Annotated in this window: 45 protein-coding genes (1 of these 45 running past the window's edge); 35 read left to right on the forward strand and 10 right to left on the reverse strand. The window is 55.3% G+C overall.

The features are described 5' to 3' along the window. Positions 1 to 197: 197 nt before the first annotated feature. The 10 genes from PKO02S_RS33860 (at position 198) to ppk1 (ending at position 10,285) form a co-directional block, all read left to right on the forward strand. Entirely contained in the window at positions 198 to 332 is a 135-nt protein-coding gene (locus tag PKO02S_RS33860; RefSeq protein ID WP_373865206.1) for a hypothetical protein, read from the forward strand. A gap of 99 nt (positions 333 to 431) precedes the next feature. Continuing rightward, positions 432 to 935, forward strand: a complete 504-nt coding sequence (locus tag PKO02S_RS11415) for a phosphatidylglycerophosphatase A family protein (protein ID WP_127582779.1) — start codon at positions 432 to 434, stop codon at positions 933 to 935. A 255-nt stretch (positions 936 to 1,190) separates the two neighbouring features. Then, the gene (locus PKO02S_RS11420; RefSeq protein ID WP_127582781.1) at positions 1,191 to 1,379 is read left to right on the forward strand and encodes a glutamate decarboxylase; all 189 of its coding nucleotides are present in this window, start codon (positions 1,191 to 1,193) and stop codon (positions 1,377 to 1,379) included. Between the two features lie 45 nt (positions 1,380 to 1,424). After that, complete coding sequence (accD, locus tag PKO02S_RS11425; protein ID WP_127582783.1) at positions 1,425 to 2,306, forward strand: acetyl-CoA carboxylase, carboxyltransferase subunit beta; 882 nt, start codon at positions 1,425 to 1,427, stop codon at positions 2,304 to 2,306. After that, a complete protein-coding gene (locus PKO02S_RS11430) occupies positions 2,299 to 3,273 on the forward strand; it encodes an acetyl-CoA carboxylase carboxyltransferase subunit alpha (RefSeq protein ID WP_127582785.1) in 975 nt (324 codons plus the stop codon). The genes accD and PKO02S_RS11430 overlap by 8 nt, the downstream gene beginning before the upstream one ends. Before the next feature lie 99 nt (positions 3,274 to 3,372). Then, on the forward strand, positions 3,373 to 5,127 hold the full coding sequence (gene pyk / locus PKO02S_RS11435; protein ID WP_127582787.1) for a pyruvate kinase: 1,755 nt from the start codon (positions 3,373 to 3,375) through the stop codon (positions 5,125 to 5,127). A gap of 234 nt (positions 5,128 to 5,361) precedes the next feature. Continuing rightward, complete coding sequence (locus PKO02S_RS11440; protein ID WP_127582789.1) at positions 5,362 to 6,954, forward strand: type 2 periplasmic-binding domain-containing protein; 1,593 nt, start codon at positions 5,362 to 5,364, stop codon at positions 6,952 to 6,954. A gap of 145 nt (positions 6,955 to 7,099) precedes the next feature. Beyond that, on the forward strand, positions 7,100 to 7,582 hold the full coding sequence (locus PKO02S_RS11445; RefSeq protein ID WP_127582791.1) for an acyl-CoA thioesterase: 483 nt from the start codon (positions 7,100 to 7,102) through the stop codon (positions 7,580 to 7,582). A gap of 126 nt (positions 7,583 to 7,708) precedes the next feature. Beyond that, complete coding sequence (locus PKO02S_RS11450; protein WP_127582793.1) at positions 7,709 to 7,966, forward strand: hypothetical protein; 258 nt, start codon at positions 7,709 to 7,711, stop codon at positions 7,964 to 7,966. A gap of 213 nt (positions 7,967 to 8,179) precedes the next feature. Beyond that, positions 8,180 to 10,285: a polyphosphate kinase 1 gene (gene ppk1 / locus PKO02S_RS11455; RefSeq protein ID WP_127582795.1), complete on the forward strand. Its 2,106-nt coding sequence runs from the start codon at positions 8,180 to 8,182 to the stop codon at positions 10,283 to 10,285. Here the strand turns inward: ppk1 and PKO02S_RS11460 are convergent. Further along, on the reverse strand, positions 10,260 to 11,801 hold the full coding sequence (locus PKO02S_RS11460) for a Ppx/GppA phosphatase family protein (RefSeq protein ID WP_127582797.1): 1,542 nt from the start codon (positions 11,799 to 11,801) through the stop codon (positions 10,260 to 10,262). The genes ppk1 and PKO02S_RS11460 overlap by 26 nt on opposite strands. A gap of 231 nt (positions 11,802 to 12,032) precedes the next feature. Here PKO02S_RS11460 and citZ point away from each other — a divergent pair, with 231 nt between their 5' ends. The 3 genes from citZ (at position 12,033) to mdh (ending at position 15,615) form a co-directional block, all read left to right on the forward strand. Continuing rightward, on the forward strand, positions 12,033 to 13,145 hold the full coding sequence (citZ, locus tag PKO02S_RS11465; RefSeq protein WP_127582799.1) for a citrate synthase: 1,113 nt from the start codon (positions 12,033 to 12,035) through the stop codon (positions 13,143 to 13,145). Positions 13,146 to 13,283: 138 nt separating this feature from the next. Next, positions 13,284 to 14,582 carry an NADP-dependent isocitrate dehydrogenase gene (gene icd / locus PKO02S_RS11470; protein WP_127582801.1) on the forward strand — a complete coding sequence of 433 codons (1,299 nt, stop codon included), beginning with the start codon at positions 13,284 to 13,286 and terminating at the stop codon, positions 14,580 to 14,582. Positions 14,583 to 14,673: 91 nt separating this feature from the next. After that, on the forward strand, positions 14,674 to 15,615 hold the full coding sequence (gene mdh / locus PKO02S_RS11475) for a malate dehydrogenase (protein ID WP_127582803.1): 942 nt from the start codon (positions 14,674 to 14,676) through the stop codon (positions 15,613 to 15,615). 137 nt (positions 15,616 to 15,752) lie between these two features. Here the strand turns inward: mdh and PKO02S_RS11480 are convergent, their stop codons facing one another. The 4 genes from PKO02S_RS11480 to PKO02S_RS11495 form a co-directional block, all read right to left on the reverse strand. Beyond that, complete coding sequence (locus PKO02S_RS11480) at positions 15,753 to 16,478, reverse strand: HIRAN domain-containing protein (RefSeq protein ID WP_127582805.1); 726 nt, start codon at positions 16,476 to 16,478, stop codon at positions 15,753 to 15,755. After that, positions 16,468 to 17,436 carry a HipA domain-containing protein gene (locus PKO02S_RS11485; protein WP_127582807.1) on the reverse strand — a complete coding sequence of 323 codons (969 nt, stop codon included), beginning with the start codon at positions 17,434 to 17,436 and terminating at the stop codon, positions 16,468 to 16,470. The genes PKO02S_RS11480 and PKO02S_RS11485 overlap by 11 nt, the downstream gene beginning before the upstream one ends. Positions 17,437 to 17,612: 176 nt before the next feature. Then, positions 17,613 to 18,197, reverse strand: a complete 585-nt coding sequence (locus PKO02S_RS11490; RefSeq protein ID WP_164821398.1) for a Uma2 family endonuclease — start codon at positions 18,195 to 18,197, stop codon at positions 17,613 to 17,615. Between the two features lie 64 nt (positions 18,198 to 18,261). Next, positions 18,262 to 19,572, reverse strand: coding sequence for an MFS transporter (locus PKO02S_RS11495; RefSeq protein WP_127582812.1), 1,311 nt, complete (start codon positions 19,570 to 19,572; stop codon positions 18,262 to 18,264). Between the two features lie 234 nt (positions 19,573 to 19,806). On the opposite strand from PKO02S_RS11495, the gene PKO02S_RS11500 reads away from it, so the two are divergent. The 10 genes from PKO02S_RS11500 (at position 19,807) to PKO02S_RS11545 (ending at position 35,872) form a co-directional block, all read left to right on the forward strand. Next, entirely contained in the window at positions 19,807 to 21,423 is a 1,617-nt protein-coding gene (locus PKO02S_RS11500; RefSeq protein ID WP_127582814.1) for an extracellular solute-binding protein, read from the forward strand. A 103-nt stretch (positions 21,424 to 21,526) separates the two neighbouring features. Further along, on the forward strand, positions 21,527 to 23,317 hold the full coding sequence (locus tag PKO02S_RS11505) for a cache domain-containing sensor histidine kinase (protein ID WP_127582816.1): 1,791 nt from the start codon (positions 21,527 to 21,529) through the stop codon (positions 23,315 to 23,317). A gap of 48 nt (positions 23,318 to 23,365) precedes the next feature. Beyond that, complete coding sequence (locus tag PKO02S_RS11510; RefSeq protein ID WP_127582818.1) at positions 23,366 to 24,991, forward strand: response regulator transcription factor; 1,626 nt, start codon at positions 23,366 to 23,368, stop codon at positions 24,989 to 24,991. A gap of 99 nt (positions 24,992 to 25,090) precedes the next feature. Beyond that, positions 25,091 to 26,824: a type 2 periplasmic-binding domain-containing protein gene (locus tag PKO02S_RS11515; protein ID WP_127582820.1), complete on the forward strand. Its 1,734-nt coding sequence runs from the start codon at positions 25,091 to 25,093 to the stop codon at positions 26,822 to 26,824. 57 nt (positions 26,825 to 26,881) lie between these two features. Then, a complete protein-coding gene (locus PKO02S_RS11520; RefSeq protein WP_127582822.1) occupies positions 26,882 to 30,046 on the forward strand; it encodes a lamin tail domain-containing protein in 3,165 nt (1,054 codons plus the stop codon). Between the two features lie 1,118 nt (positions 30,047 to 31,164). Next, entirely contained in the window at positions 31,165 to 32,025 is an 861-nt protein-coding gene (locus tag PKO02S_RS11525; RefSeq protein WP_246066936.1) for an ABC transporter permease, read from the forward strand. A 16-nt stretch (positions 32,026 to 32,041) separates the two neighbouring features. After that, on the forward strand, positions 32,042 to 32,923 hold the full coding sequence (locus PKO02S_RS11530; protein ID WP_127582826.1) for a carbohydrate ABC transporter permease: 882 nt from the start codon (positions 32,042 to 32,044) through the stop codon (positions 32,921 to 32,923). Positions 32,924 to 32,978: 55 nt separating this feature from the next. Beyond that, positions 32,979 to 34,592 (forward strand): extracellular solute-binding protein, encoded by a 1,614-nt coding sequence (locus tag PKO02S_RS11535; RefSeq protein ID WP_127582828.1) that lies wholly within the window; start codon positions 32,979 to 32,981, stop codon positions 34,590 to 34,592. Then, a complete protein-coding gene (locus tag PKO02S_RS11540; protein WP_127582830.1) occupies positions 34,589 to 35,383 on the forward strand; it encodes an HAD family hydrolase in 795 nt (264 codons plus the stop codon). The genes PKO02S_RS11535 and PKO02S_RS11540 overlap by 4 nt, the downstream gene beginning before the upstream one ends. Before the next feature lie 90 nt (positions 35,384 to 35,473). Next, a complete protein-coding gene (locus tag PKO02S_RS11545) occupies positions 35,474 to 35,872 on the forward strand; it encodes a hypothetical protein (protein ID WP_127582832.1) in 399 nt (132 codons plus the stop codon). On the opposite strand, the gene yfbR is transcribed toward PKO02S_RS11545, so the two are convergent. Next, complete coding sequence (gene yfbR / locus PKO02S_RS11550; RefSeq protein ID WP_127582834.1) at positions 35,869 to 36,510, reverse strand: 5'-deoxynucleotidase; 642 nt, start codon at positions 36,508 to 36,510, stop codon at positions 35,869 to 35,871. The two genes, PKO02S_RS11545 and yfbR, sit on opposite strands and share 4 nt — an antisense overlap. Positions 36,511 to 36,675: 165 nt before the next feature. Here yfbR and PKO02S_RS11555 point away from each other — a divergent pair, with 165 nt between their 5' ends. Both PKO02S_RS11555 and PKO02S_RS11560 read left to right on the forward strand, forming a co-directional pair. Continuing rightward, positions 36,676 to 37,557, forward strand: coding sequence for an AraC family transcriptional regulator (locus PKO02S_RS11555; protein ID WP_127582836.1), 882 nt, complete (start codon positions 36,676 to 36,678; stop codon positions 37,555 to 37,557). 58 nt (positions 37,558 to 37,615) lie between these two features. Then, positions 37,616 to 39,085 (forward strand): methyl-accepting chemotaxis protein, encoded by a 1,470-nt coding sequence (locus PKO02S_RS11560; protein WP_127582838.1) that lies wholly within the window; start codon positions 37,616 to 37,618, stop codon positions 39,083 to 39,085. A 72-nt stretch (positions 39,086 to 39,157) separates the two neighbouring features. Here PKO02S_RS11560 and PKO02S_RS11565 read toward each other — a convergent pair whose 3' ends face one another. Together PKO02S_RS11565 and PKO02S_RS11570 are read right to left on the reverse strand one after the other, a co-directional pair. Beyond that, a complete protein-coding gene (locus PKO02S_RS11565; protein ID WP_164821399.1) occupies positions 39,158 to 41,266 on the reverse strand; it encodes a carbohydrate binding domain-containing protein in 2,109 nt (702 codons plus the stop codon). Positions 41,267 to 41,392: 126 nt separating this feature from the next. After that, positions 41,393 to 42,253, reverse strand: a complete 861-nt coding sequence (locus PKO02S_RS11570; RefSeq protein WP_127582842.1) for a polysaccharide deacetylase family protein — start codon at positions 42,251 to 42,253, stop codon at positions 41,393 to 41,395. Between the two features lie 132 nt (positions 42,254 to 42,385). Between PKO02S_RS11570 and PKO02S_RS11575 the strand changes: the two genes are divergently transcribed. The 3 genes from PKO02S_RS11575 (at position 42,386) to PKO02S_RS11585 (ending at position 46,918) form a co-directional block, all read left to right on the forward strand. Continuing rightward, positions 42,386 to 43,927 (forward strand): fumarate hydratase, encoded by a 1,542-nt coding sequence (locus tag PKO02S_RS11575; RefSeq protein WP_127582844.1) that lies wholly within the window; start codon positions 42,386 to 42,388, stop codon positions 43,925 to 43,927. A 353-nt stretch (positions 43,928 to 44,280) separates the two neighbouring features. Next, positions 44,281 to 46,074 carry a two-component system histidine kinase PnpS gene (gene pnpS, locus PKO02S_RS11580; RefSeq protein WP_127582846.1) on the forward strand — a complete coding sequence of 598 codons (1,794 nt, stop codon included), beginning with the start codon at positions 44,281 to 44,283 and terminating at the stop codon, positions 46,072 to 46,074. Between the two features lie 127 nt (positions 46,075 to 46,201). Beyond that, positions 46,202 to 46,918, forward strand: coding sequence for a response regulator transcription factor (locus tag PKO02S_RS11585; protein ID WP_127582848.1), 717 nt, complete (start codon positions 46,202 to 46,204; stop codon positions 46,916 to 46,918). 57 nt (positions 46,919 to 46,975) lie between these two features. On the opposite strand, the gene PKO02S_RS11590 is transcribed toward PKO02S_RS11585, so the two are convergent. Further along, entirely contained in the window at positions 46,976 to 48,712 is a 1,737-nt protein-coding gene (locus PKO02S_RS11590; RefSeq protein ID WP_127582850.1) for a methyl-accepting chemotaxis protein, read from the reverse strand. 222 nt (positions 48,713 to 48,934) lie between these two features. Between PKO02S_RS11590 and PKO02S_RS11595 the strand changes: the two genes are divergently transcribed. The 6 genes from PKO02S_RS11595 (at position 48,935) to PKO02S_RS11620 (ending at position 55,769) form a co-directional block, all read left to right on the forward strand. Continuing rightward, entirely contained in the window at positions 48,935 to 49,927 is a 993-nt protein-coding gene (locus PKO02S_RS11595) for a PstS family phosphate ABC transporter substrate-binding protein (RefSeq protein WP_127582852.1), read from the forward strand. Between the two features lie 113 nt (positions 49,928 to 50,040). Continuing rightward, entirely contained in the window at positions 50,041 to 50,958 is a 918-nt protein-coding gene (gene pstC / locus PKO02S_RS11600) for a phosphate ABC transporter permease subunit PstC (protein ID WP_127582854.1), read from the forward strand. Then, entirely contained in the window at positions 50,958 to 51,827 is an 870-nt protein-coding gene (gene pstA / locus PKO02S_RS11605) for a phosphate ABC transporter permease PstA (protein ID WP_127582856.1), read from the forward strand. The genes pstC and pstA overlap by 1 nt, the downstream gene beginning before the upstream one ends. Before the next feature lie 13 nt (positions 51,828 to 51,840). Further along, entirely contained in the window at positions 51,841 to 52,677 is an 837-nt protein-coding gene (gene pstB / locus PKO02S_RS11610) for a phosphate ABC transporter ATP-binding protein PstB (protein ID WP_127582858.1), read from the forward strand. A gap of 37 nt (positions 52,678 to 52,714) precedes the next feature. Continuing rightward, positions 52,715 to 53,377: a phosphate signaling complex protein PhoU gene (gene phoU / locus PKO02S_RS11615; RefSeq protein ID WP_127582860.1), complete on the forward strand. Its 663-nt coding sequence runs from the start codon at positions 52,715 to 52,717 to the stop codon at positions 53,375 to 53,377. A gap of 37 nt (positions 53,378 to 53,414) precedes the next feature. Next, positions 53,415 to 55,769 carry a bifunctional diguanylate cyclase/phosphodiesterase gene (locus PKO02S_RS11620; RefSeq protein ID WP_127582862.1) on the forward strand — a complete coding sequence of 785 codons (2,355 nt, stop codon included), beginning with the start codon at positions 53,415 to 53,417 and terminating at the stop codon, positions 55,767 to 55,769. On the opposite strand, the gene PKO02S_RS11625 is transcribed toward PKO02S_RS11620, so the two are convergent. After that, on the reverse strand, positions 55,711 to 56,505 hold the full coding sequence (locus tag PKO02S_RS11625) for an HAD family hydrolase (protein WP_127582867.1): 795 nt from the start codon (positions 56,503 to 56,505) through the stop codon (positions 55,711 to 55,713). The genes PKO02S_RS11620 and PKO02S_RS11625 overlap by 59 nt on opposite strands. A 136-nt stretch (positions 56,506 to 56,641) precedes the next feature. On the opposite strand from PKO02S_RS11625, the gene polA reads away from it, so the two are divergent. Then, a protein-coding gene (gene polA / locus PKO02S_RS11630) for a DNA polymerase I (protein WP_127582869.1) crosses the window boundary here: on the forward strand, positions 56,642 to 57,671 show its beginning. Its footprint extends 1,622 nt past the window's final position; the window shows 1,030 of its 2,652 coding nt (coding positions 1-1,030); the start codon lies at positions 56,642 to 56,644; the stop codon falls past the right edge of the window.

Here is a 57,671-nt window from a genome sequence, read left to right on the forward strand (position 1 = left end):
CGCCGAGCGCGCCAGCCGGCGCCGGCCGTCGGGCCAGCCGCGCCGCTGGCGGCTCCGGCGGCCCTGCCGCCAGCGCTTCCGCCTCCGGCGGCCCCACCGCCAAGACGCAGCGGCTGTTCGTCAAGATCGCCGCGGACCGCGAGACGGCCGAGCTCTTGACGCGCCTGCAGGGCGTACTGCAGCAGCACTCCGGCTTCATGCCGGTCGTGCTGTTCTACGAACGCGAGCAGCGATTGCTCGCGCTCGGCGACCAATACCGCGTCAAGCCGTCGCCGCCGCTCATCCAAGCGATCGAGGCGGTCATGGGCGGTGGCACCGCCCGCGTCAAATAGGAGCCAAGCTTGTCGGAACATTTCGCACGCCTCCCGCATACATTTGTTAGACACGGTTTGTCACCCTGTGGCTGGCAAGCCTAAGTAGGAGGAGTGCACATGTCGAATCAGCTGGCCCTGCAAATGCTTGCCAAACGCGGCGTCACATTGAATGATATCGCGGAGATTGTATTAACGCTGCAGTTGCCTTACAACAATGCCCTAACGAAGGAAGAGTGCGCGGAAAGCGTATTGGCCGTCTTGAACAAGCGAGAGGTTCAATTCACTTTATATACCGGCATCGCGCTCGACGAGCTGGCGGAGCGCAGGCTGCTGCCCCAGCCGCTGCAAGAAATTATGGAGCACGACGAGCCGCTGTACGGCGTCGATGAGACGCTGGCGCTGGGCATCGTGCATGTATACGGGATGATCGGGCTCACCAGCTTCGGCTACCTCGACAAGCAGAAGATCGGCATCATCCGCGACCTGAACAACCAGGAGCAAGGCATCCACGTGTTCCTGGACGACTTGGTGTGCGGGCTCGCCGCCGCGGCATCCGCCCGGATCGCGCATCAGAACAAGAACGTCACCGACTACGCGCCAGAGACGGCGCAAGGCAATTGAGCCGATGACGCCGCGCGGCGTCCCGACGACTGGAAGTTGCAGGAAACCCTTGCGTACTCGCCTGAGTTTCTCTCTGCTTTCAGCCGTTTTATACATAGAGCTCATCTGGACTGGCCCTCTGACAATCTATCGCCGCCGTGCCCTCGGACCATAGAAGCCCGACAACCCGCTTTGTTGCGGGAAAAACCGAAGGTATGATATCATTGAAACAATGTACCGGCTTGAGTGGCGTAGTCAGGGAGGTTGTTAGAAGCCATGTGGACCGTAATATATATTGCTCCTACAGCCAAGATCGCAGAGCGTATCAAGCAGAAGCTGACGGAAGAAGGTTTCCTCGTTCAGTTGCGTCCGATCAGCCTGTCGAAGCATCAATACGAGATATTGGTCCCTGAAGGCGAGCTGGAAGAAGTTCAGGAAGTGCTGAATGCAATCCTGCACGGATAAGAGGGATTGCCGCGCAGTCTGACAACGGATTGGTGAGGTGTAAAAGTGTTAAAAGACTTTTTTCAGAAGAAAAGGAAATACGCAACCATTCCCTCGGAGAAAACCAAACGCGAAATCCCCGAAGGCATCATGAGCAAGTGCCCCAAGTGCAACAAGATTCAATACAGCAAAGAGCTGGAGAAGAACCTGAAGGTATGTGCGGAGTGCGGCTATCACCACAATTTGAGCATGATGGAACGGATCGAGTACACGCTCGACGACGGACGTATTTTTGAGTATGACAGCGATATGGTGTCGGAAGACCCGCTAGAATTCGAAGGATACGAGGACAAATTGTCCCGTTCGATGGGAACGACCGGCTTGCGCGACGCCGTTATTACAGGTGAAGGTACGATTGGCGGCTTTCCGGTTGTGGTGGCCGTCATTACATTTGACTTTTTCCAAGGCACGCTAGGTTCGGTTGTCGGCGAGAAGATTACGAGAGCGATAGAAGCTGCGATCCAGAAAAACTATCCGCTTCTCATTTTCTCCACATCCGGCGGTGCGCGTATGCAAGAAAGCATTTTCAGCCTCATGCAGATGGCCAAGACAAGTGCGGCTCTGTCGCGGTTTCATGACAACGGCAACCTGTACATCTCCGTCATTACCGACCCGACCTATGGCGGCGTGACGGCTAGCTTCGCTATGCTGGGCGACATTATTCTGGCGGAGCCCGGAGCGAGATTCGGCTTCGCCGGGCGGAAGGTCGTCGAGGAGACGATCCGTCAGAAGCTGCCCGACAATTTCCAGACGGCCGACTTCAACCTGAAGCACGGCCAGCTCGACAAAGTCGTGCACCGCAAAGATTTGAAGGCGACGATCGGTAAAATACTGGACTTGCACCAGCCGCCGGTCGCAGCGAAGAAGGGAGTCGGGACGCATGTCTGACATGCCTTTTGAACGTCCTCTTGTGGAGCTGCGCAGCAAGATCGACGAATTGAAGAAGTTCGGCAATGACAAGCAAATCGATTTCACCGACGAAATCGCCAAGCTGGAGGAGCGCTACTCCAAGCTGGAGGAAGAGCTCTATGCCGGCCTCTCGGCCAGAGAGAAGCTCCAGATCGCCCGCCATCCGCTGCGGCTCAAGACTTTGGATTACATCAATCGTGTGTTTACCGATTTCATTGAATTCCATGGCGACCGGGCGTTTCGCGACGATCTGGCGATTGTCGGCGGCATCGCCAAGCTGAACGGCATCCCCGTTACTGTTGTTGGGCATCAGAAGGGTGTCGATACGAAGGACAACATCGCCCGCAACTTCGGCAGTCCGCATCCGGAAGGGTTCCGTAAGGCGCTGCGGCTCATGCAGCAGGCGAACAAGTTCGGGCGTCCGATCGTGACGTTCCTCGATACGAAGGGCGCCGCTCCCGATACGGAAGCGGAGGAGCGCGGCGCCGGCGAAGCGATCGCCCGCAACCTGCTGGAGATGGCCGGGTTCCGCGTGCCGGTCATCTGTGTTGTCATCGGCGAAGGCGGCTCCGGCGGAGCGCTCGCGCTCGGCGTCGGCAACCGAGTGCTGATGATGGAGAATGCGGTATACTCCGTTATCAGTCCGGAAGGGGCAGCCACGATTTTGTACAAGGATGCGACCCAATCGCTGAAAGCGGCAGAGCGGATGAAGATTACCGCGACCGACCTGCTCGGCTTCAAGGTCATCGACGAGATTATCCGCGAGCCTCGGGGCGGAGCCCACCGGGATCCGGAGCAGCAGGCCGCATGGATGAAGGACGCGCTCTGGCGCAATATGCAGGAGCTGCGCGCGATGAGCGGGGCGGAGCTGCAGGAAGACCGGTACCGCAAGTTCCGGGCGATGGGCCGTTATTCGTTCCTGCAGGAGCTCGTGGAACAGCGTTAACCAAACTTTTATATATACCGATAGGGGTCCCTATAGAGGAGCCGGTACATTTACCGGCCCCTTTATGTTGGGAAAATACAGGAGGAGAACATAGTAGCTATGCGTAAAACCAAAATCGTTTGTACGATCGGGCCATCCAGCGAATCGCTGCCGATGCTGAAGCAGCTGATCGGCGCCGGAATGAACGTAGCGCGTCTGAATTTCTCTCACGGCGACTTCGAGGAGCACGGCAATCGAATCCGCAACATCCGCCAAGCTTGCCTGGAGCTGAACAAGACTGTTGCGATTCTGCTCGACACGAAGGGACCGGAAATCCGGACGGGCAAGCTGCAGGCGGATTCGTACGAGCTGGTGCAGGACGAGCATCTGATCTTGACGACCGAAGAAATTATCGGCGATAACCAGCGCATTTCCGTGACTTACAAGGATTTGCCTAAAGACGTACATGTAGGATCGACGATTCTGATCGACGACGGCTTGATCGGCTTGTCGGTGCTTGAGATTCGCGGCAGCGAGATCGAATGCCGCATCGTGAACGGCGGTACGATCAAAGGCAAGAAGGGCGTCAACGTCCCGGGCGTCAGCATCTCGCTGCCGGGCATTACGGAGAAAGACGCGAACGACATTATTTTCGGCATCGAGCAGGGGATCGACTTCATCGCCGCTTCCTTCGTCCGTAAGGCGAGCGACGTTATGGAAATCCGCCAGCTGCTAGAACGCTACAATGCGCCTCATATCCAGATCATCTCCAAGATCGAGAACCAGGAAGGCGTCGCCAACTTGGACGAAATTCTGGAAGTGAGCGATGGGCTGATGGTCGCGCGCGGCGACTTGGGTGTGGAGATTCCTGCCGAAGAAGTGCCGCTCGTTCAGAAAAACATGATTCGCAAAGGCAATTTCGTCGGCAAGCCGGTTATCACCGCGACGCAGATGCTTGACTCGATGCAACGCAATCCGCGGCCTACGCGCGCGGAAGCGAGCGACGTAGCGAACGCGATCTTCGACGGCACGGACGCGATCATGCTGTCCGGCGAGACGGCGGCCGGCAAGTACCCGATCGAGTCGGTCATAACGATGTCGCGCATCGCGGAGCGCGCCGAGCAAGCGCTCGAGTACCGCGAGATGTTCATCAAGCAAAGCTCCGCGCAGCAGCGCACGATTACGGAAGCGATCAGCCAATCCGTGGCGAATTCCGCACTCGATCTAGAGGCGAAGGCGATCATCACTCCGACGGAGAGCGGCTATACGGCACGGATGGTGTCCAAGTATCGGCCGAAATCGCCGATCGTAGCCGTTACGCCGAACGAGCAAGTGATGCGCCGCCTGTGCCTGATCTGGGGCGTCGTGCCGATCAAGGGCGAAGAAGCCCTCAACACGGACGAAATGTTCCAGCAGGCGGTGGACAGCACGATGAAGTCCGGGCTGATCCGTCTAGGCGATCTTGTCATCATCACCGCCGGGGTGCCGGTCGGCCGTTCCGGCTCGACGAACCTGATGAAGGTGCACCATGTCGGCGAGATGATCGCGAAGGGCCAAGGCATCGGCAGCCAATCGGCGACCGGCATCGTGGTCGTCGCCAGCACCGCGCAGGAAGCGGTCGAGAAGATGAAGCCCGGTGCGATCCTTGTGACGACGGCGACGGACAAGGAGTGCATGTCGGCGTTCGAGCAAGCGTCCGCCGTCATCACCGAAGTCGGCGGCATCACGTCCCATGCAGCCGTGGTCGGCTTAAGCCTCGGCATTCCGGTCATCGTCGGAGTGAACAATGCGCTTAGCCTCATGCACGATGGCATGGAAGTGACCGTATACGCCGAGATCGGCGTCATCTACACCGGACAAGCCAAAGTCCTGTAAGCGCGAAGTAACCGATCGCCCGCCTGGCGCTAGTGCCTGGCGGGTTTTTTGCACTCACTTGCATTTTTCGAACATAATATGTGTATTTCGAACAATGAAATAGATGCAAAAAATGACATAGTGCAACATAAAAAAACATATTAGAACGTCTTAAGATAGGTTACGATTCGTAGTATAAAAGAGCTGGCTGCCCAGACGGACTTTCCTTTGTATAAGAAAAGGGGAAATCAAAACATGGCAAATCGATTAGTCCTCGCCCTATCGGCGGCAGTCCTGCTGGCTTCAACCCCCGTGCTGGCCGCATGCGGCAAAAACTCGGATGAACCGGGCGCCAGCTCCAAGCCGGAAGACAATTCTCCTTATACATTCACGATCATGCACAACGACGGCGGGAACGCGTATATCAAGTCGATTGCAGGTGCTAAGGAGAACCTCTATGTGAAAGAAATGTCCCGTTTGTTCAGCGAATACAGCAAAAAACCGACAACAATCCAATTCGAATACTTGCCGTCTGCCGACTACTCTCAGCAGTTGACCGTGCGGTTCGTCTCCAGGGACGTTCCGGAAGTGGTCTCCACCACTTCAATATCGGACAAAGGCCATCCGACAGCCATACAGAACGGCGTGTTCCTGCAACTGAACGAGCTGATCGACAAATACGGCCCTAATTTGAAAAAGAAAATCCCGCCATACGTTTGGGACTCCCCTCGGGTCAGTCAGAACGGCAAAATCTATGGTATACCTGCACTCGTGAACCCGATCAGCCCGACTGCTCTCTACGTGCGTCAGGATTATCTCGACAAGCTGGGCATAACGAAGCAACCGGAAACCGCCGAAGAGTTCCTCGCTTTTTTCGAGAAAGTGAAGACGACCGACTTGAACGGCAACGGTAAACACGACGAAGTCGGCTACGCGATGCGCGGCGGTTTCGGGTTCAGCAACGCTTTTTTCGCCATGTATAAGCTGTTCCCGGGCTCCTGGCAGATGGTGGACGGCAAATATACGCCGGATATCGTCAATCCAAAAATGAAAGAAGCGGTTGGCTTCTACAAGCAGCTGTTTGACAAGGGGTACATCGATAAAGACTTCATCAACGCGAAGGACGCCGACTGGACGAGCATGATCAAGAACGGCCGTGCGGCTGTTTGGAGCCACGATTTGCGGAATATCGGCTCGAGCTGGGGGCAGGCGAACTTCGAGAACAAGGACGTGAAGCTCGGTCTGCTCCCGGGCTTCAAACAAGCCGACGGCAACAACTATTTACAGCCTAGAGGTCTGGGTATCTCGAAGGTCGACGTGATCATAAGCACAGCCAAAAATCCGGAGCGCATCGTTCAATTTCTGGATTGGCAGTTCTCGGATGACCCGATCAAGACGAAGTTCCACGAATTCGGCATTAAAGACCGGAACTATACGGAAGTGAACGGCAAAGTAAAGTGGGACCCAGCCGGCGAGTTCAATAAAAACGGCGAGAGCGGGTTTTATCAGGCGTCCCTCAACCAAGCGGGCGATACGCGCATGGACATCCCGGTTGTAGAAGCCGCCGGTGCGGTCGATCTGAACGTGTTGAAGAAAGGGTTGGAGTATATCGAGAAAAACCAATGGGACGACATATCCATCAACATGCCGGCTCCGGAAGCAATCCGCACGAATCCGGAGCTCGACTACGGGGCTGGAAGCTTGTTCCTCGATATGCTGCTCAAAGTCATCACAGGCAAAGTACCGCTTGATTCCGGCTTCAACAGCTACGTTGCCGAATGGAAGAAAAAAGGCGGCGAAAAGGCGATCGATGAAGCGACCCAGTGGTACAACAGCCAAAAAAAATAAAAGAGGAAATGCGCCGGTTGGTCTCGACCGGCGCTTCCTTCATGAAAGGACTTGATTGAGTAGCGCTGACCTGCGCGTGCTTTGAGCTTTGCGCCGGTTCCTTGTACAATAGGAGCAAAGTGCAAGGGAAGAGGGGGGCAGACAGATGACCGAGCAACATCCGAGGTGGTTCACCCACCGGCTGCGAGTACGCTATCAGGAGACGGATCAGATGAGCGTCGTGTATCATGCCAACTACTTGAACTGGTTCGAGCTCGGGCGGACCGAGTTGATCCGCGAGCTTGGTTTGCCATATCGGGAGCTGGAGGCGCGGGGGCTGTTGCTGCCGGTGGTGGAGCTGGAATCGAAGTTCAAAGCGCCGGCGCGTTATGACGATCTCATCGTGATCTGGACCCGTGTAGCTGAATTCAGCTCCCTGATGGTGCGGTTTGAGTCGCAAATCCGGCGCGAGTCGGAGACCGACGCTGAGCCGTCCGGTTTCGCCGACAAGCCGGAAGGCGAGCTTCTGGTGAGCGGCGGCACGAAGCATATTTGGGTCAACCGGGACTGGAAGCCCGTCCGCGTGAGCAAGGAAGCCCCGGATTTATACGCTCTATTGGAACAAGCGGGAAGAGGAGTTCCATCGTAGCTCCCCTCTTCCTGCCTCCCACGCGCTGACGGAACAAATCCTCGCCTATGTTGGCGGGGGTTCTTTTCGTAATGTATCTGATATCAGACGCGAAAATGGGAATACAAACTTTAGGAGGCTGAAGGGATGTCAGACATCGTCAATCTTGATCGAGATCTGATAGAAAATTGTTTCTTTAGGTTGAATGCAAAGCTGCAGGGGGCCGGAGAAGAAGGAGAAGTTGTCCTTTTCGGTGGAGCCGCGATGTGTCTTGTCTTTGGCAGCAGAGGGTACACGAGAGATACGGTATTCGAACCTAAATCGAATATGTATCAAATGGCGAAGGAAGTTGCAAAGGAAATGGCGATTCAAGAGGATTGGTTAAACGACGGCATCACATTATGAATGCTACCGATTCGACATTCGCCGGAGGTTCAAATAGGCGCTGACTCCTATAAGCAATCGTATAGCATCGACGACGTAATCGCATACTAGGGAATACCAGCTTGTTAACTTTTCTGCGTAACGTAAACATCTGTTTTACAAAACATTAATATCGCGAAAACAATCCCCCTCCATACTGGTAGTATGTACACTACTGGTCTGGAGGGACTTTTCATGGAACAGGCATTGCTCGAGGCAAAACCGATCAAAGGGAGGCGAACCGCCGGATTCGACTATATTAATCGCGACTTAAGCTGGATCGAGTTCAACCGACGAGTGCTGGAGGAAGCCCAAGACCCTACAACCCCACTGCTGGAGCGGGCCAAGTTTCTGGCTATCGTGTCTACCAATCTCGACGAGTTCATGAGCGTCCGGGTGGCGGGTCTGCAGGATCAACTGAAGGCGGGCTATACGAAGACTGATTTTACCGGCTACTCGCCGGAAGGATTAATTCTCCGGATCATGAAGCGCACGGGCAAGATGGTGCAGGAGCAGTACAAGACGCTGCGGGAGCTGCACCGGGCGCTTGTGAAGGAAGGGCTCATTTTCACGGAATATGAAGATTTGAATACGACGCAGAAAAAACAGATGGACCAGTATTTCCACGAAATCGTATATCCGGTTCTGACCCCGATGGCCGTGGACCAAAGCCGGCCGTTTCCACTTGTGCACAGCCTCCACTTGTATCTCGCGGTAGTGTTGGAACGGGAAGGCGAGCAACCGGAGGAAGAGCCTTATTTTGCGATTGTACAAGTCCCCTCGAACTTATCCCGTACCGTACAAGTGCTGGGGCGTTCGAACAGCGTGAAGAAAGAATTTCTCATGCTCGAGGAATTGATTCGAGTGCATATCCAATCGCTGTTCCCGGGGTACATCCCGACGGCGGTTCATTCCTTCCGGATGACGCGCAACGCGGATCTGACGCTCAATGAAGAAGGGGCCGAAGATTTGCTGGAGGAGATTGAGAAGAAGCTCCGCCATCGCAGATGGGGGTCGCCGGTTCGGGTGGAGGTGGAGAAAGGGATTCACCCCTATGCCTTGGAGCTGCTGCAAGAGGAGTTCGAGGTGGGGGAACGAATCGTCTACGTCGACGGCCCGCTTGACTTGAGCTGCCTCATGAAGTTCGCAAACTCGCTACAAGGGTTCGAGCAGCTCCGCTATCCGAAGGTCGAGTCGCAATACCCGGTCGAGTTCGAGCAGTGCGACAGTGTGTTCGATGTGCTGCGTGAGCGGGATGTGCTCTTGTACCACCCGTACGAGTCGTTCCTCGCGGTCGACGATTTTATTGAAGAAGCGGCGCTGGATCCGGCGGTGCTTGCGATCAAGATGACGCTGTACCGCGTCAGCGGAAACTCGGCGCTCGTCCAATCGCTGGCGCAGGCAGCGGAAGCCGGGAAGCAGGTAACCGTCGTTGTCGAGCTGAAGGCAAGATTTGACGAAGAGCGGAACATCGCTTGGGCGAGGAAGCTGGAGAAGGCCGGTTGCCATGTCGTATACGGGCTGGTCGGGCTGAAGACACATGCGAAGATTACGCTGGTCGTCCGGCAGGAAGGGGACGAGCTTCGCCGTTACGTGCATGTGGGCACCGGCAATTACAACGGCAGCACGGCGAAATTGTATACCGATGTCGGCTACTTCACCACCGTTCCGTCAATCGGGGAAGACGCCTCCGTCTTGTTCAATGAAATTACCGGCTATGCGGCGCCGCATAATTGGAAGGCGTTCGCCGTGGCGCCGGCCGACATGAAATCGAAGCTGTTCAGCCTGATCGAACGGGAATCGGAGAATGCGGCTGCCGGCAAGCCTGCCCGTATCGTCGCCAAAATGAACTCGCTGTCCAATCAGGAGATGATTGATCGGCTGTATACGGCGTCGCAGGCCGGCGTTCAGATCGATCTGATCGTCCGCGGCGTCTGCTGTCTGAAGCCGGGCGTGCCGGGTCTTAGCGAGCGGATTACAGTGCGCAGCATCGTGGATCGGTTTCTGGAGCACAGCCGTCTGTTCTGCTTCGAGAACGGCGGCGAGCAGGAGGTGTGGCTGTCAAGCGCGGACTGGATGACGCGCAACTTGACGCGCCGCATCGAGCTGATGTGCCCGGTGCTCGATCCGAAGCTGAAGGGCATCTTGATCCGCATCTTGCGGCTCAGCCTCGACGACAACGTCAAGGCGCGCCAGCTGCAGTCGAACGGCCAGTACGTCCGCATTCACAACGAGCTGACGCCGTTCCGCAGCCAGTTCGAGGCGCAGGATATCGTCAGCTGGAAAAGGCTTGAGTCTTGACGTTCAGCCGGAGGCCCAGCACTTTATTAAAATCCTTGGCCGCTTGCTTCAGCTCGCGGAGCTCGATGTCCGGCGCTTGCGTGCAGATGCAGTCGAGCTGCAGCTCCTGGTTCACGACCCGAGCGTTCACCTGGCGGATCGGCTGAGTTTCGCTGCGGTCGAGGGCGATGGCCAGTCGAAGTATCGACCCTAACTTATAGACGAGCATCATGTCGTCCGCCTCCAGTAGCTCGGTGTAGCCGGTTGCGGGCGGACGGCTTTTGCTCTTGAGCTTGTAGGTGGCGATCAGCGCGCATAACACGATTTCCCGATGGGTCAAGCCGTCGATCCTCGCGTGCGCCATCAAGTAAAACGTATGCTTGTGATAGCTGTAATAATGAACCGTCACTCCGATGCGGTATAACAGGGCGGCGGTTTGCAAATACCGTTTCGCCCGCGCGCCGAATTCGCTTCCCATGCCCAACTGGTCGAATAGCTGCGAGGCCAGCCGATGCACATGCTCCACATGCGGGACGGGGACCGACGGATGCAGGGCTAGCAGGTTGCGGACGCTGTAGTCGAGCACGTCGGGGAAAATCGGCGATTCCGGGTACTCCATGACGAAGAACAGCCCGTCCCGAAGCCCCGCGCCGCTGACGACGTAATGCGAGGCGCAGATATGCCTGAAAACCGTGTGCAGAATGAGCAAGCCGGGCACAATAATATCCGTTCGATCGCCGGACAAGCCTTCGACCTTCTTGCGTTTGTCCGGCGGGAGTTCGGCCAGCTTGTCCAGCCACTTCTCGACCGAATCTGCCGTCATTTCATAGTTATGGGCGGTGTCCAATGCATATTTGCGCGCCTTTTGGTCGATTTTACACAGTGAGCGAACGGTGCCTCCCAGACCGACCAGGGGCAGTCCGAGATGTAAGCCGCCTCGCAGCCATGGCTCCTCTGTGAGCGCTTGTTCCACCGCTTCAACCAGCTTCTTCGCCTGTTCCGGACCCATGCTGCCGTCTTCCGGGGTGGCGAACCGCTTCGCCATATTGACGGCTCCGAACGGCAAGGATACACTATGCAGCACTCGGCGTCCGGTGAACAGCGATATCTCCGTGCTGCCGCCGCCGATGTCGATGACGAAGCCGTCTGACACATCGATCGTGTTGATCATGCCGATGAAGCCGAGTTGCGCTTCCTCTTCGCCGCTCAGCACTTGGATCGAGAAGCCGGTTTCTTGCTCCAGCCGAGCGACGATGGCGTCCGAATTGACGGCATTGCGCACCGCCGCCGTAGCGACGGCACGGATCTTCCCGACTCCGTGCGCCTGGCACAGCAGCCGGAAATCGTTCAAGATCCGGACGAGCGGATCAAGCCGGTCCAAGGGGATCGTGCCGTCCGCCGCCACTTTCTCGCTCAGCCTCGCCGAGTGTTTGCTCTCGTCAATGACGCGATGCGCGCTTTGTGCGATTTGTTCATAAATAACGAGTCGAACCGAGTTCGAGCCGATATCGATAATGCCGCTTCTTGTAGAATTCATCCTGTAACTTCCTCCGAACTGCAAATTATACCATTATTCTATCAAAAAAAGATTAATTGCGCTGATAATGAAGTTTTATATCCCCTTTTCTTCACTTCTGGGTCAAAATCATTTATCATAGTAACTGATAAGCTTTTCTTAGCACTCGCCGCTAATCTTATCGGTTCTGTTTATAACCCGTTATAACCTGTTGTTAGAACCTTATTTTACCACAAAGGAGCGATAAACCGTATGACTGCAACTAAAGGTCTCGAAGGCATCGTAGCGACAACGTCCTCGATCAGCTCGATCATCGACGGCGTCCTTACGTACCGCGGCATCGATATCGACGATCTCGCCGAGAACGCCTCGTTCGAAGAGGTCGCGTACTTGCTCTGGTACGGCAGCCTGCCGACCAAATCCGAGCTCGATCAGCTGCGCCGCCAGCTGAGCGACAGCGCCGCGATCCCTGACTCGGTCGTCCAGCAAATCAAGCTGTATCCGAAGAACACGAACACGATGGCTGCCCTGCGCACCGCCATTTCCTCGCTCGCGCTGTATGACGCGGAAGCCGGCGACATGAGCCGTGAAGCCAATCTCCGCAAGGCGATCCGCCTGCAAGCGCAATTGCCGACGGTTGTCGCCGCATTCGCCCGAATTCGTGAAGGCAAGGAGCCGATCGCTCCGAAGGCCGACGTCTCGATCTCCTACAATTTCTTATATATGCTGACTGGCAAGGAGCCTGAAGCGATTGCGGTTGAAGCGCTGGACAAGGCTCTCGTGCTGCATGCCGACCATGAGCTGAACGCTTCCACGTTCGCCGCTCGCGTTACGGTCGCTACTTTGTCCGATATTTACTCCGGCGTCACGTCCGCTATCGGCGCACTTAAGGGCCCTCTTCATGGCGGCGCCAACGAGGCCGTAATGGCGATGCTCGAGGAAGTGGGCGGCGTGAACAACGTCGAAGCCTACATCAGCGAGAAGCTTGCGAACAAAGAGAAGATCATGGGCTTCGGCCATCGCGTCTATAAGAACGGAGATCCTCGCGCCAAGCATCTGCAGAAGATGTCCCACGAGCTCGGCAAAATCACGAACAACATGAGCTGGTACGACATGTCGATCAAGATCGAGGATATGGTTACCGGTCAAAAAGGGCTGAAGCCGAACGTCGATTTCTACTCCGCTTCCGTGTACACCTCGCTCGAGATTCCGCGCGACCTGTTCACGCCGATCTTCGCGATCAGCCGCGTGTCCGGTTGGACGGCTCATATTTTGGAGCAATACGAGAACAACCGCTTGATTCGCCCGCGCGCCGAGTATACCGGTCCGGTGAATCAGAAGTACGTTCCGATCGAGAACCGCTAATCCGGCGATTACGGTTCCGCTCCGCATCCTTATCCGTCAGCTTCTTACCGCTAAGCCCAACGGGTGTTTCGGACGGCTTTTCCGATACCCCCGTTCTTTTGCGGTCATTTTCCAATACAATATATGGAGGAATCATTCATGCCACAATTCGAACAATACTCCCTTCCGACTGAAGGCGAACGCATCACGATTGAGAACGGCAAACTGCAAGTCCCTAACAACCCGGTTATCCCATTCATCGAGGGCGACGGTACAGGTCCTGACATCTGGGCGGCTTCCAAGCGCATACTGGATGCAGCCGTAGAGAAAGCTTATAAAGGCGAGAAAAAAATCGCTTGGTACGAAGTGTTTGCCGGCGAGAAAGCATTCAACCAGTATAACAGCTGGCTGCCAGCCGACACGCTGACCGCCGTTCGCGAATATATCGTGGCGATCAAAGGACCTTTGACAACTCCAGTAGGCGGCGGGATCCGCTCCCTGAACGTCGCTCTTCGCCAAGAGCTCGACCTGTACACTTGCTTGCGTCCGGTTCGCTACTTCAATGGCGTCCCCTCCCCGGTTAAGCGCCCTGAGCTGGTCGACATGGTCATCTTCCGTGAAAACACAGAGGACATCTATGCAGGCGTGGAGTGGCAAGAAGGCTCCGAACAAGTGAAGAAAGTGCTCGAATTCCTGCAGAAGGAAATGGGCGTTAACAAAATCCGTTTCCCTGAAACCTCCGGTATCGGCATCAAGCCGGTGTCCAAGGAAGGCTCCGAGCGCTTGATCCGCGCTGCGATCGAGTATGCGATCGAGCATAAGCGCAAGAGCGTAACCCTCGTGCACAAAGGCAACATCATGAAATACACCGAAGGTGCCTTCAAGAACTGGGGCTATGAGCTGGCTGAGCGCGAGTTCGGCGACAAAGTGTTCACTTGGGAGCAATACGACCGCATCAAAGCGGACCAAGGAACAGACGCTGCCAACGCCGCTCAAAAGGCCGCACTGGCTGAAGGCAAAATCCTCGTGAAGGATGCCATCGCCGACATCGCCCTGCAGCAAGTATTGACTCGTCCGACCGACTTCGACGTCATCGCGACGCTGAACCTGAACGGCGACTACTTGTCCGACGCTCTGGCTGCGCAAGTAGGCGGCATCGGGATCGCTCCTGGAGCGAACATCAACTATGTGACGGGCCACGCGATCTTCGAGGCGACTCATGGCACAGCTCCTAAGTACGCAGGTCTGGACGTCGTGAACCCAGGTTCCGTTACACTGTCCGGCGTTATGATGCTCGAGCACCTGGGCTGGCTGGAAGCGGCCGACCTGATCTACAAGGGCATGGAGAAGTCGATCAACAACAAAACCGTTACCTATGACTTTGCTCGTCTGATGGAAGGCGCGACGGAAGTGAAATGCTCCGAGTTCGCGAACGAAGTCATCAAGAATATGGACTAGGATTAGGATGCATGGACCCGGGGAGCTGCCTTACGCTAACCGGGCCCATTTATCTATATAAACCATTTTTTCAATAGGAGGCCATAACTCCATGGCGATCAAACGCAGAAAAATTTCCGTTGTCGGCGCAGGCTTCACCGGGGCTACGACCGCCCTGATGCTTGCGCAAAAAGAATTGGGCGACGTCGTGCTGTTGGACATCGCTCCATTGGAGAACCCAACAAAGGGCAAGGCGCTCGACATGCTTGAGGCCAGCCCGGTTCAAGGCTTCGACAGCAACATTATCGGTACGGCCAACTATGAAGACACCGTAGGCTCCGACATCGTCATCATCACCGCCGGCATCGCCCGCAAGCCGGGTATGAGCCGCGACGACCTCGTCACTACGAACGCCGGCATCGTGAAATCGGTCTGCGAGAACGTCAAGAAGTATTGCCCTGAGTCAATCGTGATTATCCTCAGCAACCCGGTCGACGCCATGACGTATGCGGCTTTCGAGACGCTCGGCTTCCCGAAGAACCGCGTCATCGGCCAATCCGGCGTGCTCGACACGGCTCGGTACTGCACCTTCATCGCGCAGGAGCTGAACGTCTCCGTCGAGGACGTACGCGGCGTCGTACTCGGCGGCCACGGCGACGACATGGTGCCGCTCGTTCGCTACACGAACGTGGGCGGCGTGCCGATCGAGAAGCTGATCCCGGCCGATCGCATTGAGGCAATCGTAGCGCGCACCCGGACGGGAGGCGGCGAGATCGTCGGGCTGCTCGGCAACGGCAGCGCCTACTATGCGCCGGCGGCTTCGCTCGTGCAGATGACGGAAGCGATTCTGAAGGACAAGAAGCGCATCCTGCCGACGATCGCCTTGCTCGAAGGGGAGTACGGCTACGACCGCTTGTTCATGGGCGTATTGACTATTCTCGGCGGCGACGGGATCGAGAAGATCATCGAGCTCGAGCTGACCGAGGCGGAGAAGGCTGCTATGGACAAATCCGCGCAGTCCGTACGCAATGTGATTCAAGTGGTGCAAGGGTAAGCGGAACGCGAAAAAGCGGTTGCAAGCACGGGAGTTGTCGGACTCCCTGGCCTGCAGCCGCATTTTTTGTTGAGAAGGTTGGGAAGGCTCCCGCATTAGCCACCTGATTTTTGGCTCATGGCGTGGTTATCTGCTCGTCATTGGAATTCGATTAAATATTTATACTCCTCAGGAATGTCTACGTCATGATCGTGAAATTTATCAGAGAAGACAAATGCAATTGGTCGTGCCTCCTCCCCAATAATTCCTACAATCATAGCTTCTAGCTTTAAGTCGTTAAGAATAAATTTGTAGCAAACTTCATTGAATGGCCTAGGCATATATCCAACCCTGACATTATTATTTTTTGGATCCGTCAGTTCTAGTGCATACTGATCCCACGGGTTGTTCAAATCAATTCCAATATTTAATACATCCTCAACCTCTAATAGTCTATTAATGGTTTTCGTGTAAGACCATCCAGCAACTTCGAAACTAAACAGAAGCTGTCCGTTTTTGAATACAATGGGATTTAGAAAACTAACAGAATCAGTTGCGAGTCTGCCTTTGGTTAAACTTAAGTAATCCCAATTATGGTCATTAGATTTGTTTTGTCCATGGTCTTCAATAAACTTTTTGAAAATTGCCCTTGATTGATGCGGCAATCGTCTCTCAAAAACAGAGAATAACTTTTCACTTCTGTAAACTTTATTAACATCACTCAATCCAATAAAAGGTTTAAACCCTTCATCATTTGCTTTTTCAACCTCTGTTAGGTTGTAATAAAAACAATAAATTTCTTCGTGTTTTTCCAGCACTCCGACCAAGTAATTGATTTTTGTATTTGGACCTTTCCAGCTTAAAAGCAACTTATTATATTCCACCTAAATACCTCTTTTCCAGATAATCTCGTCTGGACTTAATTAATTGATAAACGAACCTTCTATGCTGAGGAGACATAACCTCCTCGGGGATTTGCTCCATTATTCGTTTCAGAATATTATCGTCAAGGTTTTTTATTAATTTTAACTGCTCAACTACTTCGGATCTAAAAGAAAAGACTTTATCAAATAGCTCGAAAATATTGAGACGTTTCCGAGTCCACTCTGTTTCCCACCTGATTAGCGTCGATGATCTGGATCCATACAGATAAGAACTAAACATTTGTGGATCACGAAGCATTAATTCGACATTTCGAGTAGGGAGTTCTCTTCCTAGAGAAGATGAATTGTCATAAAGTGGAGAAAACCTCTGAACACCTGTGATCTCATTACGTATTATCCCAAAGTTATCTTGATGTCTATCTGTATTTCCGATTAATGTATCAAACACAATCATGCGAAATAAGTCATCTAACATGTTATGTTCACTGAATAGTCTTTCTAAGAGATCATAGTTGTATATTTTGCTTTGTCCCTTAAGTTCTTTTCTATCATACGTTTCGTCTATCTCCATGATCATGTCGGCGCCTTCAATCAGGCTTTCTTTTCCTTCTTCTAAGAAGGAGTAGCATAATGATCCATAAATCACTTTTGTCGAAGGGATCTTTCTTGGTTCAATTCCATAGTAAGATGTCGATTCGTCAGTTAGTGCGAGTGAACCGATTTCAACTTTCTGAGTAGTAATACCAATTATCTCTCCAATTTCGGATGCAATCTTCTCAGCCCATGTTTCTCCACTGACCTCTGTAAGCAGTGTCCAATTCTCATTGGTGTATGATATCGGCAACTTAAAAAGAACTAGCTCATTTGAGTGGGGATGTCTATACCACCTTTTCTCCTTTGAGCCCGAAACTTCTTTGTTTTCATAACTCCAGCCCGAAATATCTACAACTTCAATCATCAGACAATCACCCGTACCTATAATGGTTTATTATATCATCGCTGTTCAAATAATCATAAAAACTTGCCGTTCCTCGTGAAACGGTGGTCTATGCTGAGGGAAGTTCTTTGCGGGTATTAGGAAAGTGTTTGACAGGTCTTATCCCTGACGAAGGGGGTTTCCGAAGATTCTTGTATTTATCGTGGCTCCTGAAAACGGGCGATCGAGGCGAATACCGCATCAAGATCGATCTCGATGCACGGGATCAAGTCCGACACCAGCTTGTCTCCGTGGCCATAAGTGGTGTGCAGCTGAAGCATCTTGCCGTCGTGCACATATTGATCGATCGTATGATGAATCGGATCGACGATCCAGTACTCTTGGACTCCGAAGCGTTCGTAGAGTGCCTTTTTGCGAACCTTGTCGTGGCTCCCGCTGCTCGGCGATAAGATTTCCACCAACAGGTCGGGTACGCCTTCGATTCTACGATTTGAGATGATAGAGCTGTTTTCATTTCGAATAAAGATAAGATCTGGCTGTACCGTGTTTTGTTCATCCATATGGACGTCCATTGGTGCAACGATGATAATGCCGTTATGGATGCAAGTCGTTCGGAGGGCATAATTCAACTCGGTGACCATGACTTGGTGGTCAACAGTAGGAGAAGGTTTAAACTCGTAATGAATACCGTCAATGGTCTCATATCGATCGTTCGCATCATAAAACTCGGATTGCTCTTTGACTCGATCTATTGGTTGCAGCGGGTTCTTGCTTTTGGTCATCGAAATCGCCCCTGTTCCCTTTTTCTTACAATCAGTATAGCATACTTGTCCATGTCCTGAAACGCTACTCCACTTCGCGGAACCGCTCCTTCCTGACGAAGAAGAAATAGAACAGGATCGAAATCGACGTGTAAACAACGGCAGTGATTGTAAATGCATAAGCATAGCCGTAATAAGCGCCATAGCCCGCTACAAGCCCGGTGCTAATCGGTGAGGCGAGGAACCAGCCGAGATTGAACATCGCTTCGCCGGAGCTGGAGGCGAGGCCGCGCATGGAGCGATCGACGTATTTCATCTTGATCGAGCTGTAGAACGGGTTGGCCGCATTCATGAGCGCTTGACGCAGCAAATAGCCGCCGGTGGCTAATAACAGATTCGTCGTGTACGCCGTCAGCAGCATAAACGGAATCGAGCTCAGCTGCGGCACTACGACCGCTCGGGCGTCGCCCAGCTTGCGAGCGATCGAAGGACCGAGCAGGAAGGCAAGCGCCGTCGCGCCTTGGCCAAGCGAGACGATGAAGCCGATCATCGTTGTCGAGACGTCGAACCGATCCTCGAAGTAGACGTTCAAATAAGGGATGATCATTCCTCCGGCGGTGGACGACAGCAAGCTGAGCAAGGCGAACAGCCCGATCACCTGCAGCGACGACCGCTGCACGGGGCTCAGGCGCTGCCACTGCCAAAGCCGCGCTTGACCTTGATCAGCCTTGCCACCGGCGCCACTACCACCGCCATCCGCCCGCACCACCTTCGCCTCGCCCCGGTCCGGCCCGTACATGAGCACGGGAATAAGCCCCATCGCGGCGGTGCCAACCCCGATAAGCAGCGTGAGCTGCAGGCCGCCGGCGGCGGACATGCCGAGCGCATGTTCGAACAGGTCGCTCAGGAAGCCGCCCAGCATGTTGCCGATGACGTTCGCGAACATGACGAGCGCCATGTTGAAGCTGAACAGATGCACGCGCTGCGCCGGCGTCGAGTTGTTGGCCATAAAAGGCAGCACGGTCGCCGAGACGATCGCCCCCGCGATGCCGCCCAGGAACGATGTGATCAGCAAACCTTCGCCGGTCACCCACAACGCTCTCGCGCTGTAAGCGGCGACCACGCCGAACAGCCCGAACGCTACCATCCGTTTCGAGCCGTACTTGTCGTTCATCATCCCGGCGGGGATAAGGATCAGAGCGGCGGCAATCGCGGTTACGCCAACCAAATGCCCAACCATAGTTTGCTCATAGCCGAGCGCCCGAATATACAGATTATAGACGAGCGAGAACATGCCGAGTCCGAAATTCCAGACAAAGTTGAACAAGAAGAACAGCCGGATGTTCCGGCTGTATTCCGAGAGCTGAGTTTTCCATTCATAGAGAAAAGTAGACATGCTACTAGAGTAACCGAAATGCGGGAGCACACTCTAGAGCTAAAATTAGGAAGGCCTCCCAAAAGGATAGTTGACAAGCGCCTGAATCGTCCCCTACATTTAAACTAGGTTAACACAATCGTATCCTTCACGCGTCATCCGTCAGGCCGAACGTCGGTCTAGGCGGGTTGGCGTGTCCGTGATGCACCCGAACGGGTGTTTTTTTCTAATCTTTTTCAGGGAGGGGGCAGCAGCATGAATCCATCACCGCTGAGAGCAAGACGACTCGGCCTCGCGTTGGCCTTCTTGGGTACAGCCCTCCTGGCGACCGCCTGCGAGCGGGGAGCCGCTCCTCCAGATGGGCCGACCCGCACGGGGGAGTCGCTCGCCAATCTTAACCCTACGGGTTTTCCGATTGTAAAAGAACCGATCAAGCTCACTTTTTTCTCCCATAAATCGAATTCCAATACGGGCAATTGGAACGACGCGCTCATATGGCGCGAATACGCGAAGCTGACGAACATCCAAGTCGATTTCCAGCTGACGAGCGTCGATGTGCTGCCCGAGAAGCGGAATCTCATCTTCGCGAGCGGAGAATTGCCGGACGCCTTCCATACCGCCATCTTGCCGACCAACGATCTCGTCACTTACGGAAGTCAGGGCGTGCTGCTCAAGCTGAACGATTTGATCGACAAATATGCCCCCAATCTCAAAGCGTACATGAATGCGTATCCGGAAATTCGCAAAGGGATGACGATGCCGGACGGCAATATATATGCGTTCCCGAGCCTGATCGACCCCGGCTTCACATCGGCGATGATCGGCTCTCAGCTATGGATCAACGAGAAGTTTCTGGAAACGCTCGGCCTGCAGACACCGCAGACGACGGAAGAGTTGTATCGGTATTTCAAGGCGGTGAAAACGAACGATCCGAACCGCAACGGCGTGAACGATGAGATTCCGCTGGCGCTGAGCGACATCAACTGGCTGATCGATCAGCTCAAGGGAGCGTGGGGACTCGGCAACCGTGGCACCAACCATCCCAAGGTGGACGTCGATCCCGTGTCAGGCAAGCTGCGCTACATTCCCGCCGATCCGGGTTACAAGGAGCTGCTGCAGTACTTGAACCGCTACTACGCGGAAGGCTTTTTCTACAAGGATGTATTCACGATGAAGCCGACGGAGATCAATGCCAAGTTTCCGGACGGGCTGTTCGGAGCTACGATCGGCGTCAATCCGAATGTGTCGATTCAAGGTGTAACCGGTTACAAGGGTGTCGGGGCGCTCAAAGGCCCTCAAGGCGATCGTCTGTACTCACGGGTGAAGTCCTATATGCCTCTGGTGGGCGGTATGTCCATTACGAACAAAAATCCGTATCCGGAAGCTACGGTGCGGTGGGTCGACTATTTTTACGGGGATGAAGGGATCAAGCTGTTCCTGCTCGGCGTGAAGGACAAGAGCTATGTGGAGCGCAACGGGAAAATCGAATGGATCGACGAAATCAAGAAGGACACCGGCACCATCGGCAAATATGTCACATGGGCGGGTGGCTGGTACCCTTCCGTACTGAAGCAAAATTACTTCCTGGGCCATGAAGCCGATCTGGAGAACCTGAGAGTGTCCGAGCTGATCAAGCCGTTTTTCCCTAAAGAAATTTGGCCGTCGTTCAGCTATACGAAGGAAGAGGTAGGCGCGTTCACAGCACTTGAATCCGATTTGAATAATTACGTCAGTGAGATGACGATGAAGTTTATTACGGGGAGCGTGCCGTTCCTGAAATGGGATGAATTTGTCGATACGCTTCGAAAAATGGGATTGGACCGCTATCTCAAGCTTTACGCCGCCGCCTACCAACGCTACAAGTCCAGCTAGACGCCGCGCACATTATAAGCTTTTTCCAATCGAAGGATAAAGTTTGTGGAATGCCGGCCCCGTCCCGTTCGTCTACAATGGAGAGAGGGGGAACGGTCTCCGAATGAAGCTGAATCCAGTACCCAGAGCGAATTTGCGGACGAAGCTCGTCCTGCTCTACATGCTGACGATAGCGCTGCCGCTCGTGGCGGTCGGCTATATCGTTATCTCGGTGTACGGCAGCAAGGTGGTCGAGCAGACGACGAGCATTACGCGAGAAAATACGATCCAAACGGCGCGCAACCTCCAGGTTATGCTCGCTCAATATGTGGAAATCGTCAACCGGTTAAGCTATGACCAGCAGTTGAACGATTATTTGACGCCTTCACGGGTGTACCGGAGCGATCTGGAGAGCATCGACGCGTATTCGCTCTACCTGAAGCCGGCTACGTTTTACGATTACAATTACAAGGAACTGGACGCGCAAATTAAAATTTTTTTCCAAAACGAGACGTTGCTGCAAGACGGAATCATGTTTCTCCATGCCGACTTCGAGGTGCAGAATCTCGCGGAGTATCGCTCGGCGCGGGCGGCGGAAGGTAGGCTCGTGTGGGGGACCGCGCTCGGCCGCATCTATATCGCGCGAGCGATGTACAACGTGCAGGGGCAGCTGGTCGCCGTCGTCTCGCTGCAAATCCCGGAAAGCCGTCTCCGCTCGCTGATCGACGAGAGCGAAGGCAGCGGCAAGACGGTGCTGATCGCGGACAGCCGGGGCAGCGTCATTACCTCGAGCGACCGAGGACTAGTTGGGGATTCATTGCTCGGCCGCGCTTATTTCCGACCGGTGCAACAAAAGTCCGCCCCGTTCGATTACGTGGATCCCGAGACCGGCAAGTCTTTCAAGGTCATTGAGGAAAGCTTGAGCGACGGGCAGCAATTTCTCGATTGGCGGCTGCTTACGCTCGTGCCGCTCGACAGGATCATCAACGAAGAGAAAACGATACGGCGCGTATTCCTGCTCGTCAGCTTGGGCGCGCTGCTGCTCTCGTGCGTCATCTTCCTCTCGGTGCTGAACCGGATTACGACGCGGATCAAGCTGCTCGTCCGCAAGATGCAGACCGTCAAGCAAGGAGAGCTTACGATGATGAAGGAGACCGGCGTGTCCGACGAGATCGGGGCGCTCGCACGCAGCTTCAACGACATGATCGAGCATCTGCAGCGTTCGATCTATGAGAACTATGAGGTGAATCTGCAGCTCAAGGATATTACGATCCGCAAGCAGGAGGCGGAGCTGTACGCCTTGCAGAACCAGATCAATCCGCATTTTCTGTTCAATACGCTGGAGTCGATCCGAATGGGGCTGCACAACAAAGGCGACGCCGAGATGTCGGGGCTCGTGCTGAAGCTGTCGAAGCTGTTCCGCAACACGCTGTACTGGCAGGGGGAGCTGATCCGGCTGCACGAGGAGTTGGAGATGATCGAGAGCTACCTGACGATCCAGAAGTACCGGTTCGAGGACCGCATTCAATACAGCCTCGACTTGCCGGAGCTGCTGCGGGACGCCTATGTGCCGAAGCTGACGATTCAGCCGATCGTGGAGAACGCCGTGAAGCACGGGCTCGAAGGCATCTCCGGCAAAGGTCTCATCACGATCGCGGTGCGGGAGGAGCGTCCCGGTGTCATGGAGATCGCCATACAGGACAATGGCTCGGGCATCGCGCCCGAACGGCTCGCGCTGTTGACCGAGGAGTTGGCCAGCCACGATCTTAAGAAATCCAAGAGCATCGGCATGAAAAACGTGCAAGACCGGCTCCAGCTGCATTACGGACCGGAATATGGGATTACCGTATCGAGTGAAGGCGAGGGCGTACGCGTGACCGTCACGCTGCCGATCCGATATGAGCTGGGGCATTGAGTGGAGAGACGGCAGCAGCAATGTTTCTAATGGCGGGAGGGTGACAGCATGTTCAAAGCGCTGATCGTGGACGATGAACCTCAAATCCGCAAAGGGCTCCGGACGATTATCCCTTGGGAATCGTACGGGTTCACCGTCGTCGGGGAAGCGGCGGACGGTTTGGAGGCGCTCCGCGCTGCTCGCGAGCAGCAGCCGGATCTCGTCATCACCGACGTCAAGATGCCGGGGATGGGCGGGATGGAGCTGTCCCGGGAGCTGAAGGCGGAGCGGCCGGAGCTGCAGGTGCTCGTATTGAGCGGCTACAACGAGTTCGCCTTCGCCAAGGAAGCGATGCAATACGGGGTGGCGGATTATTTGCTCAAGCCGGTCGATCCGGCCGAGCTGACACGCTCGCTGGAGCGGGTGTACGACCAGCTATGGAACGGCTTGCAAGAGCGGATGCAGGAGAAGGAGAAGGCCGGGCGGTTGAAGGACTATTTCCTGAACAAGCTGATTCGCGGTGAAATTTACGGTCATCCCGTGCAGGAAGCCTTGAAGTACGAAGTGCAACTGATCGCCGAATCGTTCGCCGTTGTCGTCATCTCGATCGACCGCTATGGAGAATTTCTCCTGTCGCTGCCCGGAGAGGAGATCGGCTGGCGGCGTTATGCGATCGGCAACGTGATCCAGGAGCTGCTGCCCGCGAACGGCTATCTGTTCGACGTCTCGGAGCAGCAGTTCGGCGTGCTGCTGGCGTCAGGGCCGGAAGAGAAGGGCGTCTGCGACTTGCTCCTACGTAGAGCTCGTTCTTTCGCTGAGCTCGCGGCGGAAAGTGTCGCCAGGTATGCCAAGGAGCAGGTGACGATGGGCGTCGGCGAAGTCGTCCGGAAGCCTGAGGATATCCGGCATGCGTACCGGACGGCGCTTCAAGCGTTGGAGATGAAATTTTACTCGGATGCGGAATTTGTGTTCGTTTACGAATTATCGTCGGATGCCATAGATCGAGCGGGCTCAGGTACGCTTCCTTGGGACGACGCGGGTTTGTTCCCGGCGATCCGGGACGGGGCCGAGGATCGGCTGCGCAGCGAGATCGATCGGTTGCTGGTGCCGCTGTACGGGAAGCCGATTGCGAAGGATACGCTGAAGTTTGCCGTCGTCTCCACGATCATCCGGCTCGCGAAGATGACGGAGGAATTCCACGGCGAGTGGCAGTCGTTCTACACCGGCAAGTTCGGCGAGCTCGAGCGGATTCTGGAGAAGGGCAGCCTGAAGCAGCTGAACGCCTTCCTCCTGGCGCTGGGCCTGCAGATCGCCGGTCATATCGATACGCTGCGCACCCGCAAGATGGACGGACGCGTGCGCGAGATGCTGGATCATATCGAGCAGCATTACTCGGACGACCTGAACTTGAAGGAGCTGTCCAAGCTGTTTTTCGTCAATACCGTCTACCTCGGGCAGCTGTTCAAAAAAGAGACCGGCGAATATTTCAACGATTACATTAATAAGGTGCGAGTCGGACACGCCTGCAGACTGTTGAAGGAGACAGGACTCTCCGCAGCGGAAATCGCCGAGCGGGTCGGCTACAAGTACGTCGATCATTTCTACCGGCAATTCAAGCTGCTGCATGGAATGAACCCGGGGGAGTTCCGACGGCAAAGCCAACGTCCCGCCGCCGATCCTCATTCTTTAATTTAACCAATGCATTCTTAAGATTTGTGGAGTGCCGCTTCCGCTCGGGTTTCTTATAATCGAGTCAAGAAGCGGCCTCGCGACTAACCGGGGGGAGCGAGCGGCATGCAGACTTGGAGAAGAACAGTACGAATGGCGGCTGCTTTGCTTCTGCTCGGCTTGATGACGGGCTGTTTCGGAGCTGAGAACGGAGAGGAGGAAAATAACGGAAACGGACGATTGGACGCCGGACCCGGCTTGGATTCGTCGGGCGTGACGCTCACCGTATTCGGGGCCGCCGATGCGTCGGTGCTTCGCCAGCCGTTCCAGGACGACGAGGTGATGCGGGAGCTGGAGCGGCGAACCGGAGTGCGGCTGGATTTCAGCCCCAGCCTGAATGTGACCGATGCTGCCGTCAAGCTGTCCGTTATGCTGGCGAACAAGGAGCTTCCCGATTTGGTCATCTACAATGCGATGGCCGATCGCTCCAAGGTGCTGAGCGCCAAGGTCGCTCGCCCGCTCGATGAACTGATTGAGAAGTACGGTCCGGACATTCGGAAAAATGCGGCAACCGCGCTCGAAATCTCCAAGTCCAGCAACTCGGATGAGACGCACAGCCTGTATTTCCTGCCCGGAGGAGTAGGCGATGTGCAGTTCTCGCCGCTGATGAGCGACAATACCTGGAATTTGCGCTGGGACTTGTACAAGCGGCTGGGGTATCCCAGGCTGGATACGCTCGATGATCTGCTGGATGTGCTGGAGCAAATGCAGAAGACGGAGCCCGTCAATCGAGATCGAAAAAAAACATACGGCTTCGGCTTAAATCTGGCGGACGGTTCGGGGCATCTGCAGTTGGATCGGGCGATCGCCAACCTGCAAGGGTATGTGCAGGCTTCCTCCTACGACGCTTACTTGGAGATGGGGAGCGGGCGGCTCGTTCCTCGCGTCTCGGATGCGAACAGCGTGTTCTGGAAGGCGATGAGGTTCTACAATCAAGCGTATCGGCGCGGACTGCTCGATCCGGAGTCGGCTACGATGAAAGCAGTGACGCTGACCGCGAAGTATAAGAGCGGGCGGTACTTCGCCAGCCCTTCCCATGCTTTGCTGGGAGGCGCGGATTCCGTCTTCCTGTCCAACGGCGACACGGAGAAAGGCTTTGTGCCGTTCCTGATCGAAGCGAATCCGGAGCATATTTTCGCGGGGCAGGCTACGTACAACGGTAACGCGTTCGAGCTGTTCATCCCCAAGACAAGCAAAAATGCCGAAGCGGCGATGAAATTCATCAACTACCTGTACACCTATGAAGGAGCGGAGCTGCTGCTGAACGGCATCGAGGGTAAACATTACGATATGGCCGGCGGTGTCCCGATTATCCGCGATGCGGAGCTGGAGGCCAGGCGCAGCGATCCGAACCATACGATCCGAACCGGAATCGGGAAGTACAGGAATTTGCTGCGGTTTAAGCCGGAGCGGGACCCGCGCGGTTTTCCCGTCCAGTTCGAGGATGTTCCCGAAACAATGAAGCGGCTGGTGACCCCGGTGCAGAAGGACTTCATGGAACGGTATGGGTATAAAACCGTAACCGAGCCGTTTACCCGCATTCCGACTTATGTGTTCGACACGTCCTTGCTCGGAAGCTTGTCCGTGCGCCCGGGCAGCGACGTACAGGCGAAGGAGCAGCAGCTGAACGCCTATTTGACGGCCAATATCGCAAGAGTGTTGTTCCAGAGGACGGATGAGGAGTTTGAGCAGGCAAAGCGCAAGCTTCTGGAGGAGTATGCTTCGAAAGGGGCGGCAAGCGTGTTCGCCTATTACAAGGAACGCTATGAGGAAACGATACGGACGATGGGGCCGCAATAAGGCCAGTCGTTATAGAAAATGTAAAGCGCTTTCATTATCCAATAAGGAGTGTTATGGATGCGTCAATTTGGTCGTTGGAGTTTAATTGTGCTCTTGGCGGTCGGTGTTCTGCTGCCTGGAAGCTTTACCGGTCTTGTGCCTGGCGAAGGGACGGCGCTGGCCAGCTCGACTGTTCCTGCCTTGACTGTTACCGAGATATTGGCGAATTCCAACGGGGACTCCGGTTCGATTACGGATTCCTATGAGTATGTAGAGCTGAAGAACAACTCGAATAGCAGCATTGATCTGAGCCATTACAAGTTTATTTTCTGGTACACGCCCACTGCTTCTGTGACTTGGGACCTGACGACGAGTCAGACGCTGGCGGCGGGTGCAGTTCGCGTCGTCTGGATCAAGAACACGTACGCTCAGGGCAAGACGCTGGCGAACTTCAACAGCCACTACGGCACGAGTTTTACCAGCTCGACACTGTATACGCTCGATCTCGGGGCGAACGGCGGTCTCGGCAACACCGGAATCAAGAAGCTGATTGTCGCGACAGATGCAGGAGCCGAGGTGTGCATCGCCAAGTATAACGATCGGATTTTCAACAGCACCACTTTGGATGAAGATGCGACGGTCGAGAATAGCAGCATCGTTTACGAGTTTCCCGACTACCTGGTAGACGGCAACATCACGATGCGCAAAACCGCAGTGAATCAGAAGCCGACGCCCGGCACCGTACCGGCACCGCCGAACATTTGGATTACGGAGCTGATGGTCAATTCCTCCAGCCCGGTCGATTTGAACGAGGCGTTCGAATTTATCGAGCTGTACAACAATACGGGGTCGGCGATCGATCTTGCCGATTATACGATTCGCTACTACTGGAACTATGCCAACTTGGCGAATTATTACGACTATAACTTAACGGCAAGCAAGAGCATCCCGGCATACGGGTACATGATTATTTGGACGCGCGGGACGCAGAGCAACGGGTATACGCTCTCCCAGTTTGCCGACCATTACAATTTGCCCAGTACGTATTTGACCTCCTCCAAGGTGTATGAGCAAACACTCACGCAAACCCAGGGTATGGGCAACGACGGGCAAAAGACGGTGGAGCTCCGCACGGACGGCGGCACGGTCATTGTCAGCGCGACCTACAACGACGGCACGGCAAGTCCGGGCAGTACGACGATCGATACGGCCACCGATACGAGTGTAACTTACGGATATCCGGTAGACGGGACTAAAAAGATGCGCAAGCTGGCTAGGGGCCAATACCCGACACCGGTGAGCCCTTACAATTTCTACAACGGCCAGCTGCATAACCATACGAAGCATTCCCACGAGGGCTCGACCGCGGCGACGAACACGCCTGCGAATGCCTATCTTGCAGCCAAAGCGGAGGACGGCGACTTCTATGGTCTGAGCGACCACTCGGAGCGGATGGACTGGGGCGATCCGAATGCGGCGAACGGCGAATGGGTCGACAACAAATACCAAGCCGACTACGCGACGGTGCCGCATCAATTTTCGGCGTTCTCGGGCTTCGAGATGACTTACAATACGACTTCGGGCATCTGGGGGCATGCGAACATCTTCAATGTCCCTTGGATTGTCGACCGGCACGATATGATCGGCGGAGAGCAGTACAACATGCACCATCTATGGGACGATCTCGCCGAGTACCCGGAGGCGGTCGTGCAGATGAACCATCCGAGCGCCTATTGGGGAGATTTCGAGGATTTCGATTATTACAATCAGGCGGCGGACGACCAGACGGCGCTGTATGAGCTGCAGGCCGGCTCGCTCATGCTGGAGCACTTCGACAAATACTTCCGTGCGCTGGACAAAGGCTGGCATCTGTCGCCGACGCTCAACAGCGATATTCACAACGAAACGTGGATGCAGAACAACGACCGGACGATCGTTATGGCGGAAGCGAATACCCGGGAAGCGATCATGGATGCGATTCGCGCCCGAAGAACTTACGCTACGTTCGGCGACCGCGACTTCAAGCTGATCTTTGAGATCAACGGCAAGCCGATGGGCTCCCGCCTGACGAATCCGGGTTCGACGCTGAACGTATCCGTAGTGGCGGCGAATCCGACGAACGATACGATATCGAAAATTACGCTGTACGGCCCAGGCGGGCAAGTGCTCGGCTCCCAGACCTACAGCTCGCGGATGGCGCATTACACGGCTTCCATCGCGCCGCGTTACAAGTATTACTTCGTCAAGGTCGAGCAGACCGACGGCGATTGGGCAGTGTCCGCGCCGATCTGGGTGAACGATTCGCCGGGGACGGAGCTGACGATGAGCACGCAATCGACGGCTGTCTCGGGCGTGCCGGTGCAGATCAATGCGGGCGTGAAGAACACGACGGGCAGCACGTTGTCGAATGTGTTGGTTGAGTTCTACAAGGACGACTTCACGACGTCGACCGACAACTATGCGTCGGGGAATAAGCTGGGCGAGGTAACGCTTGCCTCGATCGCTTCCGGTGCGACCTCTACCGCGTCTTCGACTTGGGCGCCGACGGGCGGGGCGGGCACTTACACGGTGCTGGTTCGGGTTACGGCAACGGTCGGCGGAGTGAGCAAGTCGGTGACGGGCGGCATTCATTTGCCGGAAATCTATATCACCGAGATTGTGGCCAATTCCCCGGGAAATGTTGGCGGCGATGACGGCAACGGAGTAGGCGATTATATCGATGAAGACTATGATTTCGTCGAGGTGTACAACAATTCGAAGAACACGGTCAACCTGAAGGATTACAAGCTGAAGGATACGTACGAGACGGCTGTCGACATTACGACGGACTTCTATATCCCTGCGAAGACGGCCAAAGTGATCTGGTTCAAGAAGACGGGAAGCACGAAGACGCTGTCGCAATTCAATGCAGCGTACGGGACAAGCTTGACGAACAGCGATGTGCTGCAATTGTACCAAACGAGCGTAGCGCGGGCTGACAATCCGCTGCGCTACAGCGGCATGGCGCGCATCGAGCTCGTGCGCGATTCGGACGGCGTCAGCATCCTGCAGGCGCGCTACAACAACGGCACGAACGTGCGCGAGGTGCATGGGCCGGCCGGCACGCACGGCACGCATTCCTCCGTGGACGGGAAGGCGCTCAAGTTCAAGTACCCGGTTAACGGCTCGTACTACATGCAAGAGATGGCATCGAATATTACGCCTACGCCGGGAACGGTTACTAGCGATCAGATCGCGCCGTAACGAATAGAGCAGGGAGCCGTACGGTGAAGGCAGTATGAGGAAAGCTCGGATTAGGAGAAGGAGACAGAGACGCATATGGATTTGCAGATGGAGCAATTCGGGCTTCGGCCAGTAATACGATTAACGTAACGCTCACTCGAACCCCGCGTTTGGTGCACAATCTCTCGTAGCCAACCAGTAACCAAGCGCTAAATCCACACGATCGCCGAAAGCTGCAGCATTTGTGAATCACTTTTCGCTTCGTGCGAACCGAATTTCGCAAGCGCGCTGAGAAATATCCCAACTATGAACTCAAGTACATAAATCGAGAAGCCAGCTTCCCAAACTTTGTACATAGGTTCATAGTTCGTCTGGTTGCCCCTTAATGACGGAAAATTGGTTCATAGAATATGAACCTGGATTCATAGGGGTCACTCCGGAAACGGGAGACAATCAGCTGTACAACAATTCTACATCTGAAGCCCAAAACGCCCCCATATCAGCCGCAGTTGTAGAGGATTTGTACATCTGCGCGCAGAATGGGGCTGTTTTCGCAGTCAAAGTATAAAAAGTCAACATCCGAACGGCAAAAATCAGTGTCAGTTGTACAGAATGTATACATCTGAGGCGAGTTTAAGCCAATTTCAGCCCCTAGTTGTACAAACCTTATACATCTGAGCGAAACGCTCAACGGTAGGCGACGTGGGGATGATTACTCGGTGGATGGAATGGAATGCAGTTGGTAGGTAGAGCAGAGCAGTAAGCCGAAGCATGTGAATTTCCATGCCTAGAAGGGGATAAGGGATGGGCTAAAGAGAGGGGCATTACAAACCAACATTCCGTAAGTAACGCCTGCAAGTTTGTTAATTGCGGTATTCGTTTGCTTCGCTAGAGGACCGTCAGGGTGATCATCCCCGATCGGGTTTTTCTTTATTTATTCCAACCCGGACCTTTAATTTGTGGAATGTGGCGCCTGCCGCCCCTCTTTATACTGAAAACGTAGACACCAAGCACTCTCAAAAGAAAGGGGCGATCAACCCATGGAACAGACGGTCCGGCCATCCGGACAGCTGCACGCGGCCGGCAGGAACCGGTTCTCCCCTGCACTTAGGCGCATCCGCAAATACTGGCAGCTCTACATGCTGCTCATTCCCGTCATCGCCTACTACGTCATCTTCCACTACGTGCCGATGTACGGCGTACAGATCGCCTTCAAGGACTTCCTGGCGGTCAAGGGCATTCTGGGCAGCGAATGGATCGGCTTTGCCCACTTCGAACGATTTTTCGACAGCTATTACTTGTGGAGGCTGCTCCGCAATACAATCGGCATCAGCTTGTACGAGCTGGGCGTGTCGTTCCCGCTTCCGATCGTGCTGGCGCTGATGCTGAACGAGGTGAGGCAGGAGAAATTCAAGCGATTCGTGCAAACGATTACGTACGCGCCGCATTTTCTCTCCACCGTCGTATTGGTCGGCATTCTGTTCCTGTTCCTGTCGCCCTACGGCGGCATCGTGAACCAGTTTCTCGGCCTGTTCGGCATCGAGCCGATCGCCTTTATGACCGACCCGGCCTGGTTCAAGACGGTGTACGTATTCTCCGGCGTGTGGCAGCAGATGGGCTGGAGCTCGATCATCTACTTGGCGGCGCTCTCCAGCGTGGACCCGCAATTACACGAAGCGGCCAAGGTTGACGGAGCGAGCCGGTTCAAGCGGATCGTCCACATCAACATCCCTTGCATCATGCCGACCATCGTCATCCTGCTGATCCTGAACGTCGGCACGATCATGGGCGTCGGCTTCGAGAAGGTGTTCCTGATGCAAAACCAAGTCAACATCGAGGCATCCGAGGTCATCTCGACCTATGTGTACAAGACGGGCATCATCGGCTCGCAATTCAGCTACTCGGCGGCGATCGGCCTGTTCAACTCGGTCGTCAACTTCATCCTGCTGATTGCGGTCAACCAGGCGGCGAAGAAACTGAACGAAACCAGCTTATGGTAGGAGGAGGCATTTTCCAGTGAAATCCAATATCGGCGACCGATTGTTCGGCGCATGCATCTACGCCTTTCTCCTGCTTATCGTCATTCTCGTGCTGTATCCGCTGCTCTTTATCTTGTCCGCGTCGGTAAGCGATGCGAACGCCATCCTGCGGGGCGAAGTATGGCTGCTCCCTAAAGGATTGCACCTAGGCGGTTATACGAAGGTGCTGACCAACAACGATGTATTGATCGGGTATGGCAACACGATTCTGTATACGGTGCTCGGCACGGCCATCAATGTCGTCCTGACGATCTGCGCCGCTTATCCGCTATCGCGGAAGCAACTGCTCGGCCGAAACGCCGTCACGCTATTCCTCGTGTTCACGATGTTTTTCAGCGGCGGGTTGATTCCGACTTACTTGCTTGTGAAAAGCCTCGGCATGCTGAATACGATCTGGGCCATGATCATCCCGACGGCCATCTCGGTCTGGAACATCATCATCATGCGCACGTTTTTCCAGTCGAGCATTCCGACAGAGGTGCAAGAGTCCGCGGAGATTGACGGCTGCTCGGAGCTCCGGATCCTGTGGCGCATTGTCCTCCCGCTGTCGATGCCGATCATCGCCGTTATGATTTTGTTCTACTCGGTCGGCCATTGGAATTCCTACTTCAGTGCGCTGATCTACCTGAGCGACCGGGAGAAATTCCCGCTGCAGCTGTTTCTCCGGGAAATGCTCGTGCAAGATTTGATGACCGAATCGATCTCCTATCTGAACAAGGATCTGGTCAGCCAGATGATGAAGGCGGAGACGGCGAAATACGCGGCGGTCATTATAGCCAATCTTCCGATTTTGATGCTGTACCCGTTTTTGCAGAAGTATTTTACGAAGGGTATGCTGGTGGGCGCTATTAAGGGCTGAACAAGCCGTCTTGATAGAAAAACGATTTCTACTCAATAGGAGGTCCGAACCGCAAATGAAAAGAAAAAAAGTGTTGTGGGGCAGCTTGACGGCGATGGTGGCGTTATCTCTACTCGTCGCATGTAGCAGCAAGGAGGAGCCGGGCACATCTGCGTCGACAACGCCCGCGAAATCGGCGGAGCCGGTCTCGAATTTGAATCCGACGGGGTTCCCGATCGTCAAAGAACCGATCAAGCTGACGTTTTTCAGCAGCAAGTCGAACTCGAACTTAGGCAACTGGAATGACACGACGATCTGGAAAGAGTACAAGAAGATGACGAACATCGACGTCGATTTCCAGCTTGTGCCGGTTGACGCTTTGGTCGAGAAACGGAATTTGGCGCTTGTCGGCGGCAGCCTGCCGGATGCATTCCACACTGCGCGGCTTACCTCGGTCGATCTGGCCAACTATGGTTCCCAAGGCATTTTCATCAAGCTGAACGACCTGATCGACAAGTACGCTCCGAACCTGAAGAAGATTATGGAGAAGTACCCGGATGTCAGAAAAGGCTTGACGATGCCGGACGGCAACATTTACTCGTTCCCGACCTTGATCGATCCGAACCATACGTCGAGCATCATCGGCTCGCAGATGTGGGTCAATCAGGCATTCCTGGATGCGCTGGGCATGAAGATGCCGGAGACGACCGACGAGTACTACAACTATTTGAAAGCGGTTAAGACGCAGGATCCGAACAAAAACGGCAAGCAGGACGAGATTCCGTTCTTGGCGAGCGGCATCACAATGCTGTACGACCACATCAAAGGCGCATGGGGGCTTGGAACGCGAGGCAACACTCATCCGCGCGTCGACGTCGACCCAGCTACGAACAAGCTTCGCTTTATCCCGGCCGATCCGAAATACAAGGAAGTGCTGCAATACCTGAACAAGCTGAACAGCGAAGGGCTGTTCTACAAAGATATTTTCACGGTGACAACCAATGATGTGACGGCAGGCTTCACCCCAGGGGCTGTAGGCAGCTCGCTCTACTTGAACCCGAACATTACGTACCCGAACATCACCGGCTTCAAGGGTATGCCGACGCTGAAAGGGCCTAACGGCGACAAGCTGTTCTCCCGCGCCCGCTCCTTCATGGTGCTGACCGGCGGGATGGCGATTACGAAGGCGAACAAATATCCGGCGGAGACGGTTCGTTGGGTCGACTACTTCTATAGCGACGAAGGCAGCAAGCTGTTCCGCATGGGTGTCAAGGACGTGAGCTATACAGAGACAGGCGGCAAGGTTGACTACGTAGAAGCGCTGAAGAAGGACGCGAGCCAGATCGGCAAACATGTGACATGGGCCGGCGGCTGGTACCCGGGAATGGACAACCCGAACTACATCATCTCCTCCGAGAGCGATCCGGAAAATATGCGCGTCTCCGAGCTGATCAAGCCGACGTTCCCGAAAGAAATTTGGCCGGAATTCACGTATGCGAGCAACGAGATGAGCGAGTTCAAGGCGCTGGAGACCGACCTGGGCACGTTCGTGGACGAAATGATGGCGAAGTTCATCAAAGGCACAGCATCGTTCAGCGATTGGGACAACTATGTAGCGCAGCTGAAGAAGATGGGACTTGACCGGTATATGAAAATTTACGAGCAAGCGTACGAGCGGTATAAGAAATGAGTCGTCCGTTTCCCCGTTTGTTCGTAACGGACTTGGACGGCACGGCGCTTGGAGGCGGCTATCGGCCGTACTCCAGGCTGCCGGACGCGTTCGCATCGTTCCTCGACCGGCTCGCCGCGCGCGGCTGCCGCTGGGCTACTTGCACGACATGGGAGCTGCCGGCACAGCTGAATTTGCTCTATGCGAGCGCTGTGCAAACTCCTCCGGCTTATGTAATTGGAGGTTCGGGTTTGTATTTGACCGCCTATCAGGAAGAGCAACTGGAGAAGGTGCAGCCTTATACAGGGCGGATGGAGAGAATGCTCGAGGAGACAGTGCGGGTGGAGCTTCATCCGCTTATGAAGGAAATCGCCGCCCGCTTCGATCCGGTCCTTACGCAGTTCAACGGGTATTGGTATTCGATGACGGTGCGGCCGGAGGACACCGGGCGAATGCTGGAGGTGACCGGGAGTTTGGAGCGTCGTTACCCGGGTCTCCACATCGAGCGGATTCCGGCGGAGAACCGATTTTTCGTCCATGCCGCGTTTATGAGGAAAGGAACGGCGGTTCGGGAGCTGCAGCGGGTGGCCGGCTTAACGCCTGACGAGATCGTTGTCGCAGGCGACGAGCGGATGGACCTGAGCATGATGGAGCCGGAGGTCGCGCAATACGCCGTGTGCCCGGACAATGCTCAGCCGGCTGTGAAGGAGCGTGTGCGGGCGAATGGGGGATGCATAGGAGAAGGCACCTGCTCGGACGGCGTAATTGATGCGTTCACCAAGCTGGCTGCGAAACACGGCTGGTCCTTCTAGTCGTTCAAGCGCGTTGGGAGTTTGTACCCTGTCCGGATTTCCGCTATACTACTAAATGTAACCAACAACGGACAGGGGGATTGCCTAACCATGTATGATACGTTCAAATGGATTCATGTCATTTCCGCCATCGCGCTGCTGTTCTATGTGATTGTCCCGTTCTTGAGCGGAAGCGCTGCCACGCCAACGACCGCAGCCGGGCTCCATCGATTGAATCGGATCGGCCAATATATCCTGATCCTCGCCTTCCTGACCGGCGGCTATATGGTCAGCCGCGCCGGCTTGTCCGGCACCTGGATGGCCGCGGCCATCGTGCTTATCCTGGTCATGTTCGCCATGGCCGGCATGATGGGCGGCCCGCTCAAGCGGCTCAAGAGCGGCAGCTCCGGCACATCCGACCATGTGAGGAAGCTGCGCACATTCAGTCTAGTCTGCGCGATCGCTTTCATTATGCTGATCGTGCTGATGTACAACCCGACGTTATTCTAATTCGAGTCGGTCGGAGACGCGTCCGTGTCCTCCGCCAGCTCGTCCAGCGTCTTCTCGAAGCTAGGCGCCAAATGCTCCAGGAAGTACTTCAATTCGGGCATGTTCATCTGAGCGATGGACTGCTCGATTTGTTTTTTGGCCATCGAAAATTCGCGGTTGCCTGCCGACAGTTCGGTCACGCATTTCAAATAAGCGTCGAGCAGGTCGGCGGCCTTGATATATGTTTTGTGCTCCAGCTGCTCGGGCGTAAGCTGAGACTGACGGTGCCGGGCCGAATCGCCGATCAGCGGCGCGTACACGTTCTTGAGCGGCTCCGGGACCATGTTCAACAGGCGCGTTGCGGCCAAATCCTCGATCTCGCGAAAATTGCGCAGAATGTCCTTGTTGTGATGTTTGACCGGTGTCGGGATATCTCCCGTGAACACCTCCGTCACATCGTGGAACAGCGCACGCGTAACGATATGCTCCGTAGGCACGCTTTTGCCGAACACTTCATTGGCAATTGTACACAGCGCATGCGTGAGCAATGCTACCTGGAACGTATGCTCCGCGACATTTTCCTTCAGCACATTCCGCATCAAACTCCAACGCTCGATATACCGCAATCTGTACAAATACGCGTAAAAGTGGCTATCCATCGGACTCCGAGCTCCTATATTCCGTTTCAGGCTCCTTCATCGAACCCGTGTTCCCATTATACTGAACTTCGCGTAAGAATCCAAGACGATCGCTGCGACAAGCATGTATAATAAAAGCCATAGTGTATTCATACAGGAGTAAGACATGTGCGGGAGGCAGACGGAATGAACTATCCAGTGTATCAGGACGCGGTGGCATACGCCATGCAGCAAAAAGGCAAGCTGCCTTGCTATGTTCTCCGGAACACATTGACGAAACCTTCCGAGCTGCATCATCACGACTTCGTCGAGTTAAGCTTTGTCATCGAGGGAAACGGCACGGAAACGATCAACGGCATCCAGCATCGGATGTCCCCGGGCACTGTATCTTTTCTGCTGCCGCATCACATACACCGCATCGTAAGCGACGATCCCCTTTGCCCGATTCGCCTGTACAGCTGCATGTTCGATATTCGGCTGCTGTTCGAGACACAGAACGACGCCGAGCTTGGCCGCCTGCTGCTGCAGACCGGGCGCCAGCTTCCTTCGCATTACGACCTTCGCGGCGAACAGCTGGTGAAGATGCGACGTTTGATGGAGGAGCTCGCAGCCGAATTCGAGGGCGATGCATTCGGGCGTCCGATCCTGATGCGTCACAAGCTGATCGAGGCGCTGCTGCTGCTGATGCGCTGGCGGCATGCCGAGAAACCTTTCCGGCTGCAAGACGGAGTATTGTCGTCGATCCCGATCTCCAACATCCTTCAATACTTGCATCTCAACTATGCCGAGCCGATTTCGCTCAAGTCTTTAGCCGATACGTTCAACTGGAGCACCTCTTACATAAGCCGTTCGTTCAAAGAATATACGGGGACCAGCTTTCTGGACTATTTGCACCAGCTCCGCATCCAGAGCGCCTCGACGCTGCTCATTACGACGCAGATGCAGATTACGGACATTTCCGTAGAGGTTGGGTTTGAGCATTTCCGCACGTTTTCGCGCATTTTCAAGGAGTTGAAAGGCATAACGCCGCGGGGTTATCGGATGGCGCATGCGCAGAGGCTGGAGTAGTTTGCCAAACTGTGCTATCATAAACGACAGATTTCGATAGAGGAGAGGGAGTAATAGGATGGAGCAGTTGGCGATTCTACATCGAAGAAATCGGCTTATGGTCTATATTCTATGGTTCTCGTTGGTGCTCGGGATTGCTACGAACTTAGCGACCGGAGCGACCCCGACGAATACGTTCGTCCTGGTTACGGTTGGCGGAATCATTGCCATTCTGGTGACCGTGTTCTCTTGGAGACGATGGCTCGCGGAAGGGATGAAATATTTCGTAGCCTTATCGCTCGCCGTCATTACGTTTCTAATGATTTCGACAACCGACAGCTTTGCCACTTACTTGCTGATTTACTATAGCCTTGCGGTCACTACCCTTTACAACAACTTTAGACCGATTCTGCTATCCGGCGTGTTCGCGCTCGTCTTCACCAACTATTTCTTCATAACCGAGAGGGAGACTTTATTCGCGGGCTTCAAGGACGAGAGCTTGATGACGTTCAATCTGTTCGTCGTATTAATCACAGGCGGACTGATGGCCTCCGGGCTATTCGGAGAACGTCTTCGCAGAGATGCCGAATCCGGTTACAACCAGGCGATACTGGCGCAGGAGCGGACGGAGAAAACCCTAACGGTTGTGGGTAAAACGATTGAATCGCTGGATCGCTCCAGCTCGGGCCTGCGGGAGCACGCCGACTCTGTCGGACAGATCTCCAAGGAGATGACGGCTGCCTTCACTGAAGTGGCGAGCAGTACGCAGCAAGTCAATATAAGCCTGAACTCCGCCGGCGTGTCCGTGCATCACTTGAACGAAGAGACGGCCGTGATCGTCGATTCTACCGCCGTGCTGCGAGAGCTTAGCAGCTCCAACGCCAGCCTGACCGATGCCAGTATGGACCAAGCCGGTGTGCTCGGGGAGCAAATGGCTCAAGTAAAAGCGATCATGGATACGACCGTCGCGCTTATGCAGGAGCTGGACGAACAGAATCGTCAAATCCTGGAGCTGGCCGGTACGATCAACGACATTTCGAATCAAACGAACTTGCTCGCTCTGAACGCCGCGATTGAAGCGTCCAGAGCCGGGGAGCATGGTCGAGGATTCGCAGTTGTGTCTTCCGAGATTCGCAAGCTGGCGGAAAATGCAAAACGGTTTACGGAAGAGATCGAGGGCATTCTGGAAGGGATTTCGAGTAAAACGGCGCATGTCTCCGAGCTTGTCCGGGCGGGCCATCAATCGGTTACGACCGGCCGAGAGACATCGATCGTCATGGAGCAATCGCTTCGCGAAATGGTCGGCAATACGGTAGAGCTGGCGAAACATGCCAAGGAGTCGGCGGAATCCGCCGCAAGACTTCGAAACTCCTCGTTGACGATTACTACGGAGATGGACGCGATCTCCAGACTGACGGAGCAGAATATGACGACCGTCGAGCAGATTATGACCGGGATGGAAAGTCAGGACAGACGAATTACCGATATCGTCACCGGCATTCACGAGGTGGATACGACGGCGAAGGAGCTGCGGGAGAAAACGGCCTAAGCTCAAGCAAAAGACCGGCAATTGCGCGATGAGGCGCAGTTGCCGGTCTTTTTGTATAGGGCGGCGGGGCGATTAGAATGGATCGCTGCCCAGCCGGATTTTCACATTGTCGAAGTATGCGGTCCCGTTCACCGTCGTGGAATGATTCTCCAAGTACACGCGCAGCTGCAAGCTTGTGTTGCTCGGCGTCGTGAAGGTGAAGCTGTTCGTCTGCCAGGTCGTGTTGTCAAAGTCGTACACGGGACTGATAGCCGCACTGTTCGTGGCATTGTAGACGAAGATGCGGCCTCCTGCCAACCCGCCGTCTGTTTTTCCGTCGAAAGTAAGCGTATACGTAGTGTTCGGCTTCCATTCGGTCCAATCTTGGTACAAGCCGGTCCAAGTAGACAGGTTGGCCTTCACGGCAACCCCGTATTCGCCTTCCGTGCGATTGACGCTGTCGAGATAGGCGTATGCCGAGGTTGTGCCCGAGATGCGCGCCCAGCGTGCAGGCAAGGTCGTATCGCCGTAGGAGCGGTATTCGAAGCCTCCGTTCACCACGCGCTCCGGATCCCAGCGCATAATCTCCGTTGCTGTAAGCGCGTAGGCCGAGTTGTCGAGCGTGTAGCCCGAGTATTGGTCGGCGGCGAGCTCCCAGGCTTTCGGATCGAATTGGGCGAGCTGCGTCCAGCCTGTCATATATTTGGTGTAGGTATAGTCGGTCAGTGTGCCGCCGCCGCCGGAAGCGGAGCCGTCCACGAAATTGTGAAGCTTCGGTGCCGTAGTCGACTGATTCCAGACTTTGTTCTTGAGTGTGTTGGCGAAACGGACGACATCATTGCCGTTGTACACCGTGCTCGCTTTGTTGAACAAGGTGATGGCCGCTTCCACATCGATGTTGCCATGGGAGATGTCCTCTATTTTTGCGGCTGTCTCCTTGTACTTCCAGTTGTAGGAGCCGGTCGGCGTGTTATACGTGAGCGTCGATTTGAAATAAGTATTGATGGCCTGCGCCCGGTCCCAATAGGAGGCGGTGCCCGTAATATCATGCAGGACGGACAGAAGGTTGCCGAAAGCTAGATACATGTTGTGAGGCAAAATACGGTTTTCGCCGGCTGCATAATGTTTGACCGAATCCAAGTTCGGCGAATCGATATAGTATCCGCTGGAGGAGTTGACCGCTACATAGGTTTGGCCGAGCTTGGCGCTGCTGCCGTCCCAACGTTTGACCAGATGGTCTTCCAGGAAATCCAGGTAGCTGTTCGCTTTGGTGAGATAAGCGGCTTGAAGAGACGGAGTCGATTTGATGAGTCGAACGAATTCGGCGATCGGCGTGCCGATCATGCCGTCATGCACGATGTAGGGGACGCGGCGATTGACTTGCACTCTGTCGAAATAGGCGATACCGCCTGTGACGGTGTAGGTGTTGTGGCCCAGCCATACTTGAACGGAATGGCCGGCAGGCGGAGAGACGAATTCGACGCTGTAAAAGTCCCACGAGGTAGAGTCAATGACTTGGCTGGCGATGATCGTTTTGACGCCGGTGGACAGGTTGGTATCGAGTATGTAGGCGCGGCCTTTCGCTGCGGAGCCGTTCGTTTTGGCGTAGAAGTTCAGCACGTAGGAGCGATTCGGGACAAAGCTGTTGAGCGGCTGATACATGCTCTGCCAGCTCGTGCCGTTCGTCTTGAGCACCAGTCCCCAAGTATCGGGTGGCGCCCCGCCGTAGTCGTGGTAAGCGCCGCTCGCATTCGAGCGATACCCGGTCGTAGACGTGGATTGGAATCGGATCCAGTTCGCAGGGAGGGTAGCGTCGCCGGAAGCTGCGGTGGCAAACGTAGTATTGTCGATCTCGACCGGCGAGTAGCGGAATGCGCTCCACCCCAGATAGCCGTCCCCATCGACATCGTTGGCATTGGCGATCATGGCGTCGGTGTGCGTTACGATTTTGTCCAACCAGGTTGTGTTTTTCGTCAGACCGTACATGTTCATGTAGCTGTTGAGCCAGTAGCTCTCGCCCCATGCCAAGGTGCCGGATTCCGGGCTGTTGTAATAATCCCCCCCGTGCACGCTTTCGTAAGCCACATACTGGTCGTACCACGGATTGGTCGAAGCCGAAACGGTGGACGCGGTCCACCAAGACCCGATCATCGCGAGAACCAGCAGAAGCCCGAAACTACGTTTGATTCGTGTTTTCCTCATGTCTGCAACACTCCTTCGCCATAGAATTGTCGGCTGTTCGGCCGCAACTCCACTATAGGGCATCAAGAATGCGCAGAACGGTTAAAATCGTATCGGGAACGGACAGAATTGTACTTCCCTGCCGTACTACCGGCTCGTTCTTACGATTCGGCGCTGGATCGTCTGATGGAGCAGCTCCGGGGTGACGAACGGACTGCCTCCGTTGATGCGCGGGATTTGCAAAGGGTCGGTGGAGCGGGTGGTCATCTCCGGCACGATCGTGTAAGCGAACTTGACTCCGCACCGCCGAATCAGCTCGCGGGCTTTTTCATCGGAGATGCCGAACGGGTAAGCCAAATCTTGCGTAATCTCGTTCGAGAGAGCGCTCACTTCCTGCAGGCAAGCCTGGGTATCCCACAGAATGCGGTTTTCATATGCTTCCTCAGTCTCGGGCTGGCCGTCCATCAGGATCGGATTGGTCAGAAACGCATGGTCATCCTGCTTGTGGTGATTGCCGTTCGTATGGCAGCCGACGTCGATCAGATCGGTACTGGCCAGCATTTCGCGCACTTGCTCCCTGGAGAGGAACGGAATCGCGCTCAAGTAAGGGTTGTAGTCCGGATGATCGAGCGTTTCCGTGATGAGGAAATTGACGGCCGGGATGTTTAGTTGGTGCAAAATCGGTACCCCATGCAAATAAAAACTTTCATATCCATCGTCGAAGGTGACCAGCACTGCATTGTCGGGTACGACGCCTCCGTTCATATAGGCATGGAATTGCTCCAGCGACAGGAATTGATAGCCTTTCCGCTGCAGGTATTCGAGCTGATCCCGGAACAGCTTGGTGGATACGGTGCCGGAGCTTTCTTCCGTGTCGCTGATATGGTGGTACATCAGGACCGCCACTTGATCGGAGTAACGGACTTTTCCGTCGGAATCGCTCAAGTAGGGCAACGCCAAAGACGACCCGATGAGGAATAAAATGAACACTCTGAGCAACAGCTGCAACTTGGTACCTCCTGCCCGAACGCGCTACCTGTCGTTCCATTTCAATACCGTAGGCATTCGATAGAAAATCTGGTATGATGGCTACTATGGAATCATTCTAAACAATGATAGAAGAAGGAGACCGTCTTGATCATGAATCAATTTCAAGAAAGTGTGTATCGCCTCATCGTAGAAACGTCTACGAATTTGCCGGCGGACGTCCGCCGCGCTGTTCAGAAAGCGCAAGAGCAGGAAGACGAGGGCACGCGCGCCGCGCTCTCCTTGTCGACGATCGCCGAGAACATTACGATGGCCGAATGCAACGTGTCCCCGATCTGCCAGGATACGGGCATGCCGACTTTCATTATACATTGTCCGGTCGGTGCAAACCAGATCGCGATGAAGAAGCAAATTCTCGAAGCCGTCCGCCAGGCGACGAAGGACAGCAAGCTGCGCCCGAACTCGGTCGATTCGCTGACAGGCGGCAATAGCGGCGACAACCTCGGACCGGGCACGCCGGTGATCCACTTTGAGCAATGGGAGCAGGACGTTGTGGACGTGCGCCTCATTCTCAAGGGCGGCGGCTGCGAGAACAAGAACATTCAATACAGCCTGCCGGCTGAGCTGGAAGGATTGGGAAAAGCCGGCCGCGACCTCGACGGCATTCGCAAGTGCATCATGCACGCCGTCTATCAGGCGCAGGGCCAAGGCTGCAGCGCCGGCTTCATCGGCGTCGGCATCGGCGGCGACCGGACGACCGGTTACGAGCTGGCCAAACACCAGCTGTTCCGCGAGGTCGATGATATGAACCCGAATGAAGACCTCCGCAAGCTGGAGAGCTATGTGCTCGAGAACGCCAACAAGCTCGGCATCGGCACGATGGGCTTCGGCGGCGCCGTTACGCTGCTTGGCTGCAAGATCGGCGTGATGAACCGCCTGCCTGCGAGCTTCTTCGTCTCTGTCGCGTACAACTGCTGGGCGTTTCGCCGTCAAGGCGTGTTGCTCGATCCGCAAACCGGCGAGATTCGCGAATGGGTGTACGAGGACGGCAAAGCCGTGCCGATGACCGACGAAACGACGGCCGATGCTGCTGCGAAGGAGACGGAAGAGCGCCGGGAGATCGTGCTGCAAGCTCCGATCACCGAGGAGCAAATTCGCCAGCTGCGCGTCGGCGACGTCGTCGTAATCAACGGCGCCATGCACACGGGCCGCGATGCGCTGCACCATTATTTGATGGACCATGACTCGCCGGTTGATCTGAACGGCCACGTCATTTATCACTGTGGTCCGGTGATGGCCAAAGACGCCGCCGGCGAATGGCATGTGAAGGCGGCCGGACCGACGACGAGCATTCGCGAGGAGCCTTATCAAGGCGACATCATCAAGAAGTTCGGTATCCGTGCGGTTATCGGCAAAGGCGGCATGGGGCCGAAGACGCTGAAGGCGCTTGGCGAGTTCGGCGCGGTCTACTTGAACGCGATCGGCGGCGCGGCGCAATACTACGCGGAATGCATCAAGAAAGTCGACGGCGTCGACTTGATGGAGTTCGGCATTCCCGAAGCGATGTGGCACTTGAATGTGGAAGGCTTCGCCGCCATCGTGACGATGGACTCGCACGGCAATAGCTTGCACGCCGATGTGGAGAAGGACTCCTTGCAAAAGCTCGCCACTTTCAAGGAGCCGGTATTTAAATAAGGGTTGGTCGGAACGTCCGATTCTCCTATGGGAGGATCGGGCGTTTTTTCAGACTCCCATACCGCTTATGCAGCACCATTGATGGGGGAAATGAGACGAATTTTCAGAGTAGAGTAGATAGAGCCAGTCGCTTTACGAAGTTTGCTCCGTAGTCCGATTTTTTCGGACTAGGGAGCAAGGGTACGGGCGCCAAGGAACCCAGTTGACTGCCCTCCCACGCGCCAACTGAACAAGCTCGCCAGAAGTTTTTGAGTGTGAGCGGATTTACAAAAGATTTACTAGAAACCGATCGATCGGAGCGATATTATAGAAAGGATAGACCTACCGTGGAAACGAGGGTGGCGTGACTACAAATGAAACAATTTCGCACAAGATTGGCGCTTCTGTTCATCGCCCTCATCGGCGGCTCCGTATTGGCGGCAGGCATTTTTATGGCCGTCATGATCGAGAGGTCGAAAGTATCGGCGCTTGAGGAAAGCATGGTCCGGGAAATCCGCATCATGATGGCGGTTGTGGAGGAGCAGAATGGATCGATCGCCGAACTCAGCGCAGCCAAGCAGCAGGAGCTGGCCAAGTACCTGAAAAGCTCCGCCGGGGCGAGAGTGACGCTTATCGATGCTGAAGGCAAAGTGACCGGCGATTCCGATAGCGAACCAAGTATAATGGACAATCATTCGAACCGAGAAGAAATCCGGGAAGCCCGTGAGAACGGCATCGGGTATTCCCAGCGATACAGCGATACAACGAATCGACAGATGCTGTATGTTGCTTTGCCGATCGAGCGAGATGGCCGCATCCTCGGGTTTGCCAGGCTGTCAATGTCGCTCGAGGAAGTGGAGACGGCGATCGCGACATTATGGTGGGGGCTGCTCGGCGGCCTGCTGGTTGTGTTCGTCATAGCGGCGGCGGCGAGCTTCCGCATCGCTCATCAGCTGACACGCCCGCTCGATAAGATTACCCGGGTGGCGCAGCAAATTACGAACATGAACTACAAGTCACGCGTCTACATTCGCAACAAGGATGAGATCGGCCAGCTCGGGCAAGCGATCAATACGATGGCGGACAGCCTGCATGTGCAGATGAACCGCATCCGCGAGAACGAAGCCCGCTTGTCCAGCGTACTGGACAACATGGTGAGCGGCGTCGTCATGATCGACGAGGCAGGGCTGATCGTACTTCTGAACAGGTCGGCGGAAGTGATCCTCGGCTATTCGTCGAGAGAGCTGATCGGACGCCGGCACGATGAAGTAAATCAGCCGATCGAATTGACGCAGCTTATCCAGGCTTGTATGGACCGCAATGAGCGGATTCGGGACGAAATGAACTTCTACTTCCCGGAGGAGCGGCTGCTCGAAGTCAGTCTGGTGCCGATGCTGCAGCTTGACCAGGAGTGGGCCGGCCTCGTCATCGTGCTCCATGATATTACAGCGATCCGTCGATTGGAGAAGGTGCGCAGCGAGTTCGTAGCGAACGTGTCCCATGAGCTGAAGACGCCGGTGGCGGCCGTCAAAGGCTTCGCGGAGACGCTGCTTGCCGGCGCCATGAACGATCCGGCCATCGCCAAACAATTCCTGCAAATTATTTACGACGAGAGCGAACGGTTGAATCGGTTGATCGGAGACATCCTGGAGCTCTCGAAGATTGAGTCGAAGCGGGTGCCGCTTCAGTTTTCCCCCGTCCACCTGAACAGCTTCCTCGGCAAGCTGATGGAAATCATGCAGCCGGAAGCCGAGCGCAAGTCAATCGAGCTGAGCATGTATGTGAACGAAGAGTTGTACTTGGAAGCCGACGAGGACCGTCTGGGGCAAATCGTCATCAATCTGCTCTCCAACGGCATCAACTACACGCCGGAGGGCGGCAAGGTTAAAGTGACGGCGATGCCGATACCCGGCGATCAGACGGATGGAGAAGGGGTCCGCATCGTCATCACCGACACCGGCATAGGTATTCCGAAGAAGGATGTGCCGCGTATCTTCGAACGGTTTTATCGCGTGGACAAAGCGCGTTCGCGCAGCTCCGGCGGTACAGGGCTCGGCTTGTCGATCGTGAAGCATCTGGTCGAGCTGCACCGCGGCACAATCCGGGTGGAGAGCGATCTGGGTCTCGGTTCCAGGTTCATCCTCGAATTGCCGCTCATCCAGAACTGATAACAGCCTGACAGAGGGGGCGCTACGCACGCATTGGACAACCTGATAACAATGCGGTAACATTATTTAGAGTATAGCAGGTTCAACCGGAAGACGATGTTAAAGACATACAGGGGGCGGGTCTCTCATGGGTAAGCGCATATTGGTGATTGAAGATGAGCCTACCTTGGCGAGGTTGTTGTCGTACAATTTATCGCAGGAAGGCTACGAAACGAAGGTTGTCGATCATGGCGGGGAAGGGCTCCAGGCGGCTAACCAACAGGCTTTTGATCTCATCATTCTCGATATTATGCTGCCGGGCCTGAACGGTTTTGAGATTTTGCAGAAGCTGCGGCAGAAGGGCAACAAGACGCCGATCATCATTCTGACCGCACGCAATGCGGAGGAGGAAGTCGTCCAAGGATTGAAGAGCGGAGCGGACGACTACATCACGAAGCCGTTCGGCGTTGCCGAGCTGCTGGCGCGCGTCTCGGCCGTTATGCGGCGGACGCAGGCCGACGATACGGCCTATGTGGAAGAAGCCAGCACGGACAAGGTAATCCGTGTAGGCGACTTGAAGATTTACCCGGAGAAGTACGAGGTGAACTTGAACGGCCAATCGATTCCGCTTCGGCCCAAAGAATTCGAAGTGCTGCTCTATCTCGTGCAGCGGCCTGGCGTCGTCATCACTCGAGACGATCTGATGAACATCGTCTGGGGCTTCGATTACGTCGGCGGCCAACGCACGGTGGACGTCCATGTCAGCTCGCTTCGCAAGAAGCTGGAAATGAACCAGGAGTCGGTCCAGATCGATTCGATCCGCGGACTCGGCTACAAGCTGGTCGTGCATAGCGGGAAGAAATAAGAAGAAGCTCAAGAATCAGCCGGATGGCTGAAGCTTGGGCTTCTTTTTTTGACATTTTCACTCCAACCGGAACTGCTTAAGCTCCTCGAACAGCTGCTGCGACAAGTCGCGAATATCGATCGATTGCTCGGCAATTTGCTGGATCGCGGCGTTCTGCTCGACCGAGGTCGAATTCACTTCCTCGACGCCGGCCGCCGTCTCCTGGGCGATCGCCGCGACGGTAGTAATGGCGTCGGCGAATCGGTTCGTCCGCACTTTAGACTCCTGCACCTTGCCTCTTATCAGCGCCATCTGCCCATGCAGCCGCTCGATTGATGCCTCGATCGCATCGAACGAGTGCAGCGTCCCTTGCAGCTGGCTGCCCTGCACGTGGACCGCTTCAAGCACGCCGCTCATATGGCTGCGAACGTCATCGATCTGGCTCTGCAGCGAATCGGTCAGCCGGGCGATCGACTTGGCCGATACGCCAGTCTGATCCGACAGCTGGCGTACCTGCTCGGCGATGACGGCGAACCCGCGGCCGTACTGGCCTGCACGAGCCGCCTCGATCGCCGCGTTCACCGCCAGCACGTTCGTTTCCGTCGAGATCTCGCTGATGGTGCGCACGATATGGCCGATCTTCACCGAATCCTCGATGAAGCGATCCAGCGCGGCGACGGCATGGCGGAGCCGCTCGTCCGATTGCGCCGAGGCCGATTGCAGCTGCAGGACGGCGGACGAGCCCGCACGCGAGCTGGAGGTGGCGACGCGGCTCAGCTCGGCCATCTCCTCGGTGCGGATTGCGATGTCTGCGGTTCGCTCCGCCAGCTCGGAGACGAGATCGGAGCTTTGCTCGGTTTCGGACGCCTGCTGATCGGCACCGGCCGAAATTTCGCCGATGGCCCGGAGCACGTCCTGGTTGGAGGAGGCCGTCGATACCGCGAATTGCTGGAAGCGCTCGGCGTGACCGGCCAACGAAGTGCCGATGGCATGCGTATGCAGCAAGGTATTCCTTACTTTGTCCATCATCAGGTCAAAGTGGCGGCTCAATTGCCCAAGCTCGTCGGGCGTCTTCGACCCAACACGGTGTCGCAGATCGCCTTCGGCTATCTGGCTCATCGTAATCCGCATGCGTCGGATCGGACGTACGAACGAGCGGATCAGCAGGGTGGAGATGACGACGGCGAAGGCGATAGCGACGCCCATGGAAACGTAAGTAAACAGCTCGGACTGATGGAAGAGCTCCTCGGAACGAGCGGTAGCCGCAGCGGCGCCGGCCGTATATGTATGGTTGAATTGATCGACGAGCTCGAACAAATATTCTTTGTGCGTCCGCGACAAGTTGAATTGCTGCTCCAGCTGTCCGGCAATCTCGATTGCAGGCGCCCCGCTTTTGATGAGCGTCACCCCAGCGGCGTAGGTCGCTACATACTCCTCGGACACCGTAGACAGCTTGGCTCTCCATTTGCGTTCGTCGGATGTGGAGGCGGTATCGCCGATTTGGCGTACGTATTGAAGGAACAGCTTCTTTTTCTCCTCGTAAGCTCCCGTCGTCGTATCGTCGGCCGTCTTCGTAAGCACCAGAGAGGCATGCATGCTGGCGAGTTGCTCGCCGGTCATCTTGAGCCGCATGGACAGCAGCTGCTTGTCCACTTCCCGGTTCTGAACGCCGACTTGCTCGCGAATCGCTTGCTGCTGCTGCATCTGGAACCAGCCGGCCGCCGCGAACAACCCTACAATCAAGACGAAACCTGTGATCATCTTAAACCGAATGCTGATTCCTAATCTCCTACCGAAAGGCCAACTCTTTTTCATAGACGCAGCTCCCCAGATGTTCGTTTTTGCCTCCAGTATAAGGAAGAATCATTAACGGACAGAGCGTTTTCTGTAAAGGTACTGTAAATCTGTGAAAGTTAAAGCTATGAAAACAGACGTCCAAAAGTTTTACACTGCGTTAACAAAAGTTGAAATTTGCGAAAACAGACGATGAGTACTATTACGTTGTAGCCAAAAACATGAAGGAGTGGTCAATCACTTATGAAGAAGGCATTGAAGGCAGGAACAATCGTACTCTCCACTACAATCCTGGCGTTGTCACTGGCAGCTTGCGGAGAAAAAAATGACGATACGAAGACGAATGCAGGCGGCACGACAAGTCCATCGGCAACGAAGACGCCTGACGCACCCAAATTAACGGGCGACATCAAAATCGACGGTTCCTCTACAGTATTCCCGATCTCGCAGGCTGTAGCCGAAGAGTTCATGAAGAAACAAACCGGCGTAAAAATCACAGTAGCCGAAGGCGGAAGCTCCGTAGGGATGACCAAGCTGATCGCCGGCGAAATCGATATTGCGGATTCCTCCCGTAAGATCAAGGCGGAAGAAGCGGACAAAATCAAGGCGAAGAGCGACGAAGCTATCGAAATGCCGATCGCACTTGACGGTGTCACCGTTGTAGTAAACAAGAAGAACACTTTTGCAAAAGAAATGACAGTTGCCGAACTGAAGAAGATCTGGGAGAAGGACAGCAAGATCAAGAAATGGAACGAAATTCGTCCGGAATGGCCGGATAAAGAAATTAAGCTGTATGGCCCGGGAACAGCATCCGGTACATTCGAATTCTTCACAGAAGCGATCAACGGTAAAGCAAAAGAATCCCGCACCGACTTCACGCCATCCGAAGACGACAACGTGTTGGTTAAAGGCGTAGCGGGCGACGAGTTCGCCATGGGTTACTTCGGATTCGCGTACTTCAAGGAAAACGAAAGCACATTGAACGCTGTAGCCATCAAGGTAGATGCTAATACGCCGGCTGTCGCTCCATCGCACGACACGATCGAGAAAATGACTTACAAGCCGTTGTCGCGTCAAATCTTCATCTACCCGACGAAGAACGCTCTGGCTAAGCCTCAAGTCAAAGAATTCATCAAGTACTACAACAGCGCCGAAGGTCAAAAGCTGGTTGAAGCCGCCAAGTACATCAAGCTTCCTCAAGACTTCTATACGAAGAACCTGGAGTTTGTAAAGTAATTGAATTGCAGAAACGCATGAAAAACGGACCGTGGAGCTTCAGAGGATGAGCCTTTGGGGCCCCGCGGTTATCCGCTTGCCAGTGAACTTTTTGAAGTCAAGGGGGCCCCAGAATGCCGCAAATCGAGCAGCCAGCAAGCTTAAAGCAGAAAAAGAAATGGCTTTCTACCGACAGCATCATGCCGAAGCTTCTTTTACTATTCGCCGTCATATCCATCTTCACGACCATCGGGATTGTGGCGATTCTGATCGTGGAATCCATCGGATTTTTCAAGGAAGTGCCCATCCTCGACTTTATTACCGGGACGAAATGGACGCCGCTCTTCGCGGACCCTGAGTTCGGGATTTTACCGCTCGTTACGGGCACATTGATGATTACGCTCATTGCGAGCATTGTCGCTCTTCCTCTCGGCTTGGGGAGCGCCATTTACCTTAGCGAATACGCGCCGGACCGCGTGCGTGCGATCTTGAAGCCGGTGCTTGAAATATTGGCGGGTATTCCTACGATCGTATACGGGTTCTTCGCCCTGACATTCGTGACGCCCGTCCTGCAATTCATTCTTCCGGAGACGGAAGTGTTCAACGCTCTGAGTGCCGGAATCGTCGTCGGCATTATGATCATTCCGATGATCTCGTCGCTGAGCGAGGATGCCATGGTCGCGGTGCCGCATTCGCTTCGCGCGGCTGCCTATGCGCTCGGCTCCACGAAGCTCGAGGTTGCGATCAAGATCGTAGTGCCGGCCGCTTTTTCCGGTATTGTGGCGTCCTTCGTTCTCGGCCTGTCCCGCGCTGTCGGGGAGACGATGATCGTGACGCTGGCTGCGGGCAACCTGGCGCAAATGTCCTACAACCCGCTCGAGAGCATCCAGACGCTCACCGCGTATATCGTAGCGGTCAGTTCGGGCGACACGCAGCACGGGACTGTCGAATACTTAACGATCTATGCCGTGGGTATCACCTTGTTCGTCATCACGCTGGTCATGAACATCCTCGCCGGCTACATCTCGAGAAAGTTTAAGGAGGAGTATTGATGCAGTCGTCCATGGAACTCAAACGCATCCAGAAGCGCAAGAACAAGAACAGCTTGTTCCACTTCCTGTTCCTCCTGTCCACTTGTCTCGGGGTGTTGGCGCTCGTGTTGTTGCTCGGCCAAGTGCTGCTGAAAGCGGTAGGTTGGATCGACTGGCAGTTTCTTACGAGCTTCTCTTCCCGGTTGCCGGAAAGAGCGGGCATCAAAGCCGCCTTCGTCGGTACATTGTGGCTGATGGTCATTACAGCGCCGCTCACCGTTATTATTGGTGTCGCGACGGCGATTTATTTGGAAGAGTACGCGAAGGACAACAAGCTCAGCCGCATCATCCAGACGAACATTGCGAACTTGGCGGGCGTTCCGTCGATCGTGTACGGACTGTTGGGACTTACGGTATTCGTCCGTTTGCTTCACCTCGAACGGAGCGTGCTGTCCGGCGCGCTGACGATGACGCTGCTCGTGCTGCCGATTATCATCGTCGCTTCCCAAGAAGCGATCCGCGCCATTCCGATGAATCAGCGGCATGCTTCCTACGCGCTCGGCGCCACTCGCTGGCAGACGATCGTTCGTGTAGTATTGCCTTCGGCTTTGCCGGGTATTCTGACCGGAGCGATCCTGTCACTGTCCCGTGCGATCGGCGAAACCGCGCCGCTCATCGTGATCGGCGCCGTATCGTATATTGCGTTCTTGCCGCACTCCATCTTCGATACGTTCACCGTCATGCCGATCCAGATTTACAGCTGGGCTAGCTTACCGGCGAAGGAGTTCCAGAACGTGGCCGCCGCAGGCATCGTCGTCCTGCTGGTTATGCTGCTTAGCATGAACGCACTCGCCATCTACTTGCGCAACAAGTATCAGAAAAAAAATTAAGGGGGCGCTTCTCATGTCCATCGCCATTCCAGCTTCGATCTCGATTTCCGCGTTGAACACGCAATCCACTTCGACCGCCGGTACGACTCCAACCGCCGGACCGATTATCGAAATTCAGTCATTGAACTTGTACTATAGCGAATTCCACGCCTTGAAAAACGTCGGCATGCGCATTGATCCGAAGTCGATTACCGCCTTCATCGGCCCTTCCGGCTGCGGCAAATCGACGTTGCTGCGTACGCTGAACCGGATGAACGACATGACGAAGGGCGTGCGGATCAACGGGAAAGTCGCGATTAGCGGAACGAACATCTATGATACGGACGTCAATGTGGAGCTGCTGCGCAAAAATGTCGGCATGGTGTTCCAGCAGCCGAATCCGTTCCCGAAATCGATTTATGACAATATCGCCTACGGACCTCGCATCCATGGCATCACTAGAAAGAGCGAGCTGGACGACATTGTTGAGAAAAGCTTGCGCTCCGCGGCGCTGTGGGACGAAGTGAAGGACTACATGAAGAAATCGGCCTACGGCCTGTCCGGCGGGCAGCAGCAGCGGCTTTGCATTGCTCGTGCGCTCGCGGTAAACCCGACGATTCTGCTTATGGACGAACCGACTTCCGCGCTGGACCCCATATCGACGTTGAAAATCGAAGAGCTGATCCAGGAGCTGAAGGACCAATACACGATCGTCATCGTGACGCACAACATGCAGCAAGCGGCGCGCGTCTCGGGACAAACGGCGTTCTTCTTGAACGGCGAGGTCGTGGAATATGCGGAGACGGTGAACTTGTTCTCCAACCCCGCGGATCAACGCACGGAAGATTACATTACCGGCCGCTTCGGCTGATGCCTGAATAGACGACATATTAGGGGGAGATTTGTCCATGGTAACGAAACGACAGCAGTTCGACGCCGCGCTGAGCGGCTTGCGCCAAGAATTGATCGAGATGGGCGGCAAAGTGGAACGTGCGATACAATTGTCCGTCCAATCCCTGAAGGAAGGCAATCTCGAGCTGGCTAACGAAGTGATTGCCGAAGATCCGATCATCAACGCGCAAGAAGAGCGTATCGATGAGATCGGGACGAATTTGATCGCCACGCAGCAGCCGGTCGCCAAAGACCTTCGCCGCATCATTATTGCCTTCCGAATGGCAAGCGATCTGGAGCGTATGGCGGATCTCGCGGTCGATATCGCAAAGGTAACGATCCGGATCGGCGATCAGCCGCTGATCAAGCCGCTCGTCGACATCCCCCGAATGGCGGAAATCGTGCAATTGATGACGAACGAGAGCATCGCCTCTTACGTTAACGAGAATGTCGATCTGGCCTATAAGATGGCGAAGATGGACGATGAGGTCGATCAGCTGCACAGCCAAATCATGCGCGAGCTGTTCGTCTTCATGGTGGACAATCCGAAGACGGTCAATCAATCGCTGCTGCTCTGCTTCGTCAGCCGCTACTTGGAGCGGATGGCGGATCATGCGACGAATATCGGGGAAAGCGTAGTGTATCTCGTACGGGGCAAACGGCCGGATTTAAACGCCTAATACTTGTCGAGGGACACGAGGACTGCGAGGAACGCCGATGCTTAGCTTGGACAATCAGGAATTGGACCGGATCGGAACCTATTGGCGGCAAAGCCGCATCGGGCTGCTGTACTTGGACGTAGCCCGATTCTCCGAGTGGGAGCACACGCATGGCCGAGCGTACTGCGAGCATGTGCTGTCTTCCATGAAGACCTGCATCCAACAGCTTCAAGGGGATCTCCCGTCGATCTTGAAAGTGAAGAACATGGGGGACGACTTCTACTTCTTCATTGCGCTGAAGCTGAAGCAGTCCGAGGAGCTGCAGCGCAAGGAGCTGCTCGAGCTCGGCTCGCGTGTGAAGCTGGAGCTGGAACGGCTGCTTCGGATGTCGGCTGCCGGCGTATCGGCGGAGCTGGCGCCAATGGAGCTGCACATGGGGATGTCGCTGTTGCCGGCGGTAGCTCCAGGCGGCCGCTCCGGCGGTGGAGGTGGCAGAGCGAAGGCGGCCGCCCCAACGGACATCGACAAGATGATCTATATGGCCGTAAAGCAAGCGATTCGGGAAGCGCGCCGACAGGAGACGGTCGGGTCGAATGCGGAAGCCGCGGAGTTTCTTGCGATTATGGAGCGAGAGCGGATTCGATCGGTCTACCAGCCGATCGTTTCGCTCGAAGATGCGCAAATTTTCGGCTATGAGGCGTTGACAAGGGGGCCGGAAGGCTCCGTCTTCCACTCTCCTATCCGGCTATTCCAGTTCGCGGAGCAGGAGAACATGCTCTACATGCTGGACCGGCTCGCTCGCGAGAAGGCGGTCTCAGGCTGCTCGGGGCTGGATCCGTCCGAGCGCGTGTTCATCAACATTCCCGCGCATGTGATACACGATCCGCAGTTTACGCCTGGGCAGACACTCAAGCTGCTTGAGAAACGGGGGCTGAAGCCGCACAACGTCGTGTTCGAGATTACCGAGCGCAGCTCGATCGAGGATTTCTCCACGACCAAGAAGCTGCTCCAGCATTATCGCAGCCAAGGCTACCAAATCGCCATCGACGATGCCGGTGCCGGCTATTCGTCGCTGCAGGCGATTGCGGAGCTGCAACCCGATTTTATCAAGGTCGATCGTTCGCTCATTCAGGACATACATACCGATAAAATTAAAGAATACATATTGGAAACCTTCGTCTCGTTCGCCGAGAAAATGAACATTCGCATTATCGCCGAAGGGATCGAGAAGCTCGAGGAGCTGACGAAGCTCATTCAGATGGGGGTCCACTACGGGCAAGGCTACTTGATCGCGAGACCTTCCCCCGAGATGATGCCGATCGATCGTCTGCTGGCGGATTCCATCCTGAGGCAGAGACGTTGGAGAAGCTTCGGGGGATCGACGAGTATCGGCTCATTGGCTGTACCGCTGCAGTCATTCTCGCCGGAGACGCATATTAGCGAGGTGGCGAACTACTTCAAGCTGAACGTGCATGTGTCGGGGGCGGTTATCACGTCGAGGGACATCCCGGTCGGACTGACGATGCGGGACAAGCTATTCCAGCAGCTGGCCGGCCAATACGGCTTGTCCTTGTACTGGAGCCGTCCGATCAGCACGATTATGGATGCGCATCCGCTTATCGCAGAGGAGACGATGTCGATCGAGCAGGTGTCTCAGATGGCGACCTCCCGCGATATTCATCAGCTGTACGACTATGTGGTCATCACGACGGACGGTCGGTATTTGGGGGCGGCTTCGGTGCGCTCGATTCTGGAATCAATCACGAAGGCGAAGCTGGAATATGCGCGGATCGCCAATCCGCTGACCGGACTGCCCGGGAATGTGCAGATTCAGAAGGAGCTTGCCAAACGCCTCGCCGAGCAGCAGCCGTTCTCGGTCATATATGCGGATCTGGACTATTTCAAATGGTTCAACGACCGGTACGGCTTCCATAAGGGCGACCAGATGATTCAGTTTACAGCGGATATTCTACAATTGGCTTGTCGTGTATGCGGCCACCCTTATGACTTCGTGGGCCATATCGGCGGTGATGATTTCATCGTCATGACGAATGCGGAGGAGCCGATGCGGGTATGCGAGGAAATGATTCGTCAGTTCGATAGCGGTGTCTTATCGTTTTATGAGCTGGGCGGTATCGAAGTGCTGGACCGGGAAGGCAACCCGGTGGATGCCGAGGGCGTCTCCATGTCGCTGTCGCTTGTGATCTGCGAGTGGAGAGCGGATTTGACGGCGGAACGGATCTCGCAAGAGGCTGCCAATTTGAAAAAACAAGCGAAGGCGTATCGTGGCAGCATCACCGTCTATCGCCATCTGCGTGAAGCCGGATCCGCGCCTGCCGGCGCCATTGCCGCCCTTACTGGGGCGGGGCAGGCAGCAGCGAGCTTAGCTCCTTCAATTGCCGAATCACGCTAACCTTCGATTTCCCAACCTTGCGTTGGGTTATTTTTTTGCCTGCCGAGCGGCTGACCCAGACGGCTTGCATGCCGCATTTGAGCGCTCCGACGATGTCGTTCGACCAGGAGTCGCCGACCATGACGGCTTGCGAGGCGGGAGTGGCGGTTTCTTTCAGCGCTTGCTTGAAAATTTCCGAGTCCGGCTTGCGGTACTCTCCTTTTATCGACGTGAAGATGCGCTCTCTTGGCAGTTCCTCCGACAAACCGAAGCGGCGGACCATCTCCTCCTGCACTTCACGGCTGCCGTTCGAGATAATGCCGAGCTGATATGTTTTGGCGAGCTCGCGGATCGTCTCCGCCGCATCGGGGAACAGCACGGCGTGCTGGCGCTGCTGTTTTTTCAGCTCGCGAAAAAAGGATTGCACGAAGGTGTCGTTAACGGCGAACGGGTAATGCTTGAGCGCCGCCTTCAGGCAAGCTTTGCGCACCTCCAGCGTCTTGTCCTTCTCCTTGTCCGTTGTTCCTGTCCTGCTTATTTGCAGCTTGTCTTTCCGTTTGTTCCATTCCTCCATATATTGAGCTACCGCTTTCTCGGGCACCGCATCGGGGTCATCCGAATCCCAGCGTCCGGTAAAATCGATCAAAATGTTCGTGAAGCATTGCTCGAATGAGCGTTCCGGGTCGATCATCGTGTTGTTCATGTCGAAGAACACCGTACGGACACCAGTAGGATTTTTTCCTTTCTCCTTGGCCATGCTGCCGTTCCCTCGCCCTCACAGTCGGTTTCCCTATGTATATGTCGAACGCCCCCGCCTCATGTGACCGGTTTTGGGCAAGGCGCGCCTCTTTGTGTTAAAATGGAACAAGGACTGTATAAGATGAGGTGTTGTCATGAACAAATTGATTCTTATCGACGGCAATAGCGTCGCGTACCGCGCTTTTTTTGCATTGCCGCTGCTCAGCAATTCCTCCGGACTGCACACCAATGCCGTCTTCGGGTTCACCACCATGCTGCTCAAGCTCATCGAAGAAGAAAAACCCACCCACTTCCTGGTCGCTTTCGACGCGGGTAAGGTGACGTTCCGACATAAAGGCTACGAGGATTACAAGGGTGGCCGGCAGAAGACGCCGCCGGAGCTGTCCGAGCAGTTCCCGCTCGTGAAAGAGCTGCTGCGCTCGTTCGGCATCAACCAGTACGAGATCGAAGGCTACGAGGCCGACGACATTATCGGCACGATGACGCGGCTCGCAGACGAGCGGCAGTTCCCGGTCGTCGTCGTAACCGGCGACAAGGATATGCTGCAGCTGTCGTCCGAGTATGTTACCGTCGCGCTGACCCGCAAGGGCGTCAGCGAGGTGGAGCGGTTCACGCCGGGGCATATTCACGAGACGTATGGCCTGAAGCCGTATCAGATCATCGATCTGAAAGGGCTGATGGGCGATGCGTCCGACAACATACCCGGCATTCCCGGCGTCGGCGAGAAGACGGCGCTCAAGCTGCTGCACGAATACGGCAGCGTCGAGCGCGTCCTCGAGCATGTCGATACGCTCGCCGGCAAGCTGCAGGAGCGCGTGCGCGACAATGCCGACAGCGCGCGGATGAGCAAGGAGCTCGCGACGATCTACCGCGAGGTGCCGCTCGAGCTCGGCTTGGACGAGCTCGGCTGGAGCGGCTACGAGGGCGGCAAGCTGGCGGCGATGTTCCGCAAGCTGGAGTTCAAGTCGCTGCTGGACAAGCTCGACTTGCCGGTCTCTGCGGGCTCGGACGAGCCGCAGGAAGAGCTGCGCGTCGAGGTGCTGGAGGCAGCGGCGCTGGAGAGCTTCGCCGCTCGGCTCGCGGCGGGCGAGACCCGATCGCTGCACATCGAGGCGATCGGAGACAACCCGCATCACGCGAACGTGGTCGGGCTGTCGTTCCGCA

The organism is Paenibacillus koleovorans NBRC 103111 (genome assembly GCF_004000845.1).
Taxonomy (GTDB): domain Bacteria; phylum Bacillota; class Bacilli; order Paenibacillales; family NBRC-103111; genus Paenibacillus_AA; species Paenibacillus_AA koleovorans.

Coding starts and splice junctions, on each gene's coding strand:
- PKO02S_RS33860 (WP_373865206.1), top strand. CDS start 198: ATGCCGGTCGTGCTGTTCTACGAACGCGAGCAGCGATTGCTCGCGCTC.
- PKO02S_RS11415 (WP_127582779.1), top strand. CDS start 432: ATGTCGAATCAGCTGGCCCTGCAAATGCTTGCCAAACGCGGCGTCACA.
- PKO02S_RS11420 (WP_127582781.1), top strand. CDS start 1,191: ATGTGGACCGTAATATATATTGCTCCTACAGCCAAGATCGCAGAGCGT.
- PKO02S_RS11430 (WP_127582785.1), top strand. CDS start 2,299: ATGTCTGACATGCCTTTTGAACGTCCTCTTGTGGAGCTGCGCAGCAAG.
- pyk (WP_127582787.1), top strand. CDS start 3,373: ATGCGTAAAACCAAAATCGTTTGTACGATCGGGCCATCCAGCGAATCG.
- PKO02S_RS11440 (WP_127582789.1), top strand. CDS start 5,362: ATGGCAAATCGATTAGTCCTCGCCCTATCGGCGGCAGTCCTGCTGGCT.
- PKO02S_RS11445 (WP_127582791.1), top strand. CDS start 7,100: ATGACCGAGCAACATCCGAGGTGGTTCACCCACCGGCTGCGAGTACGC.
- PKO02S_RS11450 (WP_127582793.1), top strand. CDS start 7,709: ATGTCAGACATCGTCAATCTTGATCGAGATCTGATAGAAAATTGTTTC.
- ppk1 (WP_127582795.1), top strand. CDS start 8,180: ATGGAACAGGCATTGCTCGAGGCAAAACCGATCAAAGGGAGGCGAACC.
- PKO02S_RS11460 (WP_127582797.1), bottom strand. CDS start 11,801: ATGAATTCTACAAGAAGCGGCATTATCGATATCGGCTCGAACTCGGTT.
- citZ (WP_127582799.1), top strand. CDS start 12,033: ATGACTGCAACTAAAGGTCTCGAAGGCATCGTAGCGACAACGTCCTCG.
- icd (WP_127582801.1), top strand. CDS start 13,284: ATGCCACAATTCGAACAATACTCCCTTCCGACTGAAGGCGAACGCATC.
- mdh (WP_127582803.1), top strand. CDS start 14,674: ATGGCGATCAAACGCAGAAAAATTTCCGTTGTCGGCGCAGGCTTCACC.
- PKO02S_RS11485 (WP_127582807.1), bottom strand. CDS start 17,436: ATGATTGAAGTTGTAGATATTTCGGGCTGGAGTTATGAAAACAAAGAA.
- PKO02S_RS11490 (WP_164821398.1), bottom strand. CDS start 18,197: ATGACCAAAAGCAAGAACCCGCTGCAACCAATAGATCGAGTCAAAGAG.
- PKO02S_RS11495 (WP_127582812.1), bottom strand. CDS start 19,572: ATGTCTACTTTTCTCTATGAATGGAAAACTCAGCTCTCGGAATACAGC.
- PKO02S_RS11500 (WP_127582814.1), top strand. CDS start 19,807: ATGAATCCATCACCGCTGAGAGCAAGACGACTCGGCCTCGCGTTGGCC.
- PKO02S_RS11505 (WP_127582816.1), top strand. CDS start 21,527: ATGAAGCTGAATCCAGTACCCAGAGCGAATTTGCGGACGAAGCTCGTC.
- PKO02S_RS11510 (WP_127582818.1), top strand. CDS start 23,366: ATGTTCAAAGCGCTGATCGTGGACGATGAACCTCAAATCCGCAAAGGG.
- PKO02S_RS11515 (WP_127582820.1), top strand. CDS start 25,091: ATGCAGACTTGGAGAAGAACAGTACGAATGGCGGCTGCTTTGCTTCTG.
- PKO02S_RS11520 (WP_127582822.1), top strand. CDS start 26,882: ATGCGTCAATTTGGTCGTTGGAGTTTAATTGTGCTCTTGGCGGTCGGT.
- PKO02S_RS11525 (WP_246066936.1), top strand. CDS start 31,165: ATGCTGCTCATTCCCGTCATCGCCTACTACGTCATCTTCCACTACGTG.
- PKO02S_RS11535 (WP_127582828.1), top strand. CDS start 32,979: ATGAAAAGAAAAAAAGTGTTGTGGGGCAGCTTGACGGCGATGGTGGCG.
- PKO02S_RS11540 (WP_127582830.1), top strand. CDS start 34,589: ATGAGTCGTCCGTTTCCCCGTTTGTTCGTAACGGACTTGGACGGCACG.
- PKO02S_RS11545 (WP_127582832.1), top strand. CDS start 35,474: ATGTATGATACGTTCAAATGGATTCATGTCATTTCCGCCATCGCGCTG.
- yfbR (WP_127582834.1), bottom strand. CDS start 36,510: ATGGATAGCCACTTTTACGCGTATTTGTACAGATTGCGGTATATCGAG.
- PKO02S_RS11555 (WP_127582836.1), top strand. CDS start 36,676: ATGAACTATCCAGTGTATCAGGACGCGGTGGCATACGCCATGCAGCAA.
- PKO02S_RS11560 (WP_127582838.1), top strand. CDS start 37,616: ATGGAGCAGTTGGCGATTCTACATCGAAGAAATCGGCTTATGGTCTAT.
- PKO02S_RS11565 (WP_164821399.1), bottom strand. CDS start 41,266: ATGAGGAAAACACGAATCAAACGTAGTTTCGGGCTTCTGCTGGTTCTC.
- PKO02S_RS11575 (WP_127582844.1), top strand. CDS start 42,386: ATGAATCAATTTCAAGAAAGTGTGTATCGCCTCATCGTAGAAACGTCT.
- pnpS (WP_127582846.1), top strand. CDS start 44,281: ATGAAACAATTTCGCACAAGATTGGCGCTTCTGTTCATCGCCCTCATC.
- PKO02S_RS11585 (WP_127582848.1), top strand. CDS start 46,202: ATGGGTAAGCGCATATTGGTGATTGAAGATGAGCCTACCTTGGCGAGG.
- PKO02S_RS11590 (WP_127582850.1), bottom strand. CDS start 48,712: ATGAAAAAGAGTTGGCCTTTCGGTAGGAGATTAGGAATCAGCATTCGG.
- PKO02S_RS11595 (WP_127582852.1), top strand. CDS start 48,935: ATGAAGAAGGCATTGAAGGCAGGAACAATCGTACTCTCCACTACAATC.
- pstC (WP_127582854.1), top strand. CDS start 50,041: ATGCCGCAAATCGAGCAGCCAGCAAGCTTAAAGCAGAAAAAGAAATGG.
- pstA (WP_127582856.1), top strand. CDS start 50,958: ATGCAGTCGTCCATGGAACTCAAACGCATCCAGAAGCGCAAGAACAAG.
- pstB (WP_127582858.1), top strand. CDS start 51,841: ATGTCCATCGCCATTCCAGCTTCGATCTCGATTTCCGCGTTGAACACG.
- phoU (WP_127582860.1), top strand. CDS start 52,715: ATGGTAACGAAACGACAGCAGTTCGACGCCGCGCTGAGCGGCTTGCGC.
- PKO02S_RS11620 (WP_127582862.1), top strand. CDS start 53,415: ATGCTTAGCTTGGACAATCAGGAATTGGACCGGATCGGAACCTATTGG.
- PKO02S_RS11625 (WP_127582867.1), bottom strand. CDS start 56,505: ATGGCCAAGGAGAAAGGAAAAAATCCTACTGGTGTCCGTACGGTGTTC.